The sequence below is a fragment of the Campylobacter sp. RM10537 genome (genome assembly GCF_022369435.1).
Taxonomy (GTDB): domain Bacteria; phylum Campylobacterota; class Campylobacteria; order Campylobacterales; family Campylobacteraceae; genus Campylobacter_D; species Campylobacter_D molothri.
On record NZ_CP059597.1, the window covers coordinates 1,037,268 to 1,094,938 of the forward strand.

The window sequence follows — 57,671 nt, forward strand, 5'->3', positions numbered from 1 at the left end:
TACTATGCACAAGTGCAATTCCAGCTTTATATAAGTGGTGCTAAACAATGCTTTTTTATGGTTATGAACGAAAATGAAGATTTAATAGAATGTGAAGTTCTAAGCGATGAAAATTACCAAAAATGGCTTGTTAAAGAGTTGGAAAATTTTATTATCAAATACCTTATTGATGATAAAACCGATTATAAGGAGTTAGATGATAACCGATCTAAAGCGTTAGCATTAGAAATCATACGTCTTGAAAGCACTATTAAGCCTATCAAAGAAAAACTTGAAACCTTGAAAAAAGAGTTTATAGAATTAGCCAATGGTGAAAAGGTTAAATGTCTTGATATTACAGTTTATCCACAAAATAGAACGACTATTGATTATAAAGGATTTTTGGAGAAAAGTAATATTACAGTGCCTAAAGAATTTCATAAAGAAAGCACCTCGATGTGTTTAAAAATTAAAAAAGGAGCATAAAATGAATAACGAAATTATAGTAACAAAAGAACAATCAGGAATAAATTTCAATCCTTATGAACTTGCCTTAGTTAAAGGCGACTTATCAAAACTTAGCGATATAGAAAGAACAGCTTATGTTAAAAATCTTTGCGATAGCTTGGGTTTAAATATGCTTACTAAACCATTTGAATATATCGTTTTAAATGAAAAGCTTACTTTATACGCAAACAAATCAGCCACAGATCAACTAAGACAAATAAGAAAAGTAAGTATTACAAAAACAGAAGTGAATCAAGTGGGGGATATCTATATGGTTACAGCCTATGCAGCTACACCCGATGGAAGAACCGATTGTGATACAGGTGCTTTAAATATTAAAAATTTAGGCGGTGATAATTTAGCAAACGCAATAATGAAAGCTATCACAAAAGCAAAAAGGCGTGTAACCTTAAGTATTTGCGGACTTGGAATGCTTGATGAGAGTGAATTAGAAACAATAAAGGAAAAGCAATTTTTAAATCCAAATGAAGATTTAAAAGTTTGGAGCAATGATGAAAAAATAGCTTTAGAAAATAAAGCAAAAGAGATAAAAGCTTTAGGTGCTGAACTTAGAAAATTTATGAGCGACAATGGCTTAAATACTCAAGAACAAAACTCTTTTATAAAAAAACATTCTTTATTTACAAGTGAAAAAATACAAGAATTGCTAAACGATAAAGATAAACTTTTAAATATGTTAAAGGATGAAAAATGATACCTAGTTTTAAAGCAAGTTACGAAGTAGCGGATTATGCGTATAATGTTGAATATTTAAATCAAGGTGGGCTTTATAGCGGAGTATTTCGCAAAGCCTTTTTATATGATAGATTGGCAAGTGATGGCAGTATAAATACTTTTGCTTATTTTGAGTTTTTAACAAAAAAAGAACAAAAACTAGCCACATTTAACCTTTTTGTAGCCAAAAATAACAGCTTTTCTTATGTCAATAAAAACGGAGAAAGTGAGGATTATATCGGCTTTAGACAATTAAATGCCATTATGAAATTTTTAGGCGTTGAAGAATTAGATTATAGTGAAAATGGAAATGAGAATGTTTTTGGAGTGCAGACTGAAGTTATTTATCTAAATTCTTTAGTTAATAAACTTTTAGTTTTAGGTTTTGGAACAGAAGAATATTTAAGTAAAAATGGAGAACTTGCTAACAAAATCTTTCTTGATAGAATTTTTAATGAAAAAATGCAAAGTATGGATGAGTTTCAAAATAATAAAGAGCCTTTATCTATAAAATCTTTTAAAGCAAGGCATAAATCTTTAAATAACGACAATAATAAATCATTTATTCCAAAAGAAAATCAAAGCTATAATCCTTATGGAAATGAAGTAAAAAACAATAACAATGAAAAATATATCGAAATAGGAGATGATGATGGAAGTTTGCCGTTCTAATTATCTTGAAATTGTAAAAATCATACCATTTAGTGAAAGAAGAACTTGTTTTTGCGACTTTGCCAAACAAAATGAAATAAAAATCGAGAAAATAAATTATAAAAATCACATAAGCAAAAAAGAACTCAGAAAGGCTTACAAAATTTACAAAAGTAAGCCAAGTGGAAGAAATTTCTTTCATGAAAAAAAGCTTATTGTTAAAGCTTTTGAAGATGTTGAAAAATTTTTAATGTGTGAAAAGGTTAAACAAGGATAATAATGAAATTATGTTTAAACATATAGAAAGAAATCTATTTGCTTAAGTAAAATTTTGATAAAATTGCAAAACTTAATTTAAGGAGAGATAAATGGATTTATCAATAAATTCAGTTGATGACTTGCTTGTAATTTTTGAAAAACTTTCAAATGGGGAAAATGTTAAAGTAACAGAAGTTGGCACAATACAACATACTATTAAGTTGCAGGGTGGGAGATTTGAGAACTATAATATAGGATACATAGACGCTGAAATCGCAAGAGTTATTGATTCTTATCAAGATAGTTTTTATAGAGTTGCCGATATATTAAAAAAGGATTTTGGAATTGATGGTATTGATAAAAATAAATTAATTCGTTTTTATTTAGGAGAAGGTAGCTTAGAAATCAAAACAGACGAGCTTTTAACAAATTTATTAGGAGTGATTAAAGATATGGAAAGTAGAGATAAGCTCATTCTTTTTATAGCAATAGCATTAATTATTGGAGGTTGTTGGTCATTTGGAAATTTTTTAATTCATAATGAAAATATAGAAAAAATAAAATCTCAAAATGAAAACGCAAAAATTATAGCCGAAATCGCCAAAAATAAAGAATTACAAAATGCTTGCAATGCTCCCAAGACAACATTAGTTAAAATACTAAAAGATGATGAAAAAGCTAGCTTTAGTTTAGGAAATGATGTTATTACTAATCAAAATAAAGAAGATTACAACTTTAAAGAAATAGAAGATACCACACAAACAGAAGATATTGAAGAGGATTTTAAAATTTTAGGTTTTGAAAAAACAAATGACAAGAAAAAATTTAAAATAATTTTATACGGTAAAACTCATTGGGCTAATGCAGATATAATAGATGTTAACGCTAGAATGAAACTTGCCAAATCTAGCATACAAGAACAAGAAGCAAAACTAAAACTAAGAATAGTAAAAGAATATAATAAAATCAAAGAAATTGTTATATTAAATGTGGAATAAATTTTAAAGAAAGGATTAAAATGGCAGAAGAGAAACTACTAAAATCTTTGGCAGATGGTGTCTTAAAAATAAATGAAAGCCCTATTGATGTAGCAGTTTTAGAAAATGGAGTAAGAGTTATCACTCATAGTGGAGTATTTAAAGCCTTAGGAAGAGAACCGAGAGGAAATGCAAGGCTGGATCAAATACCTGCTTTTATGGATGCAAAAAATCTCCAAACATTGATTTCACCAGAACTTAAAGCCAAGATCAGAAAGATTTCATATTTAGATAAAAATGGCAAAACTAAAGAGGGTTATAGTGCCGATATATTGCCTTTAGTAGCTGATTTATATTTAAGAGGAAGAGAAGAAGGTATTTTAACACAAACACAAATAGAAACTGCAAAAAAAGCAGAAATTTTAATCCGCTCTTTAGCGAGATTAGGAATTACAGCTTTAGTCGATGAAGCAACAGGGTATCAATATGAAAGAGAAAGAGATGAACTTCAAAAAATACTAAAAGCTTATATTAGCGAAGAGTTGCTTAAATGGGAAAAAAGATTTCCGGATGATTTTTATAAAGAATTATTTAGGCTTAATGGTTGGGACTTTACAACAAAAGGCATACAAAAACGTCCTGCAATAATAGGTAAATGGACTAATACGCTTATTTACAAACAACTTCCAAAAGGAGTTTTAGAGGAATTAAAAGAAAAAACTCCAAAAAATGCAAGATATCATCAAAACTTATCTAAAGATATAGGGCAACCTAATTTAACAGCCCAAATTTATAAGGTTATAGGCATAATGCAAACTAGCGACAATATGAAACAAATGTGGGAAAACTTTAAAAAGATAAAATCAAGAGAACAAGATGAAGATATAGAATTTGATGAAAAAGGTAGGCTGAAAGAAAAATAATCTCAATAATTTTTCTAAAATTTTAGAAAAATAAAAAATAGAGTTTACAGCAAATTTGTTGTAGAGTTTTAAATAAGAAACACAAAGGAGTAATATGGCTGAAGAAAAAGAAAGTAAGGGAAGCAACCTTATACAATTAAAAGTTAGTGACAAAGCAAAAGAATATCTTCAAGAGAGAGCTGACAGCTTGGGTTTTCCTTTAAATACATATATTTATCATCTTATTATGAAAGATATGGAAACTTTTAATCAAAAGTGATTAAAAGTATTGCTTTAGTATTATGTTAAAATTATAATAAAATACTTTAATACTTATTTAAGTATTTTAAAGATATACTTTTAAAATATTTTAAACATTATAAAGGTATATCTATGCAAACACAAATTCAAATCTACAATGATAAAACAATAGGTGCTGAAATAAATTCAGCTAATGCAAGAGAAATATTTTGTTTTTTAGAAATAGAGACGCAATTCTCAATTTGGCTAGAAAGAAGAATATTACATTACAATTTCATTAAAAACCAAGATTACATTATAGAACTTGTTTATACAAAAGGTCGCCCACGCAAAGAATACTATGTAACCTTAGATATGGCTAAAGAACTTTGCATGGTTGAAAACAACGAAAAAGGCAGACAAGCGAGACGTTATTTTATAGACTGCGAAAAACGTTTAAAAAACCTAGAACAAGAAAAAATACAAAAACTAGCTTTTAGACAAAGCTTAGGTTATAAATCCCAATTAAAACAACAAAAGGAGAAATATGAAAACAAAATCAAAGCCTTACAATACGACTTAGAACATAAAAACGAGTTATGTTTTAAAAGAAAACTTAGTGAAAAAGAACTTTTAGAGCTTAGAAAAATACTAGCAAAAGATTACGGAATTCTTTGCATAAAAGAATGGGAAATGAGCTTATTTGCAGAAAAAATAGGAAAAGATACTGTTTTTGAAACTGTTTTAAACAAATTAGAAAAAGATTTAAATTATTGGCAAAATTATGATGAATACGAAGAAAAATGGAAAAAAATATTAAGGAGATAAATTGTCAATTTTAAAAAGATTAGATGAAACTATTATTATAGAAGATGATAGAAAAAGTGAAAAAGAATTAGTCGAGCACTGCATTTTAGAAGGTATTTCTTTAAATGATGCAAACTTAGAAAATCTAAATTTAAGTGGTTTAGATTTTGATAATGTATTTATAAATGGTGCTAGTTTTAAAAATGCTAATTTAAATGATATTTCAAGCAAGAATGCATCTTTTATAGATTGTGATTTTAGTGGAGCAAGTTTCCATTTTTGTAATTTTCTAAGAACAGAATTTGAAAATTGTATATTTGAAAATGTAAATCTTAGAGATTGTATAGGAGATATGAAAAATATCTTTAGCGTTGTCTTGGATACTTATGTTATGAGTTTTACTAAAACTATAATGAATTTAGGTTGTGATAGCAAAAGCATAGAGGATTGGAGAAAAACAACTGCTGATGATATAGAAGATGATGAACAAAAATGGCTATGGGATTATTATAAAGAACTTATTTTTGAAATTATAGATAAAAGATTAGGAGTAAAACATGATTGAAGAATACATGAGTGAAAAAGATTTGAGTAAATTTTTAAATATAAGCGTTACTTCATTATGGAGACTTAGAAAAGAAAATAAAATCCCTTATATTAAAATAGGAAAAACAATAAGATATGAAAAAAATGCTATTATCAAATGGTTAAATACCCATTCTTTCTAAAAATCAAAATCACAAAGTGAATTCAAATAATCTCCATACCAATTCATTAATTTAATCCTTAAATTTATAGCCTTAGATCTATCGTAAGCTCTTGTTACTTCATTGCCATTTATGTGGTGTAATATCATTTCGGCTATATCTTTACCTATTCCAAGTTTTATAAGCTCATCACTTTTTTCAGTGCAAATACTCCTAAAAGTGCTCCTAAAACCATGTATAGTATGTTCTAAATTATATGTTTTAAAAAATTTAACTCCAAAACTTTCACTAATAATTCCGTTATTATTAGTGAAAATATACTCCTTGTTCCCATTTAAAATTCTTTGAATTTCTAAAACTTTTAACGCATATTTATTTAACGGGATAATATTATCTCCATTGCTAGACACTTTCATTTCGTCTGCTTTTATTACCCAAAGATTATTTTTAAAATCAATATCTTTCCATTTAGCAAAACGTATATTTTTACTTCTTTGTGCGGTTAATAAAGTAAAATAAATCGCATTAATAATAGTCATATTTGTTCTTGGTGACTTGGAATATTTTTTTATACAATAAAGCAAATTTTTAACTCCTATTTCATCAACTATAGCTTTATAATGCTTAGATTGTGTATAATTTGCCTCTTTATAAAATCTTTGTAAATCTTTTAAGTGTAAAACAATATCTGTTTTTAAATCTCCTCTTTGTCTACAAAATTCTAAAACTCTACATAAAAAAGATATACTTCTACTAATAGTCTCAAAAATTCCTTTTTTATACATAAGATCAAAAATAGGTAAAAAATCATCTTTTTTCAAATCATTTATAGCTTTATCTCCTAAAGTTGAATTGAAATATTTTCCATAAACTAATTGCTCTTTTTTGATTGTAGCCTTACTTAATTTTTTTGCTTTAATTTCTATATAAAGATCATTGGCTTTATTTAAAGTTACTCCTTTTTCACTTTTTGAAACAAAACTCCCATCATACATTGATTTTAAGAGCTCTTTTGCCTTTTCCCTTGCATTAGTAACGTTTAAAATACCTTTTTGGCATTCTCCAATAGTTATAAATTGTTTAAATTTTGAAGCCCTTAGATAAAAAACTTTTTTTCCAGTTGGATTAACACGAACATATAATTCTTTCGGCTCCCCGACGCTAATCATATATCTTTTTTCTTTAATTTCTAAAATATCAATATCTTTTTGAGTAAGCATTTTTCCAACCTTATAAATTTTTGTATCCCAAATTGTTTTTTAATACTTTGGCTACATAAATGGCTACAGAATTATAAGAAAAAATAGAAAAAATTGCAATAATTGGAAATTACAAGAAATAAAAAGAATTGCTAAAAATGGGGATTTTGAAAGATTTTTAAATTTTAAGAAATCTATTAATGGTGGAAGCGAGGGGAATTGAACCCCTGTCCAAAAATAACCCCGCAAAGACCTCTACATGCTTAGTAAAGATGACTTTTTCACTATATTTCGCTCATCTTCCAAAACTTAAAAATATAGCTAAGACTTTAATTTCACTTAAAATGCGTCAAGTTTTAAGCTACACTATCTTAAGATGACCAAATTTTAAGCTAGATAGTATGACTTAAAATTCAGGCTCAACTGAACTTACGCAGCTTTAGCGTAAGCAGGAGCAAATTTAACGTTGTTTGCGTTTAATTTTATTTAGGCTTTTTACGCTTTGCCTAAAGCGACATGCCATCCAAGCAGACTTACTCCTGTCGAAGCCAAGTCGCTCCCATTATTTAGAAATAATATTTGGAACATTAACAATTAAAGGATTAAAAACAGCTAAAACTGAATCATCATTTTCATATGAACGGCAATATTTTTCAAATTGGTCACTGACTAAAAGCATCCAATCTGTAAATTCTTCACTAGCTGGACCTTCAAAACGATTTGCTTGTGCCATCATTTCTTCACAAAATACACAAAAATCAGTAATCTCATTAAGCTCTAAGCGCCTTGCAGCCCATGCGGTATTGTGTGCTAAAGTTTCAAGTTCTTTAATTGCTTCTTTATAACGCACACTATCACTACCTAGCTTTATAATCAAAGGTTCAAACCTATCGCACATTGTTCTAAAAAATTGCAAAAACTTTTCTATATCGTCAATTTCATATTCTAATTCTAATTTTGTTAAAATTCCCATTTTTAAACCATATTATAAAGTTTAAGTAAATTCTAGCAAAATTTAGTTAAAATCTTATTTTAATTTTCTCAGAAATACAAGAATGAAAAATGGATAGAATAGTAGAAATAGAAAAATATTCTTTTGATGAAACTTATGAAAATTCTTTACGCCCTTCAAGTTTTGATGGCTATATAGGACAAGAAAGTATTAAAAAAAATTTAAATGTTTTTATTGCTGCAGCAAAAAAACGAAATGAATGTTTAGATCATATCCTCTTTAGTGGTCCAGCAGGACTTGGAAAAACAACTTTAGCTAATATTATTTCTTATGAAATGGAAGCAAATATTAAAACAACAGCTGCACCGATGATAGAAAAAAGTGGAGATTTAGCTGCCATTTTAACGAATTTAAGCGAAGGTGATGTTTTATTTATCGATGAAATTCATCGTCTAAGCCCTGCTATTGAAGAAGTACTTTATCCAGCAATGGAAGATTATCGCTTAGATATCATTATAGGAAGTGGTCCTGCGGCACAAACAATAAAAATTGATCTGCCCAAATTCACACTCATAGGTGCTACTACACGTGCGGGTATGCTTAGTAATCCCTTAAGAGATCGTTTTGGTATGCAATTTCGTTTAGAATTTTACAAAGATAATGAACTTGCAACTATACTTCAAAAAGCTGCTTTAAAACTTAATAAAGTCTGTGAAGAAGATGCAGCACTTGAAATCGCAAAAAGATCAAGATCTACACCTAGAATTGCACTTCGGCTTTTAAAAAGAGTGAGAGATTTTGCTGATGTTAATGATGAAAAAAATATTACTCTAAAAAGAGCTAATGAAGCTTTAAATTCTTTAGGAGTAAATGAATTGGGTTTTGATGCGATGGATTTAAGATATCTTGAACTTTTAACAGCAGCAAAACAAAAACCTATGGGACTTGCAAGTATAGCTGCAGCTTTAAGTGAAGATGAAAATACGATTGAAGATGTTATAGAACCTTATTTATTAGCAAATGGCTATATAGAACGCACTGCTAAAGGACGCATAGCAAGTCATAAAAGCTTTAATGCATTAAAATTAAAATATCAAAAAAATTTATTTGAGGAGTAGTTTTTTGAAAAACGGAAAAATATTTTTAATTTCTTTTATTTTAGTTATTTTATCACTTTTACTTTATCTTTTTAAAAGCTTTTTACTTGTAATTATTATTGCAAGTTTAATGGCAGTAGCAACATCTAATATAAATGCAAAATTTTTACATCTGACTAAAGGGCATAAATTTTTTGCTTCAATTTTAACAACTTCTTGTATGGTAATTTTATTTTTTGCTCCTTTTTTTTACACGATGATAGAACTAGCTAAAACTTTAAAAAACTTTGATATTAGCTTAATTTCTAATACGCTAGATTATATAAAAAATTATCAATTTACCCTACCTGAAGGATTTAATTTCTTAGAACCAAAGGTCAAAGAATTTTTAGCCTCTATAGATTTAAACAATATTTCAAAACAAGCTTTAAATTATGCCTCAAGCTTTACAAAATCTGGAGCTAAATTTCTCATAGATATGGCTTTAATTTGTGTTTTTTATTTTTTTGCTAATTTATATGGAACCGAACTCGTCATTTACCTAAAATCAATCGTTCCAGTAGATAGAAATGAATTAGATGATGTTTTATCAGAAGTTGGCAATGTAATGGCTGTTGTGCTTTATTCTATGGTAATCATTGCTATTTTTCAAGGAACTCTATTTGGAATTATTACCATGTTTTATGGATATGATGGAATTTTAATGGGAGCAATTTTTGCTGTTAGCTCTTTAATACCAGCCGTTGGTGGTGCTTTAGTTTATATACCAGTAAGTCTTTATGAATTTGCTTCTAATGGTTTAAATTCAGCACTTGTAATTTTAATTTATTCTATAGTTGTTATTTCTTTTATCGCTGATACTTTAATCAAGCCTTTAATTATAAAATGGATCAATAAAAAACTCGTTAAAACACCAACAAAAATTAATGAGCTCTTGATTTTCCTAGCCATGATAGCAGGAATATCGAGCTTTGGTTTTTGGGGTATTATTTTAGGTCCTGCAATTTTAACTTTTTTTATTTCTACAATTAGAATGTATGTAATTTTAAAAGATAAAAAACTGATCTGATTTATCTAGCTAAGCTAGATAAATTCAAATTAAGCTTTTGGTCCTATCATTTTAGTTGGATCAACAAATTGATTAAAATCTTCTTCGTTAACTAAACCAAGCTCTATTGCACTTTCTTTTAAAGAAATTCCTTTTTTGTGTGCATTTTTAGCTACTTTTGCAGCATTTTCATAACCAATATATGGATTTAAGGCGGTAACTAGCATTAAAGAATTGTGAAGGTTGTAATCAATTTTTTCACGATTAGGTTCTATACCTACAGCACAATGGATATTAAATGAATGCATAGAATCAGCCAATAAATCAAGGCTTTGTAAAAAATTATAAATAATCACAGGTTTAAAAACATTGAGTTCGAAATTTCCTTGGCTTGCTGCAAATCCAATTGTTGCATCATTTCCCATAACTTGAACTGCAACCATTGTTATAGCTTCACATTGAGTTGGATTTACTTTACCTGGCATTATAGAACTTCCTGGTTCATTTTCAGGAATACTAAGCTCTCCAAGTCCGCATCTTGGACCTGAAGATAACCATCTAATATCATTAGCAATTTTCATCAAATTTGCAGCTAAACCTTTCATAGCTCCATGTGTAAAATTAATCGCATCATGACTTGTTAAAGCATAGAATTTATTTGGGCTTGAAATAAACTTAGTCCCTATCAGTTTGCTTAATTCTTCACTAACTTTTTCACCAAGCTCTGGATGAGCATTAAGACCTGTTCCTACAGCTGTTCCACCAATAGCCAACTCCCTTAAGCTTGACAAAGAAGCAATAATTTGCTCCTTAGAGTGTAAAAGCATCGACAAATAACCACTAAATTCTTGAGCTAAGGTTAATGGAGTGGCATCTTGCAAATGAGTACGCCCTATTTTGATAATATCTTTAAATTCTTTTACTTTATTTTCAAAAGTTGCAATAAGTTTATCTAAAGCAGGAATAAGTTTTTTTTCAACTTGCTCAACTGCAACAATACTCATAGCCGTTGGAAAGGTATCATTTGAACTTTGACTCATATTAACATGATCATTGGGATGTACAAGCTTTTCTTTACGAAAGTCTCCACCCATAATTTCAGTTGCACGATTTGCAATTACTTCATTCATATTCATATTACTTTGAGTGCCCGATCCTGTTTGCCAAATGGCAAGCGGAAAATTATCATCAAATTTACCTAAAATAATTTCATCACAAGCTTGCACTATGGCATTTTTTTTAGTATCATCAAGTTTGCCAAGTTTATGATTAACCAAAGCTAAAGATTTTTTAAGATTAGCAAAAGCATAAATCAAAACCTTTGGCATTTTTTCACAACCGATTTTAAAATTTTCAAAACTTCTCTGGGTTTGTGCTCCCCAATATTTATCATTTGACACTCTAACTTCACCCATTGTATCATGCTCTATTCTATACTCCATTATATTTTCCTTCAATTTTAATTTCATATAATGATTTAAACAAAAATAGACATAAAATTAGCTTATAGTTTAAATTTTAAATCAATAAGTATGGATTTAAATAAACTTTGTTTCAAAACTGCACACAATAGATTTTTACTCTACTGTTACACTTTTTGCAAGATTTCTTGGCATATCTACATCATTACCCAATCTAATAGAAATCTCCATCGCTAAAAGTTGTGTAATTACCATCATTTCAAAAAATTCACACATATAATGATTTTGCTCATTGGTTTTTATAAAATCATCGCTCAAATCAAATTCCAAAGGCGAAATACTAAGCACAGTAGAATCTCTAGCAATTAATTCTTCAACATTGGATTTTGTTTTTTCATAAAGCATATTTTTAGGCATTAAAGCAATGGTATAAAGTTTAGAATCAGCTAATGCTATAGGACCGTGCTTCATTTCACCTGCTGGATAGCCTTCAGCATGCAAATAAGAAAGTTCTTTTAATTTTAAAGCACCTTCTAAAGCTAAAGGATAAAAAACGTCGCGTCCTATAAAGAAAAAACCATGTCCATCAAGATAGCGTTTAGATAAACGATGAATTTTTTCATGTAATTTTGCATTGACTTTAACACAATTTGGCGTATGCAATAAGGCTTTAATTTCTCTAGAAATATCAAAATTTTTCTTTTGTGCAATAAAAATAGCCAACATCCAAAGTGTTAAAATTTGAGTTGCAAAAGCTTTCGTTGAGGCCACTCCTTTTTCAATACCTGCGCGAGTTAAAAGACTTAAATGAGCTAAACGTACCATATTGGAATTATCAACATTACAAATTGCAAAAGTTTTTGCACCTTGTTCTTTTGCTATTTTTAAAGCCTCCAATGTATCTGCAGTTTCTCCACTTTGAGAGATTACAATAAATAAAGAATTAGGTTTAATTACTGCATCGCGATAGCGAAATTCGCTTGCGATCTCAACCTTAGCTTTAATTTTTGCCAAACGTTCAAATAAATAAGCACTAGCCATAGCTGCATGATAACTTGTTCCACATGCACATAAAGTAATTTCTTCAATATCGCTTAAATTTTCATTTTCAAGCTCATCAAAAACTACTTCATCGCCATTAATACGTCCCATCAAAACTTCACTCATAACGCGACTTTGTTCATAAATTTCTTTTTCCATAAAAAAGCGAAAACCATCTTTTTTAGCAAAAGCTTTATCACCTCGCAATTTTGTAAAAGAATTGCTTTTAAGTTTATCATTTTCAAAAATCACTAGTTCTTCTTTATTGGCATAGCCTAAGCTCAAATCCTCAAGATAAATTACCTCATTACAAAGTCCAATTAAAGGTGTATCTGCACTAGCAAAATAAATTTCATTTTCTTCATTTTTTCCTACAATTAAAGGAGCTGCATTTTTAGCAAAAAAAACATGATTAGGATCTTTTTTTGTAATCAAAAGAATTGCAAAGGCTCCACGCAATTCATTGATAGTCTTTTTAAATGCCTCAAATGTATCCATATCTTTGGCATAAAATTCAAAAAGTTGTACTATCACTTCAGTATCAGTTTGACTTAAAAAATGAATACTATTTTGCTCTAATTTGTCTTTAATTTCTTTATAGTTTTCAATAATCCCATTATGGATCACGCAAGAATATTGACCCAAATGTGGATGTGCATTAATTTCTGTTGGTTTGCCATGAGTTGCCCAGCGTGTATGTCCTATAGCAAATCCATAACCTTCACTAGAAAAATTAGCGCATTTATTGGATAAATTTTCAAGCTTTCCCACAGCTTTAAAAAAATTAAGCTCTCCATCTTTCATTACTGCTAAACCCGCACTATCATAGCCACGATACTCAAGTTCCTTAAGTCCGCTTATTATAGTTTGTTTTTTTTCACTTTTTCCTATATAGCCTACTATTCCACACATTTTTACTCTCTTAAAAATTAATTAATTTATTTTAAACAATCGAATTTTAACTTATCTTTTTTAATGATTTATTTTAAAATTATATTTTTTTAAAATACAGATAAAACTCTATTTTATCGAAATTTACCTATAATATCAATCTTTTTTTCAGTAAGAATTTATAATGTTTATCTTAAAATTTTAAAAAATAAAATAAGTGATAATCAAATGAAAAATTTAATTAAAAAACTGGAAAATGAAGAAAGAATTAATCAGGAAGAAGCAAATAGACTTTGGGATTTAGATCTTTTTACTTTAGGTAAATTAGCTCATAAAAGACGTCAAAAATTTCACGGAAAAAAAGTTTATTTTAATATTAATCGCCATATCAATCCAACTAATATCTGTGCAGATACTTGTAAATTTTGTGCCTTTTCAGCCCATCGCAAAAATCCAAATCCTTATATAATGACTCACGATGAAATCATGAAAATAGTTGATGAAACTGTAACTCGTGGCACAAAAGAAGTGCATATAGTTTCTGCTCATAATAAAGATACAAGCTGGCAATGGTATTTAGAAATTTTTAAAATGATTAAAGAAAAATATCCCTATATTCATATAAAGGCTATGACAGCAGCTGAAATTGATTTCTTACATCGACGTTTTACAATGAGCTATGAAGAAGTGATAGAAAAAATGTTAGAATATGGTGTAGATTCAATGCCTGGCGGAGGAGCTGAAATTTTTGATGAAGAAATTCGTAAAAAAATTTGCCATGGAAAAGTTAGTAGCGAAAATTGGTTAAAAATTCACAAACTATGGCACAAAAAAGGTAAGCAAAGTAATGCTACCATGCTTTTTGGACATATAGAAGAAAGAAAACATAGAATCGATCATATGTTTAGACTTAGAAATTTACAAGATGAAACTGGTGGGTTTAATGCTTTCATTCCTTTAGTTTGGCAAAGAAATAATAGCTTTATACAAACTGATAAAATTATGGACAGTGAAGAAATTTTAAAAACGGTTGCCATTTCACGTTTAGTACTTGATAATATTAAAAATATCAAAGCATATTGGGCAACAATGACTCTAAATTTAGCTATGGTAGCTCAAGAATTTGGTGCCAATGATTTAGATGGAACTATTGAAAAAGAAAGTATTCAAAGTGCTGGAGGGGCAAAATCAGCTAAAGGAACAAGCTTGAAAACTTTTATAGATATGATTAAAACTGCCAACTTAATCCCTGTAGAACGAGATAGTTTATACAATGAGTTAAAAATTTATTAATTTAGGAGATAAATTTGTTCAAACTTAAAGAAAATAAAACTAATTTTCGTACAGAATTAATCGCTGGATTGACCACTTTTTTAGCTATGGTTTATATCATCCCTGTCAATTCAGCAATTGTAAGCAATACTGGTATGCCCATAGAAGCTTTAATCACAGCAACCACCTTGGTTACTATTATAGCAAGTGCTTTTAATGCTTTTTTTGCTAATACGCCAGTTGCCATGAGTGTTGGTATGGGTTTAAATGCTTATTTTACCTTTGCGGTTTGTGGAGCGCAAAAAATTCCTTGGCAAAGTGCTTTAGGGGCTGTTTTTATTTCAAGTATTATTTTTCTTATTCTTTCATTTACGCATTTTCGCCTTTGGATTATTAGAAACATACCTAAAGATTTAAGATTAGCAATTTGTGCAGGTATTGGCTGTTTTATCACTTTTTTGGGATTGAGTCAGATGGGAATTATTGAGCACAATAAAGATACTTTGGTAGGAATAGGAAATTTTGGAAGTTCTCATGTGCTTTTTGGAATTTTTACTCTCGCACTTATTATCTTTTTTTGGGCTGTAAAACTCAAAGGAGCTTTTATTTTTGGAGTTTTAATTAGCTCAATTATTGCTTGGATTTTTCATATTGATCAAGCACAATTTCCAACTCAACTATTCTCTCTACCTGCTTTTGATTCTGCCAATGGCCTAGGGGCAATTTTTTTTAAATTAGATATCAAAAATGCTTTAAATATTGGTATGATTCCTATCATACTTACTTTTTTCATTACCCAACTTTTCGATAGTATTGGTACTATTACCGGAGTAGGAGAGAGAGGAAAAATATTTGATGATGCTAAAAATGGCGAAAAAAAACTTGGAAAAACTTTAATGGCAGATGCTACTGGATCTACTCTGGGTTCTTTAGTTGGGACATCTACTGTAACAGCTTTTGTTGAAAGCACAACTGGAGTAGAAAGCGGTGGTAGAACCGGTCTTACAGCACTAGTTGTAGCTTTATGCTTTGTTTTAACTCTTTTTTTACTACCGCTTTTTAAAGCCATACCTGCAAATGCAATTTATCCTGTTCTTATAATGGTGGGAATTTTAATGTTCATGGAAGTTAAAAATATAGATTTTAAAGATGAAGCTATAGCAGTAGGTAGCTTTTTTACTATAATCATGATGCCGCTTACCTATTCCATTACTTCAGGTTTTGCTTTCGGTTTTCTTACTTATTTACTCATAAGAGTTTTTAAACGCCAGTGGAATCAAATTAATTTAGGTATTGTTGTTTTAAGTTTGATTTCTTTGGGTAATTTTTTACTAATTGCATTACAATAAAAAAGGGGATAGATGTTTTTTTATTCTTATAATTATTTTGAGGAAGATGTTAAATTTTTAGCCTCACAAATAAAAAAAGAATTTAATCCTGATGCTCTTATTGCCATCGCTAGAGGCGGCATGACTTTGGGACATTCTTTAGCTGTTGCATTAAATACTCGTAATCTTTTTAGTCTTAATTCTATACATTATGATGATACTAAAAAACTCGATACTATTGAAATTTTTAATATTCCAGATCTTAAAAATTATAAAAAAATTTTACTCATTGATGATATAGTAGATAGTGGCGAAAGCTTATCTGAGATTAAAAGAAGATTGCAAGAACAATTTCCTCATATTGAATTAAAAATTGCAACAATTTTTTATAAAAAAACGGCTCTTTTAGAACCTGACTTCAAGGTTAAAGAAGCTAAAGAATGGATAGACTTCTTTTGGGATATAAAAATTGATTGACTTTTATTATTTTGGAGTTTCAAATTTTGAAAATTAAAATCATATTATTGTTATTATTAACTTATTCTTTTGCATTGGATCAAAATTTTGAAGACTTTGAGCAAGAATATAAAAATTATCAAATTAATGATCCACTTGTAAACTATAATAAAGCTATGACTCATTTTAATATGACCTTATACACTTATGGATTTCGTCCTATTTTAAAGGCTTATGATCAGGTTACACCTCAATTTTTTCGTGTGGGAGTAAAAAATTTTTTTGACAATTTATTTTCGCCTATGCGTTTTGTTGGAAATGTTTTGCAATTTAAATTTGAAAATGCTGGAGAAGAATTTAAAAGATTTATCGCTAATACAATTATGGGTTTTGGGGGCTTAATGGATCCAGCTAGCAAAATGGGATTAAAAAAACATCCTGCTGATCTTGGAACAGTTTTAGGACATTGGGGAGTTGGTGGAGGTTTTCATTTAGTATTGCCTGTATTAGGACCTAGTAATTTAAGAGATACTTTAACCTTGCCTGCAATTTGGTATGCAAATCCCGTAAGCTATATAGAGCCTCAATGGGTTAGTATTACTATAAGTACTTATGGCTTTGGAAATGAACTTAGTTTTAAACTTGATGAAATTGATGAAATTTACTATAATACACCAAATTTATATCCATTTTTAAGAGATGCTTATGAACAAAGAAGGCAAGAATTAAGCAAATAAGGACAAAAATGAAAAAAATTATTTTATTATTCTTTTTTTTAGGAAATATTTGGGCTCTAAATTTAAACGATATCCCAAATACTATGCAAAATAATATTGACAAAAGTTTAAATTTTTTAAAAACTCAAAAAGATAAAAATTTAGTAGCAAATGAAATTTTTAAACTTTTCGATGATATTATTGATTATAAACTCATGGCAAAACTTAGTCTTTCAAAAAATTATGATAAGCTTAACAAACAAGAGCAAGAAGAATTTTCAAAAGCTTTTGAACAAAGTCTTAAAAAAAGTTTTACTGATAAGCTAAGTCTTTATAAAGATCAGATTCTAAAAGTAAAAAATGGGGAGCTTAAAAATGAAAAAAGATATTTTCTTATAACTTCTATTATTGACAATGGAGAAGAAAAAAATATTATTTTCAAATTTTACAACAACAATAATAATTGGTTGATTTATGATGTTGATGTATTAGGAGTTAGTATTATTCAAACCTATCGTTCTCAATTTGGAGATATTTTATCGAGTGAAGGATTTCAAGCTTTATTACAAAAACTTAAAAATATCACTATAAAATAAATGTTTTCAAAATTTTTAAAACTAATTATTTCTTACCCAAAAACTACTTTTTTGGGAACTCTTTTTATTTGTTTATTTCTTAGTTTTTTCGCCTTTAAAATAAGCGTTGATGCAAGCGCTGAGAGTTTATTGCTTGAAGACGATATTGATTTAAAAACCTTTAGAGAAATTTCAAAACATTATAAAAATGATAATTTTTTAATTCTTGCCTTTAAACCTCAAGATGGAAATCTTTTTTCAAAAACAAATCTATCTAAATTAGAAAAAATTCATTATGAACTAGAAAAAGCACCTTTGGTTAATCGCGTTTTTAGCATCATCAATGCACCTTTATTGCAAAGCTCTGAAAATACAGACTTTAAAGAACTTTTAAAAAATATACCCAATATACAAAGTAAAGATATTAATCAAACAAAAGCAAAAAGTGAAATTTTAAATAATCCTTTTTATAAAAATAATATTATCTCAAAAGATGGAAAAATCACAGGAATTATTATTTATCTAAAAACAGATTATATTTACGATAAACTTATAGAAAAAAGAGATTTGGCTAAAAACGAAAAAGAAAAAAATGCTATTCGTTTGGCGATTAAAAAGCATCAAGATCAGCAAAAAATTCTCAATAAACAAAACTTAGATTTTATAAAAAATATCATAAAAAAATACGAAACTAACCAAGATAAACTTTATCTTGGTGGTGTCAGCATGATAGCTGATGATATGATCACCTATATAAAATCCGATCTTTTAATTTATGGAGTTTCTTTAGTTTTTTTATTAGCAATTGCATTATACTATTTTTTTAGAACTTGGCGTTTTGTTTTTTTACCCCTTTTTATATGTTTTATCAGTTTGAGTGCGGCAAGTGGAATATTTGCTCTTTTAAATTTTCAAATTACTGTTATTTCTTCTAATTACGTTGCCCTAGTTTTAATCATAACGCTAAGTGTTGTAATTCACTTAATCACTCATTTTATAGAAATCTCTCAAGCCCATCCTAAAGCAAAAATTCAACGCCTTGTGCTTCAAACCTTATTAGCTAAAGCAAAACCCAGTCTTTATGCTATAGTTACAACTATGATAGGCTTTTGCTCTCTTATACTTTCAAACATAGAACCTATTATAAAATTAGGTATTATGATGAGTATAGGTATAGGTTTAGCTTTAATTTTTAGTTATTTATTTTTAGCAAGTGTTTTAGTTTTGCTCAAGCCGAAACAATATTATAAAAAAGAATTTAAATTTAATCTTTTAGAATTTTGTGCAAAAATAAGTTTGGATCCAAAAAAACGTTATATTATTTATGGAATTTCTTGTATAGCAATTTTAATATCTTTATTTGGAATTTCTAAACTGAGAGTTGAAAATTCTTTTGTAAACTATTTTAGAGATAGTAGCGAGATTAAAAAAGGATTGCTTGTTATTGATAAAAATTTAAGTGGAACCTTGCCTTTAGATGTAATTATACGCTTTAAAGATAATCAAAAAAATACTGATTCAAATAATACTTTAGATAGTTTTGAAGATGAATTTGAAAATTTAGAAAAAAAAGATACCTATTGGTTTAACTCCCAAAAAACACGTATTGCTAAAAAAGTTCATGAATTTTTAGAACATCAAAAATTTGTAGGTTCGGTTCTTAGTTTAAATAGTCTTTTAATTTTGGGAAAAAATATCAATCATGGTGAAGATTTAGATGATTTTGCATTGGCATTTTTAAATGAGAATTTACCGCAAAATTTTAAACAAGATCTCATTTCTCCTTTTGTTAATATAAAAAATAATGAATTAAGATTTACAATGCGTATTGTTGATTCTGATCCAAATTTAAGACGTAATGAATTTTTAACGAAACTTAATGAAAATTTACACAAACTTTTAAAAAATGATAATGTACAAATTCAAATTACAGGTATTATGGTACTTTACAATAATATGCTTCAAAGCCTTTTTTCTTCGCAATTTGATACACTTGTTTTTGTTATATTGGCTATTTTTATTCTTTTTATCTTTGTTTTTCGTGATTTAAAATTTTCTATTATAGCTATACTTGTTAATGTTATTCCTTTAAGTGTTGTTTTTGCATTAATGGGATTATGTAAAATTCCTCTTGATATGATGAGTATTACAATAGCTGCTATTGCTATAGGCATTGGCGTTGATGATGCTATTCATTATATTTACCGTTTTAAGGAAGAAATTAAGACTAAAAGTATTGAAAAAGCTATAATAAATTCTCATCTTAGTATAGGCTCAGCACTTTATTATACAACCATAAGTATTGTATTAGGATTTAGTGTTATGATGAGTAGTAATTTTATTCCTACAATCTATTTTGGAGTTTTAACAATCTTTGTTATGATTTTACTCTTAAGCGGGAGTTTATTTTTACTCCCTAGCTTTTTGATTAGTATTTATTCTAAGAAAGCCAAAATTGAAAACCAACATAAATAGCATAAATTAAAATAACAGCAATTATATATTTTATAAATTTCTTCATCTTTCTTTTTCCTTTTTAATCATTTCCAAAATAATTAAAGCAAGTTCCATAGCTTTAAATCTATGTGAGATTTTATTCTTTTGATTAGGTTCAAGTTCAGCTAAAGTTTGTTCAAAATCCTTTGGAATAAAAAGACTATCGTAACCAAAACCCTTATCTCCTTTTTCCTTATTGATAACTTTTCCATGCATACTTGCTTGAGTTACATACTCCCCATTAAAACCCACCAAAGCAATAGCAGCTTTATAGTGAGCTTTACTTTCAGAAATATTTAAATTTTTCATTTGAGAAAGTAATTTTTCTCTATTACTTTTATCATCGCTTTGAATACTAAAACGAGCAGAATAAATTCCAGGCTTTCCATCTAAAGCGTCAACGCAAATTCCACTATCATCGCTTAATACAATAAAATCTTTTTTCTGTTTTTGATTTAAAGCATTAAAAACAGCTCTAGCTTTTATTAAAGCATTTTCTTTAAAGCTTTTACCATTTTCTTCTATTTCAAAAGGCTCAAGAACATCACCAAAAGAGTATAAAGGATAATTTTTTATCATATCCTTAAATTCTAAAACTTTGTGTGCGTTATTTGTTGCCAAAAGAATTTTCATACCTTATCCTTTCTTTTTTTAGCCATGAAAACTTTAAAAAAGTCTAGCATAATTTTCAAAAGCTTACAAGAAAATTATCCCTTAAAATTAAAAATAAGTTAATCTAAATCATAGTAAAATTATCTCAATTTAAAAATTTTAGGAAGGTAACAATGTTAAATAATGTTTTAGCTTTATCATTTATAATTGGAACTAGATTTTTCGGACTTTTCATTGTTTTACCTGTCTTAAGTCTTTATACTTTAAAATTAGAACACGCAAATGAATTTTTAGTAGGATTTTTAGTAGGAATTTATTCTCTTACTCAAATGATTTTACAAATGCCTTTTGGAATTTTAAGCGATAAAATAGGTCGTAAAAAAACAATGCTTATAGGACTCTTAATCTTTATCTTTGGTTCTTTAATTTGCGCATTTTCTCATGATATTTACATGATGCTATTAGGAAGAATGCTTCAAGGTGCTGGAGCTATTGGAGGTGTCGCTACAGCTATGATTAGTGATTTTATTACAGAAGAAAATCGTGGTAAAGCTATGGCTATTATGGGTTCTTTTATTGGTCTTAGCTTTGCTAGTTCTATGGTTATTTCTCCTTTAATGAGTGCAAAATGGGGACTATCTAGTCTTTTTTATTTGAGTGCAGCCTTATCAGCTTTATGTATTGTTTTGCTCTATAGCGTTGTTCCAAAAGAAAATAAAATCACTCACCATAATCAAAAAACACCTTTTTTACATTTGATTAGACAAAAAAATTTAGCTCTAATGAATATTACAAATTGTATGCAAAAGATGCTTATGAGTATAGCATTTTTAAGCATACCTATTATTTTGGTTAAACATTTAGGTTTTCATGAAAATAAACTTTGGACTGTTTATACACCCTCTATGATTGCAGGATTTATTGCTATGGGTTTTGCTGGAAGTTTAGGAGAAAAAAAAGGCTTAGCTAAACAAATTTTACTACTTGGTGTGGTATTTTTTATTTGTTCTTATATTCTTTTTAATCTTGCTAATTCTATCAATCTTTTTATTATTGCTATTATAATATTTTTTATTGGATTTAATTTGCATGAACCTATAATGCAAAGCTGTGCATCAAAATTTTGCAAAGTTCATGAAAAAGGCGCAGCATTAGGTCTTTTTAATGCTTTTGGTTATGCGGGAAGTTTTATAGGTGGAACTATTGGTGGGATATTTTTGCATCTTAATCAATTAAATCTTTTAACAATGATTTTAATTGTTTTAGCTATTTTTTGGTTGGTTAGTCTCTTTTTCTTAAAAAATCCATCTGAATTTAAAAATATTTATCTACCTTTAAGCACATCTTTAGATTTAAAAGAATTTGGAAAAAATATAGGAGTGGTAGATATTTATAAAAATTCTAAAAATTTAATTATTAAATTTGATAGCAAAATTACAAACGAAGAAAACTTAAAAGCTAAAATTTAAAATAGAAAAAGCTTGTAATTTGATTAAGAATTTTATCCTCTAACGAAACTTGGCAACGCTCTTTATTTGCTAAATAAGCTGTTCTGGCAATCAAACTTGTTTTTTGAGCTTTGCCATTTTTAATAACTTCTATATTTAATTGCATACTATAATAATTCTCAACAAGCCATTCTCCTTGGCTTTCTAAAGGATCAAAATCATAAAAAAATCTAGCTGAAGTGTTTATCCTTTGTGCATAAGAATGTTTTTTCATATCAACAAGATTGAGATAAATTTTATATGTTGGATTTTGATTGCTTTGTTTAAGTCCTAAATTTCGCAATCTATTAGCTAATTTAATTTCCAACTCACTTTTAATTTTACTTGGATTTTGAAAAAGAATTTCAAAAGTTTCATTTAGATGCGCTTGAAGAAATATTCCTTCATTATTTGTCCGTATAGAACTTTCAACAAAAGTAGAATTAGCACAAGCACTCATAAAGAGTGCTAAAAATATAAAAATAAAAATTTTCATTTTATAATAGTTGGAGTAGCACTAAGTCCTAAAGCACGATATTTTTCATAAAGAGAGAATATCTGTTTTAATTCAGCATCGCTAACTTTTGGATAACTTTTAATATTTGGATCGTAATACTTTTTTAAAATTGCTATTTTTTCATCATCGCTTTTAGCTTTTTTGCTTTCTTTATAAATTAATGCTGATTTTTCAAAAGCCGATTTTCCATGTACTGGGGTTAAAATATAATTGATTTGATAATTTTTAAGCTCATCTTTAATTTGCTCTAATTGTTCTCTACAAAAAGGGCATTCTGGATCAGAGAATACATACATTGCAGGTTTATTTTTATCTCCCATGGCAATTACCATTTTTTCCTTTTGTGCTACAGGTTTAGCATTTTTAGCAAAATGCTCTCTAGCTTCTTGAAATTTCTTCATTTCATATTCTTGAGCATAAGAAGTTCTTGTCTTTAAATCAATAATATCAGGAACTATAATATTATCCTTTGTAAAAAGAATTTGATCTTGAGTTTGACCATCAACACTTACGCTAACAATTACACTTTCAAACCCAGTATCTCCAACTTTTTGACGATCCTTTACAGTTACAGTAGCATTTGGAAATTGCATTTTAATACTTTTTGAATAAAAATCACTGATTTCGCTATTGCTCGCAGCAAACAAAGATGCTGAACAAGCTAAAATTAAGCTTAATTTTTTCATTTATCTTCCTTAAAAAATAAAATATGGGTTTATTGTATAATGATTTTCTAAATACTTGTTTTTAAAAATCTTTTTTCGTCTTTTTTTTGCACTCTTTCATCTTTATCTAAATATTCCAAATAAGCTATTGCATATTTTCTCGATAAATGAAAAATTTCTTTCATTTTTTGCACATCAAGAATTCTAGTTTCTAAAATTTTCAAACATTCTTGCATTAATCGATCTAAAGATTTTTTTTCTACAAAAAGATTATGAGAAAGTCTGACAACTAACTTTTCTTGGGTAAGTTTTTTTAAAATTTCATCACCACTCTTTCGATCAAGATCCAAATCTTCATAAAGATTATAAGGAGCTTGCGGCATAATACCTTGTTTTTTCAATATTTCATAGAGTTCATTATTATTTCTTTGCTTGAGTTTTTCAAAATCAGTACCTTTTTTAAAATATATTCCATTTTTAAAATCAAGCAAATTTTGCATATTCTTAAGCCCAAATTCACAAAATTCCATACTTGCCCAAGAAATTCTTAAAGATAATGAAGTCGGAGAAAACATAGCATAAGGATTTTTATCCAATATAAAAACAATTATTTTTTTAAATTCATCCAAAGCTAAAAGATTGTAGACATTAAGATTTTTTTCATCTACAAAAACTCCATTTATTTTTTTTGCTAAATCCAAAGCTTCTTTATGAGATAATTTAAATCTTTGATAGCTAGAAAGTAAGCCAAAACCCATTTTATGAATATCTTTTAAGAACCCAAAAACAGCTTTAAAGTCTCTATTTTTAAGCAAAAATAATAATTTATTTTTCATTTCTTTCTTTAAAGGCTCACTCACAGGATTTAAAACTCTACCGCCTCCTACAATGCGATTATTTTGAAGTAAAATAAATTTTTCATCAAAACATAAAAAAAGCTGAGTTTTAAAAACAAGATGAGCAAAAAATTCGTCATTATCTAATTCTTTTAAAATTACAAGTTTGCATTCTACACTTTTACTCCCTACGCAAAAAAGCATTTTTTCATTTTTTAATCCTCTTTTAGCCTTAATTAAAACATCACATTCTAAAAATCCTTTAAAAACACCTTTTTTACTTAAGATAAAACCTTTTTTTAAATCTCTATGATCGCAATTTAAACTCAATGCCACACGATTAAAAGCTCTAATTTCTTCACAATTTTCATCATGATTTTGTATATTTTTTACCAAAAGTTCTTTTTGATTATCTAAGCAAATAATTTTTTCATTGACGCTAATTTTTCCCTCATTTAAACTGCCAGTTACAACAGTTCCTATACCTTTTAGCGTAAAAACTCTATCTATATAATAACGAAAAATCAAATCATCATTTGCATTTTTATTTTTTAAATTTAAAAGATAATCTTTTAAAATATTAATACTAACTTGTTCTTTTATAGATGTATAAAAAACACTCGAGGGGTTAAAATTTAAATTTTTTAAAATTTCTTGTCCACGCTCTTTATAGTTTTGACATAAATCACACTTGCTAAATACAATGATAATCTCTTTAATTTCTAGAATTTCAAGCACTTCTAAATGCTCTATACTCTGCTCTTTTAAGCCTTCGTTAATATCTATAACAAATAAGCAAGCACTAAAACCAAATGCTCCACTAATCATAGTTTTAACTAAATCTTTATGTCCTGGAACATCGATGAAAGATAAATGTTTATCCTTTAATTTTAAATTTGAAAAACTTAAATTAATTGTAATTTGTCTTTCTTTTTCCTCTTTTAAATTATCTCCATCAAAGCCATTTAAAGCTTTAATCAAAGAAGTTTTTCCATGATCAATATGTCCAGCAGTTCCAATAAGCAAAGAATTCATAAATTTTCCATAGAATTAATTAGTTTGATCAAAATATCTAAATCACTTTGCCTAATCGTTCTAAAATCTAAAACAAAATTATTATTTTCAACGCGACCTATAATATTTTTTTCTCTAAATTTTTTTTGCAATATTAAAGCTTTACCCTCAAAAGACAAAACTCTACTTTCCAAAGTTTTATCAGGCATTGATCCACCCCCAACTAGACTTTTGCTTTTTTTAATATCACTTTTAAATTTAATCCTTTGTTGCACCCATAAAGCTTTTTGTTCTATATGTTTAATATCATCATTTAAAAGTCTTAAAGTTGTGATTTTGCTATAATCTTTTTCAAGATAAGCCTTAAGCGTTTGATTGATCAATGCTAAAGTGATTTTATCTACTCTTAACATTCTTAAAAGTTGATTTTTTTTAATCTTTTCAATTAGATCTTTTTTTCCCAATATAATTCCAGCCTGAACAGAACCAAAGAGCTTATCACCACTAAAGCTTAAAATATCGCAATTTTTAAGCACTTTTTTAATCATAGGTTCATTTTTTGCCAATTCTTTATTTAAATTTTCACACCATCCAGAACCCAAATCATAATAGGTTAAAATTCCTTTTTCTTTAGCTAATTTATTAAGCTCTATAATACTTACATCGCTTTGAAAACCTATAAGAGCAAAATTTGATTTATGTGTTTTTAAAAGCAATTTTGTATTTTCATCGATAGCTTCTTCATAATCTTTTAAATGTGTTTTATTACTTGTTCCAACTTCTTTAAGCTTAACTCCTGCGGCCTTAATCACTTCAGGCACACGAAAACTCCCACCTATTTCAACCAATTCGCCCCTAGAGCTAATAATTTCTTTATTAAAACAAAGGGTATTTAAAATCAAAAAAACTGCAGCAGCATTATTATTTACCACTAAAGCATCTTCACACTCAAAAAGCATTTTAAGCTTTTCAAGCACTAAAGCATAGCGACTCCCTCTTTTACCGTTTTCTAAATCAAATTCAAGATTTGTATAATTGCAAATTTGATCTTTACATTGATTAAAAATGCTTTCATCAATTACACTTCTTCCTAAATTGGTATGGATAATCACACCTGTGGCATTAATTACACTTTGTAAATCTTTACGTAGATAATTTTGAATTTCTAATTTGATTTTTTCTAAAAGAATGCTTTTTTCACAATTATTATTACCCATGGCTTTAAAATTAGCCACGATATTTTTGCAAAAATAAGCTTTTAAATAAAACGGATATTCTTTTAAAAATTCATCCTCAATTAAAGCTCCAATTTGTGGAAATTTTTTAATTTTGTCCATCTTAAACCTTAAGAAAATATTTGGTTATTTTAACATAAAATTTAAAAAAATATTTTTTAGAGGAAAAACTTAATGAAAGAATTTGTTTTTATAAAAAACAAAAATTTAGTCCCTTTACCTGATCAAATTGAAATTTGGGAAACAACCAAAGATGTAGAAGTTTTAATCTCTAATGATAAAAAACAAAAATCTATCATCTATGCCCCAGAAATTAATTTTTACCTTAGAAATTCTCAAGATGATGCCTTGGAAAAAGCTAAAAATATTTTAAAACTCTATCAAATTAGAAATCATATTTATGATTTGGGACTTGATTTTGAAGAAAATAAACAAATTCAAAAACGCATTATTCTCGTTGATTTAGAAGAAGAACTTGCTGATTTTCTAAAAAAAAATAATTTTAAAGTTATTACATTAAAAAATCAAGAAATCAAAGGTATCTTTGGAACCATAGGAGAGTTATGTGCAATAATATCTGATGAAGTAGAAATTGATTTTGATATTTTAATTTTCAATCACAAATACTCAAGGAAAGATTTTTTAAGACAAAGTGGCTGTTATGATATGCAAAATTTTAAAGATAAAGAAGCCTTGCTTGAATTTTTAAATAGTATTGTTCCAAATTATACATATAAAAATTATTTTTCTTATGATTTAAATATATGTCAATATCATTCAAGACGTAGTGAACATTGTGCTAAATGTGTTGAAATTTGTCCTACAACAGCTATTTTAAAAGATGATGAAAATAAAAACCTAGTTTTTTCTCAAATAGATTGTTTAGAGTGTGGTTCTTGTATTAGTATTTGCCCTAGTGGATCGCTTGATAGTGCTAATTTACCTAGAAATAGCTTTTTTAAAATTTGTAATTTTTTTAAAAAAAATAAAATTGTACTTATTTCTGAAAAAATTTCTCTAGAAAATTTAAATTTAGCACTTCCAAAAAATACCTTACCACTAATTATAAAAGATGGATGGCTTACCCCTATGCATTTTTTATCTCTTTTGCAAAGCAGTGGAGCTAATATAATCTTTTTTACTAAAACATTGTCTGAAGGAAATCATGAAACCATAGAACTTTTAAATACTTTTTTTGAGAGAAAATTTAATAAAAAAGCTATTTTTGTTGTTAATAATAATGAAGAATTCATTACTCAATTAAAACAACAAGAATTTATAGAAAATTTATATTTTGAATTTCATAACAATACCCTTACAACAAGAGAAAACTTTTCCATAAGAATGCAAAAACTTATACAAAATGATGATTTTGGCTCTTTAAAAAGCGGAAATTGGATAAGATATGGCAAAATAGAAATCAATACTCAAACTTGCACTCTTTGTCTTTCTTGTGTTGGGGCTTGCAATGTAGGAGCTTTAATTGCTGATCATCAAGAAAATGCTTTAAAATTTAATGCTTCACTTTGCACTACTTGTGGATATTGCGAAGTAAGTTGTGCTGAAAAAAATACACTAAAATTAACAAGAAGCGGAATAGAATTTAATCCTGGATTTTTTAAATATCAAACAATAGCAAAAGATGAACTTTTTGCGTGTATAGAATGTGGTAAAGAATTTGCTACTAAAAAAGCTATACAAAAAATTGCAGAATTTATGAAACCTAAATTTAAAGAAGATCAAAACAAAATTAAAACACTTTATTGTTGTGCAGAATGCAAAGCAAAAATTATGATAAAAAGTATGAGTAATTTATAAATATCGACCATAAGTCGATATTTGATATTATTATGCAAAATAAGGTTTAATTTGCTCTAACCAAGCATCAATTCTTGATTCTGTTTGTTCTTCTTGATTGTCATTATCTAAAGCAAGACCCACAAATTTATCATTCACAACAGCATCACTTGCCTCAAAAGTATAACCATCAGTTGAAACTTCTCCAACTAAATTAGCACCCGCATTTTTTAAATTTTCAGCTAATTTTCCCATACCACCACAAAAAGTGTCTGAATAACTTTCACTATCGCCCATACCAAAAACAGCTACTGTTTTTCCGCTAAGACTAAGTCCTGAAAAGTCAAAACCATCCCAATCATCTTGTAAATCTCCACTTCCCCAAGTTGAAGTTCCACAAATTAACTTGTCATAAGAATTAATTTTAGCTGCATCAATATCTGCAATATTTAATACATCACTAATTCCTAATTTTGAAGCAATCATATTTGCTGCACCTTCAGTGTTACCCATAGCACTTCCGTAAATTACTGCTACTGACATTTATTTCTCCTTATAAGTTGATTTGATATTTTATACGGAACTAATTTTAACATAGTTTTATTTAAATCACACAAAAAATGTTTTATTTCGACAAAATGTTTAAAATTTTTATTACGAGGACAAACAATATATAGTTTTTTAAATTTATTTTTTTCGATAAAAGTTGATATTTTTTGAATCTCATCTTCAATTTCTAAATTATAAATATCAATTTTTTTACAAAGTGCCCAAATAGCAATTTTTTTATCTATTATAATAAAATCTCTTTGTTGATCAATCATTTTATCTGAATTTTGTCTAGAAATCTTATCATACACATAATCGCCAAATAAGCTTTGTGCATTAAAATATATTCCATTATGATAAATGTTAAAAATTTGATCTAAGTCATATTTTTTTATTTTTTTTGTTTTAAAAATTAATCTTCTTGCCTGAAATCCATTACATCTAAAAACAGTTTTAATTTTTCCAAATTTTACTTTAAAAATATCTTTTATAAAATTATAAAAAACTTCTCGGATATTTTTAGCTTGTTTCCCATAAATAAGAGGAATTTTCATCTCGTCTTTTACACAAGAATTATATTGAATCAAAAAATTCATTACAAGTTCTTGTTGATCTAAAGAACGATAAATTTCGGGAATTATTTCTCTATTTTTTTCAAAACCAAACAACATTTAAAATCCTTTAGAACAGTAAATTTCCCTATTTAAATTAAAAATTTTACAATACTCACAATATACACAATTAACACTTCTTTTAGCACAAACTAATGGAATTTTTCTTTTTTTGGCTTCATTTTTAATTTTTTTCATTGTATTATGGTTTAAAAAACTTGTCAGCATAACTATACATTCTATATCACAAGGAATTGGCTTACGATTGACCCTATTTTCATTACGTGCATTCCAATGTTCAATTTTTTTAGCACCTAGATCATATAAAACAGTTTTTATAGGAGTAATTTCATCTGCACCAATAACTAAAACCGACATATGCTCTCCTTATTTTATTTTGATAATTATTATTATAATATTACTTAAATAAATTTATTTTGAATTTTATTATCAAAATAAATTTATTTCAAAAAATTATTAATTAATTAAGTTATTTTTAATTTTTATTTGAATACAATTTATCAATTAATAAAAATTATTATTTAGGAGAATTAAAAATGAAAAGAATGACAAATGATTTTGGAAATATTATTGCTGATAATCAGAATTCTTTAAGTGCTGGTGCAAAGGGACCTTTACTTTTGCAAGATTATTTATTGCTTGAAAAACTTGCTCATCAAAATAGAGAAAGAATTCCAGAACGCACAGTACATGCCAAAGGTAGCGCAGCTTATGGAGAAATGAAAATCACTGCTGATTTATCTGCATATACCAAAGCTAAAGTTTTTCAAAAAGGTGAAATTACTCCACTTTTCTTACGTTTTTCAACAGTTGCAGGTGAATTAGGTGCTGCTGATGCTGAGCGTGATGTTCGTGGATTTGCTGTTAAATTTTACACCAAAGAAGGTAATTGGGATTTGGTTGGTAATAATACTCCAACTTTTTTTATCCGTGATGCATACAAATTTCCTGATTTTATTCATACTCAAAAAAGAGATCCTCGTAGTAATCTAAGAAGCAATAATGCAGCTTGGGATTTTTGGACTTTATGCCCTGAAAGTTTGCATCAGGTTACTATACTTATGAGCGATAGAGGAATTCCTGCGACTTATCGTCATATGCATGGTTTTGGAAGCCATACTTATAGTTTTATCAATAATAAAAATGAAAGATTTTGGGTCAAATTTCATTTTAAAACCTTACAAGGTATTAAAAATCTTAGCAATAAAGAAGCTGAAGAGCTAATCGCTAAAGATAGAGAAAGTCACCAAAGAGATCTTTATAATGCTATTGAAAAAGGTGATTTTCCAAAATGGAAAGTTCAAATTCAAATTTTAGCTGAAAATGATACAGACAAGCTTGGATTTAATCCTTTTGATTTAACAAAAATTTGGCCACATAGTATTGTTCCTTTGATAGATGTTGGAGAGTTGATTTTAAATAAAAATCCGCAAAATTATTTTAATGAAGTTGAACAAGCTGCTTTTAGCCCTAGCAATATAGTTCCTGGGATTGGTTTTAGCCCTGATAAAATGCTTCAAGCTAGAATATTTAGCTATCCTGATGCACAAAGATACAGAATAGGTACCAATTATCATCTTCTACCTGTTAATCGTCCAAGAAATGAAATAAATACTTATAATGTAGCTGGAGCAATGAATAGTGATAATTATAAAAATAAAGAAGCTTACTATGAACCAAATAGCTATGATGATAGCCCAAAAGAAGATAAAAGCTATCTTGAACCTGATTTATTTTTAGATGGTTTAGCGCAAAGACATGCTCCTCTTGATCAGGATTTTTACACTCAACCAAGAGCTTTATTTAATCTTATGAATGAAAATCAAAAAGAACAACTTTTTGAAAATATTGCTAGCTCAATGGAAAATGTTAATGAAAAAATTATAGATAGGGCTTTAAAACATTTTGAAAAAATTTCACCTGAATATGCCAATGGAGTTAAAAAAGCTTTAAAAAAATAATTTTTACTTACCGCCTAAGGCGGTAAAATAAAGATTATTAATTAAAAGGAAAAAGAATGATAACTCTTAGTTTAGAAGAAGAAAAAAGATTTGAGCAACTATGTAATATGGCTTTTAATTTCGCTAGAAATAATGATTATAAAAATCTTAAAATTATGATAGAAGCAGGATTAAATGTCAATTTAAAAACCCATAAAGGTGATACTTTACTTATGTTAGCAGCTTATAATAACTCCTATGAAAGTGCAAAAATGCTTTTGGAAAAAGGTGCAAAAGTTGATGAAAAAAATGATCGTGGTCAAACCCCGCTTGCTGGAGTTTGTTTCAAAGGATATTTACCTATGTGTAAACTTTTAGTTGAGTATGGTGCAAATATTGATGAAAATAATGGTTTAGGTATGACCCCTTATACCTTTGCTTTAATGTTTGGACGTAAAGAAATTTCAGCTTTTTTATTAAAAAATTCTAAGAAAAGTTTTTTAAAGAAAATTTCTTTTGCTATATTGAATTTTATAAAAAGAAAATGATTATTTTTTAAATTTTTTCAGATATCTATAAACACTAGGTTCTGAAATTTTTAAAAATTTTGCAACAATGGCTACAGCACCTTTGATATTAAAAATACCCTTTTCATAAAGGGTTTTTGCGATCTCTTCTTTTTGAGTAATGTTGAGTTGATAATTTGAATTTAAATAACTCATATCAATATTTTGAGCTAAAATTTCTTCTATAGATCGACTTAGTGTCTCTACATTAGCTAAATCATTAATTTCTAAATTACTACTTTCATCTTGGCTTAGAAATTCACCCATATCGTCTAATTTTTCTATATCTATAATTTTACAAATTGCATCTCTTATAACACTTGCATCATGATTTATGCATAAAATTCCCACAAGTTCATCAGAATTTTTTATAAAAAAAGTCGAACCTCTTACAAATTTATTTTTTTCAACCAAAGCTTTATAATCATACAAAAAATCTTTTTTTAAATAAACTTTTTTTTGTATAAGTTCACTTATAAAAGCATCTAAAGGAGATTCTAAAGTTCTGCCACTAATATGATTATTTTCAATAGCGGCAATATAAGTGCCTTTTTTATCTATAACATGAAAAACAACTTCATATTGTTTGCCTAAAACTTGCCCTAAAAATTTTGTTAATTTGATAAATTGTTCTTTTTGTTTTTCATCCATAGTTTTTCCTTAAAATTAAGAAAACTTTTTAAAAATTTTAAAAAGATTTGAATTCTAACTTTAAATTTGTAAAATTTTTCTTAAATTAATAATATTTTTTTATTATTATAATAAAAAAATATTGACAAAAATATAATTAAGATGATATTATTCTATTGAACATAAAAACATCAAAAATAAAGGAGAAAAAATGTCAAATTATCCAAAAGCTATTGGACCTTATTCAGCTTATAGAGAAGCTAATGGATTGTTATTTATTTCTGGACAACTTCCTATTAATCCTGATTCAGGAGAAATAGAAAGTGAAGATATAAAAGAACAAACTAAACAATCGCTAAAAAATATTGGAGCTATTTTAAAAGAAAATGGAATCTCTTACGATAAAGTATTAAAAACAACTTGTTTTTTAGCAAATATTTCAGATTTTGCTGCTTTTAATGAAATTTATTCTGAATTTTTCCAAGCTCCTTATCCTGCAAGAAGTGCATTTGCAGTTAAAGATTTACCAAAAGGAGCAAAGGTGGAGATAGAAGTTATTGCCTTAAAAGGATAAAAATGCTTGGTCTTGGCCTCTCATTTTTAAGCATTTTTTTACTTATTTTTATGCTTTATAAAAAAGTCAATGCCCATATGGCATTGCTTTTAAGTGGATTTTTATTACTTAGTGCATCTTTACTTGCTACATTCTTAATTTATACTTTTCCAGAACCAATTAAATCAAATTATCCTCAAATTTACGATCATCTTAAAAATTTAAATTTTTACAATCCAAAATATTCAATATTAAGCAAAGGATCTTTAAATTTAGGTTTTTTTGATATTTTTGAAGTTTTTAATCAAACTTTATCAAAAACTTTATCAGGCCTTGGACTAACTTTGATGTGTATAGCAGGTTTTTCTGCCTATATGGATCATGTTGGGGCTTCTTATGCTCTTTTTAAAGTTTTTGAAAAGCCTTTAAAAATGGTAAAATCACCCTACATTTTGCTTATATTTGCATATTTTATTTCTCAATTTTTAGTTCTTTTTATGCCTTCTCATGCTGGTTTAGCACTTTTATTAATGACAACCATGTATCCTATACTAATTCGAACCGGAGTGTCTAAATTTTCGGCTTTAAGTGTAATTGCAATTTGTCAATATATCGATCATGGTCCTGGAAGTGGTAATGTTATCATGGCTTCAAATGTAGCTAAGATTGATCCTGCATTTTATTTTGTTCATTATCAACTTCCCATAACCCTACCCATTATTATAACTGTAGCTATTTCTATTTATTTTTGCAATTATTTTTTTGATAAAAAAGAACATTTTGTATTTGATCCTAACAAAGTTGAAGAAGAGCTTAATAAAAATAAAGAACAAGAAATAAAAAAACCACCTACAATATACGCTCTTTTGCCCATTATACCCTTAATTTTAATCTTAGGTTTTAGTTCTGTACTTGATAGCATTTTAGCTTTATTGCAAATTGATTATAAGTCAAGCATTAAAATCAATGTTCCTGTTGCTATGATAATTTCAACTTTTATAGCTATTATTTTTGAAATGATACGCTATAAAAATATTGTTGAAACTTTAAATTCAATAATGATTTTCTTTAAAGGTATGGGACATTTATTTGTAATTACAGTTTCACTTATCGTTTGTGGTCAAGTATTTGCTAGTGGGCTTTTATCAGTAGGTTTTGTAGATACTTTAGTAGAAATTTTAAAAAATGCAGGTGTTGGGGTATTAACTATAATTATAGCTATTTCTATACTCCTTGCTTTTTGTGCTTTTTTAATGGGATCTGGAAATGCTGCATTTTTTAGTTTTGCCCCACTTATCCCAAATATAGCAAAGCATTTTGGAGTTGAAACTATTTCTATAATAACACCTATTCAAATCATGACAGGTTTTGGAAGATGTGTTAGCCCTATTGCTCCTGCAATTTTAGCCATATCTGCTATGACAAAAGTTAATCCATTTACAATAGTAAAAAGAACAGTTATTCCTATGCTAGTAGCAAGTATTACTAATATTATAATGACTTATATTTATCTTTAAAAAGGAGAAAAAATGAAACCAAAAACTAAATTAATCCATCAAGGAAGAGGTGATCAAAATGCTGAAGTAAGATCGGTAAATCCAACTCTAATGCGTGCTTCAACCATACTTTTTAAAGATCATGCAACTTGGCAAAAATATAAAGAATTAAGAAAAAGCGAGAGAGTTTTAAGTTATGGAGCAAGAGGCACTGCTACTAATTTTGAGCTTGAAAAACTTATATGTGAATTAGAAGGAGGATATAGAGCTCAACTTTTTCCTACTGGACTTGCAGCCTTAGCTATGGTGCTTTTAAATTATGCAAGTAAAAACGCACATTTTCTAATTACAGATGCTATTTATGGGCCAGTAAGAACTATTTGTGATAAATTTTTAAAAAAAATGGGCATTGAAGTTGATTTTCTAAAAGCTGATGCAAGTGATGTAGAAGAAAAAATCAAAACCAATACTAAGCTGATTTTATGCGAAAGTCCAGGATCTATACTTTATGAAATCATTGATTTGCCAAAACTTTGCAAAATCGCACATTCTCATAATATCCCAGTTGCTATTGATAATACTTATTCAAGTGGATATTTTTTAAATCCTTTAAAGCTTGGAGTTGATATTTCAGTTATTGCTGCAACAAAATATCTTAGTGGACATTCAGATGTTACCATGGGTATAGTAATTTGTAATCAAAAAGAATGGCAAAATTTCAATGAACTCCCAGAGGATTTTGGATTTACTACAAGTCCTGATGATGTGTATTTAGTACTTAGAGGCATGAGAACTCTAGATATAAGAATGAAAGCTCATGAAAAAAGTGCCGATGAAATAGTTGAATTTTTAAAAACAAGAAAAGAGATTAAAACTATTTTTTACCCAAAGCTCAAATCTCATCCAAATCATGAAATTTTTATACGTGATCATAAAGGATCTAATGGAATGATCACTATAGAATTTAATGATAAATACAATCAAAATGATGCCATTGCTTTTGTGGATTGCTTAAAATATTTTTCTATAGGAGCAAGTTGGGGTGGCTATGAAAGCTTAGCTACAGTAACAACCCCTCCTAGAACTGTAAGCGATTGGAGTCATAGGGGTCCATTTGTTAGATTTCATATAGGATTAGAAGATACCAAAGATCTCATAGCTGATCTAGAACAAGCTTTTGAAAAAATTAAAAAATAAAAGGAGAAAAAATGACTGGAATAAGCGTATTTGATCATAAATTATTAGCAGATTCTTGGAGCACTCAAGATATGCGCACTATCTTTTGTGAAGAAAATCGTATTCAAAAATGGCTTGATGTTGAAGCAGCTTTAGCAAAAGCTCAAGCAAAACTCAATATCATTCCTAAAAAGGCAGCAGATGAAATTGCTAAAAAAGCACATTATAAATTCATGGATATGGAATTTATTTTTACAGAATTTAAAAAAACAAAACATCCTTTAGTTCCTACTGTAAGAGGTTTAGAAAAAGCTTGTAAAGATAATTTAGGAGAATTTGTTCATTTTGGCGTTACTACTCAAGATATTATTGATACGGGCATTGTATTGCAATTTAAAGAAGCAATGCAAATTATCAAACAAGAATTAAAATTAATTGCCAAAGCTTTAGTAAAACTTGCCAAAACTCATAAAAATACCGCAATGATGGGAAGAACTTTAGCTTTACAAGCTTTGCCAATAACTTTTGGACATAAAGTATCTATTTGGCTTAGTGAACTTGATCGCCATTTTGAAAGAATATTAGAACTTGAAAAAAGACTTTATGTTGGAAGTATAGTAGGAGCTGTTGGAACTAAAGCGAGTTTAAGTGATAAAGCTAATGAAGTTGAAAAACTAACTTTAGAAAATTTAGGACTTGATGTGCCAAATATCTCTTGGCAACCTGCACGCGATCGCTTTATAGAATTAGGATATGTTTTAGGCAATATCAATGCAACCTTTAATAAAATTGCCCACCAACTTCTTATACTTTCGCATAATGAAATTGATGAAATAGCAGAACCTTTTGGAAAAGGACAGGTAGGATCTAGCACTATGCCCCATAAAAGAAATCCTGCAATCAGTGAAAATGCCGTTACAGTAAGCAATGCCTTAAAAGCAAATTTAGCCATACTTAGTGACATAGAAAGACATGAACATGAAAGAGATGGACAAGTTTGGAAAATGGAATGGAAGCTTTTACCTGAAATGTTTTTAATGCTTTCTGTAGTTTTAGCTAATATGAAATTCGCCCTTAGTGATTTAGAAATTAAAAAAGATAAAATGCTTAAAAATTTAAATACTCTTAATGGTTTTGTTTTAGCAGAACGCGTTATGTTTGCATTAAGTGATTACTATGGAAAACAACATGCACATGAAATTGTTTATGAAAATGCTATGTTAGGAATTGAAAAACAAAAAACTTTTAAAGAAGTTTTAATCGCAGATAAAAGAGTATCTAAAGTATTAAAAGAAAAAGAAATTGATGCTTTACTTGATGCAACTACCTATGTAGGTTATGCACCAAAACTTGTAGATGAATTTTTAGCAAAAATCAAAAATAGTGCTATTTTAAAATAGGAAAACAAATGTTTTATAGTGAAAAATTCGCTGATTTTATCACAAAGTTAAATTTTAATGATATACCCCAAAATGTAATTCAAAGAGCTAAAGAACTTATGCTTGATAGTCTTGGAACAGCCTTAGCTGCCCACAAAGAAGAATGTGTTTTAAATGCTTTAAGTGCTTTAAAAACTAGTGGAGATACAGTAGTTTGGGGTCAAAAAGAAAAAATAGACGCTATTAATGCAACTATGATTAATACAATCGCTTCCCATGCTCTTGATTTTGATGATACACACACAGAAGCGATTTTGCACGCTAGTGCTTTTTTAACACCTCTTTGTCTTAGCTATGGTTTTAGTATTTGTAAAAATGCTGAACAAATTTTAAAAGCCTTTATTATTGGCTGGGAGGTAGCTGCTAGAGTGGGCATTGCAAGCAAGGGAAGTTTTCATCAACGTGGTTTTCATACAAGTGCTATTGCTGGAATTTTTGGAAGTGTTAGCGCAAGTGCGGTTTTATTAAATTTAAATAAAAATCAAATCATCAATGCTTTAGGACTTGCTGGAAGTTTTGCAAGCGGAGTGAATGAATTTTTATCCAACGGATCTAATTCCAAAGTTTTACATCTAGCAAATGTTGCAAAAAATGGTATTCTAGTTGCAAATTTAGCCAAAAATAATATGAGTGGACCTTTAAGTATTTTCGAAGGAAGAGATAATATTTTTAAATGTTTTGGTATAGAAAAAAACTCAGATAAAACGGAACTTGATAAAGCCTTAGGTCAAATTTGGCAAATTATGCAAGTTTCTATTAAGCCTTACCCAAGTTGCCATTTTACACATGGTTTTATAGAGTGTGCTATTTCTTTAAAAAATGATGGTTTAAAAGCTGATGAAATAAAAAATATCCATTGTTTTGTTGATGAAGTCCCTATTTCTTTTATTTGTGATCCAATTGAAAAAAAATACCAACCAAAGACTGCCTATGAAGCTAAATTTTCTTTACCTTTTTTAATAGCTTTAGGTTTTTTTGATGGAAAAATTACATTAAAATCTTATGAAAACTTAACACGCACAGAGCTTATAAACTTTACGCAAAAAATTAGCTATGAGAAAAAACAATCCACAGGTTTTCCAAAATATTTTCCAGGACATTTAAAAGCAACTCTAAAAAATGGAAAAATTATTCAAAAAGATATTCTTATCAATAAAGGAAATTTTGATAATCCTTTAAGTTTTGAAGAATTAAAAGAAAAATTTTTAAATAATGCTAAAATGAGTCTTACAGAAGAAAAAGCAAACGATGTATTAAGGCAAATTATAAATTTAGAAAATCAAAATAATTTTATACTATAAATTAATGACTTTTGTTTAAAAACAAAAGTCTCTTATAGATTAACAATTTTTGGATTATTAAATTCTAATATATCCTTAACACTCTTTTCAAAAGCTTTTAAAATACTAAAAGCAATACCCTCAAAATCAAGCCCACCACAAAGATAAATCAAAGGCATACGAAAAGATTTACTCACATCAAGTTTAGGTTTTTCACCACTCAAATTTAATTTAAAATCATAAGGGCTAGCATGTTTAAAAGTATAATTTTGCGCTGCATTTAAAAAATCTTCTTTATTTTTTAAAAATTCTCCCTTAGCTAAAATAAAATTAATTTCAAGATATTTCCAAAAATCATTCGAAATATTTGAATTTTCATCAAAACTTTTTTCTATAAAAACATAGTTTTTTTCAAAACTTTTTTTATAATTCTCAACCAATAAAGCCCCTAGTTTATTTTTAGCTATATTTTGCAAAATAAGTTTTATATTACTCTCAAATTCAAAATCTATGTTCGATAAAATTTCAATTTGTTCCTCTAAAATAAATTGAGTTGAAAAATCTTTATTTTGTAATTTTGCATAAGAAAAAATATTAGCCATAGGTTTTTCATAATGGCCAAATTCATCCCAAAAATTCTTTTCACTGCAGGCAATGCAGCCATGCCCAGAAGCAACAGGCCAAGAGGTTTTAGAATTAAATTTAACCTTTGGACAATTATTGTAAGTATAGGGCCCTTTACAGCCTATTTTAAAAAGACAGGCTCCTTTTTTTGCTGCTTCATCATCAAAATGTTCTGCAAAAATTCCACTCTCAAATTTAGCTTTTCTTTCGCACATATCATGCAAACATTTACCATAAGCCCATACAGGACGATTTTGTTCATCCAATTCTGGAAGAACTCCAAAAAGTGCAAAAAATGCTAAATTTGAAACAATATTTACATCACTTGGTGGACAACCTGGTATATTAACTACTTTTTGAGTTAAAACTTCAGAAATTCCACAAGTTTTACTAGGATTTGGATACGCAGCTTGAATCCCTCCATAAGAAGAACAAGTCCCGATTGCATAAATAGCTTTAGCCTTTTTAGCCAATTTTTGTAAAATTTCATGGCCGCTTTCAGCATTAGCACCTATAGTTAAGAAAAAAGTGTCAATTGCAGCAACACCACCTTCGACTGCTAAAAGAAAATCTCCTTTATCTAAAATATCTTCCAAAAGCTCTTCTGCTTTTGTTCCATTTGCGGCCATTAAAGTTTCATGATATTCTAAAGAAAAAAAATCAAATATAAATTCATCAAAACTCGGTAATTCAGAACGTAATAAACTCTCACTGCAGCCGGTACATTCACAAAGATGAAGCCAAACTACTTTCATTTTTGGAGCTATTTCAAAAAATTGTTTAGCTAAAGATGGAATTTCATTTCCTAAGGATAAATACTTAACAATGTTTTTTACACTTTCTTCATTGATAATCCTCTTATCTTTTGAACTTGAATTTTCAATTTCAATTATACGGTTTTGAAGTATGATTTTTAATTCTTCATTGCTAAGCTTTGCCATTTTTTATCCTTTCATATTGTCCCAACAAAGAACAGTGTTACCATTTTCATCTTTTTCAACATCACCCATTCCCATGATATTATATCCCGCATCTACATAATGAATTTCTCCACTGACTCCACGCGATAAATCACTAAGTAAATACATAGCTGAATTTCCAACATCTTCTATACTAACATTACGTTTGAGTGGAGCATTAACTTCATTATATTTTAATATCATTCTAAAATCCCCTATTCCACTAGCTGCTAGAGTTTTTATAGGGCCTGCTGAAATAGCATTAACACGAATTCCTTTAGAGCCTAAATCTCTTGCTAAATAACGTACAGAACTTTCAAGTGCTGCCTTTGCTACACCCATAACATTATAATGCGGTATATATTTCATCCCACCAAGATAGCTTAAAGTTAAAATAGAAGAATTTTTATTTAATACAGGCAAAATAGCACGAGTTAGAGAAAGTAAAGAATATACAGAAGTTCCCATAGCTATATCAAAAGCTTCCTTTGAGGTTTGTAAAAAATCATTTTCTAAGGCTTCTTTAGGAGCATAGGCAACTGCATGTACAAGAAAATCAATATTTCCTAAATCCTTTTTAATTTTATCTCCAATATTAAACAAATGTTCTTCATTATTTACATCAAGCTCATAAACAAAATGAGAACCAAGCTCCTCAGCAATAGGCTCTACGCGTTTTTTTAAAGCATCATTTAAAAAAGTAAAAGCTAAATCAGCACCTTGTTCACGACAAGCTTTTGCTATACCATAAGCAATGGATTTATTATTAGCAACTCCTACAATCAGACCCTTTTTACCTTTCATTATCATCTTTTATCCTTTAATTAATTTTATAAAATTCTCAACTTTTAAAGCAGCCGATCCTATCAAAACTCCTCCGCATTCTTCAATACTTAAAATTTCTTTTATATTATTTTCATTGACACTGCCACCATAAAGTAAAGGTGCTTGGGTTAAAGTAGCTAAATAATTAAGAACGCTACTAATATCTTTAGTATTTGCACTAACTCCAGTCCCAATAGAATAAATAGGCTCATAAGCGATAATTAAATTTTCATATTTTAAATCGATTATATCAAGCTGGGATTTTAAAAATTCTAAAGTTTTTCCAGAATTTTTTATTTTTAAATCTTCTCCTATGCAGAAAACTATTTTAAAACAATATTCTTTTGCAAAATCAAATTTAGCCTTTATAAAAGCCTCATCTCCCAAATTTCTTCTTTCAGAATGTCCAATCAATACACATTTAATACCAAATTCATCTAAATGTTCTTTTCCAAGTTCACCTGTAAAAGCTCCATTAATACAAGGATAAAAATTTTGTGCTCCTTGTATAAAATTAGTTTGAGATTCTAAAAAGGCAATGCTAGGCGGAAAAACGATAATATCATCGCATTTTGCACCCATGGTTTTATTTAAAATATCGGCATAATTTTTAAAACTTGCTCTAGTATGGTTGCATTTTAAATTTGCAGCAAAAATCATTTAATTCTCCTTTACTCTTAAAACCTTAATACCTGGAAGTTCTTTACCCTCTATAAGTTCAAGAGAAGCTCCACCTCCTGTTGAAATAAAAGTCATTTCATCTGCATCTCCAGCACGTGCAACCACATCAGCTGTATCTCCTCCACCTACAACAGAAGTAGCATGTCCCTCGCTGATATAATGACTCATTTTTATACTGCCTTTTGAAAATTTATCAATCTCGAAAACACCCATTGGGCCATTCCACCAAATTGTTTGCGCATCTGAAATTGCTTCTTTAAATAGTCTTACACTAGCAGGTCCAATATCTAATCCCATCCAACCATTAGGAATTTCTTGAATAGGAGAAAACTTCATAGGAGCATCTTGAGAACAAGAAGGAGCAGTAACAACATCTACAGGTAAATATATTTTTACTCCTAAATCCTTACCTTTGGTTAAAATTTTATAAGCTTCTTCTAAAAGTTCTTCTTCTAAAAGCGAATTTCCTACATCATAACCTAAGGCTTTTAAAAAAGTAAAAGCCATACCCCCACCAATAATTAATTTATCCACTTTAGGAAGTAAATTTGTTAAAGCTTGCAATTTTCCGCTTACTTTAGAACCCCCTACAACTGCAACAAAGGGACGAACCGGACGTTTAATTAAATTAATCGCAAAATCAATTTCTTTTTGAAGTAAAAATCCAGCTCCTTTATGATTTTCATCAAAAAATTCAGTAATAGCTTCAACGCTTGCATGCGCTCTATGGCAAACACCAAAAGCATCATTGATATAAATTTGAGCCATCAAAGCGAGTTCTTTGGCTAAATTTTTATCATTCTTGGTTTCGCCTTTTTCAAAGCGTAAATTTTCAAGCATTAAAATTTGACCTGCTTGCAAAGTAGAAGCTTTATTTTTTGCATCATCCCCAATAACATCTTTAGCAATAATAATTTCTTTATCTAAAAGTCTAGATAATCGTTTAGCAATAGGATCTAAAGAATATTTAGAACTAATTTCCTTTGGGCGTCCTAAATGTGAAGCTAAAATAATACTACAACCATGATCTAAGCAATATCTAATAGTAGGAATAGCTGAACGAATACGCCTATCATCTGTAATATTTAAAAAATCATCTTGTGGAACATTAAAATCACATCTTATAAAAACTTTTTTATGATCTAAATCAAGATCTTTAATTGAAATAATATCATTCATTTTAATTCCTGTTTGCAATATAAACGGCCATATCAACTAAACGACTTGAATAACCCCATTCATTATCATACCAAGCAATTACTTTTATCAAATCATCGGCTATAACTTGAGTTAAATCACTTGCTAAAATCGCACCATAAGAACAAGTAATAAAATCGCTTGAAACACGCTCTTCATCATCTACCATTAAAAGGCCTTTTAAATTTGAGTTTGAAGCCTTTCTAAAAGCATCATTAATTTCCTCTTTTTTAACCTTACAATCAAGTAAAACAGTTAAATCAACACTTGATACATCAACAACAGGAACGCGCATACTTTGTCCATGAAGCTTACCATCAAGTTCTGGCATAACAAGCTTCATGGCTTTAGCAGCACCTGTAGAAGTTGGAATAATATTTTGTGCTGCAGCACGTGAGCGACGCTTATCTCTAGCTTTAGCATCGATAATACTTTGTCCATTAGTATAAGCATGTATGGTTGTCATCAATCCTTTTTTTATTCCAAAATTATCTTGTAAAACCCTGCAAACTGGGCCTAAACAATTCGTAGTGCAACTTGCATTGGAAATAATTTTTTCTCCATGATAAAGATCAGAATTAACACCTAAAACATAAGTAGGGGTATTATCTTTTGCAGGAGCACTCATTATAACTTTTTCTATACCCATATTTAAAAATTCTTGACATTTTTCTGTAGTCAAATGCGCTCCTGTACATTCTAAGACGATTTGAGCTCCATATTTTGCAAAATCAAGATCTTTAACACTGCGACTTTTGAAAACTTTGATTTTTTTATTATTAATAATTAAATCATCACCTTCAATTTCTACACTTCCTTTAAATTCTCCATGAACCGTATCGTGTTTAAAAAGATATTTTGCAAGCTCTATATCAGTAGTATCATTAATAGCTACAAGCTCTATATCATTCCTTTGTAAAATAATCCTAGCAACACATCTACCAATGCGTCCAAAACCATTAATAGCAACTTTTACGGCCATTTTATTTTCCTTTGCAAATTTTTTATGTTAATATTCTACTAAAAAAAGGTTAAAAAATAGATGAAAATCGCACTTTTTGGAGGCAGCTTTGATCCACCACATAAGGGGCATGACGCTGTTATAAAAGAAGCTTTAAAAACCATTAATATTGACCAATTAATTATTATGCCAACTTTTATTAATCCATTTAAAAAAGGATTTTTTGCTAATGAAGAAAAAAGATTAGAATGGGTAATTAAACTTTGGGGCAATTTAGATAAAGTAAAAATTTGTGATTTTGAAATAAAACAAAAACGCCCTGTTCCAAGTATAGAGAGCGTAGAATATCTTTATAAAATTTATCAGCCAAGTAAATTTTATTTTTTAATTGGTGCTGATCATTTAGAAAAACTCCATCTTTGGCATCAATTTGAAAAATTAGCTTCTTTGGTTGAATTTGTCATCGCTAAGCGAGATAATATAGAAATTCCAGAACAATTTAAAGATTTAAAAACCGATATTAAAATAGCTTCTTCTTTTATAAGAAATACTCTAAATACAGATGAAGTATGTGAAAAAATTAAAGATGAGGTGCGAAATTATTATAAAAAATTTCAAAAAAATTGATACAATTTCAAAAAAAATAAAGGAAAAAAATGCAAGAAAGAATTGACTTAATCGTTAAAATTTTAGATGAAAAAAAAGCAGAAGATATAAAAACTTTTGATATGAGAAAAGAAGAATATTTTGTAAAATACGTTATTATAGCTGCAACCTTAGGAGAAAAACACGCTTTATCTTTAATTGATGAATTAAAAACCAAACTCAAAAGCAAAGGTGAAGAATTTTTAAATATAGACAGCAGTGAAGAATGGAGTGTGATTGATTTGGGTGATATTCTAATACATCTTTTAACACCTCAACATCGAGGAATTTATAATATAGAAGAATTATTAGAAAGTTTAAAAAAAAATAAAACTAACTAAACTAAAATATTCTCTATGTTTTATAAACCCATAGAGAATAAATTTAAGCAAAATTATCAATAATAATGCAAATTAAAGATGATCAATATAATCTTCAATCTCTTTTTTAATTTGATGTTTTTGCTCTTTTAAGGCCTTTTTCTTAGCCTTATACTCTACTTTACTCATATAATCCTTTTTTTCTTCTAAAGCATGAAGTTCTTTTTCTATTTTTTCAACTTCTTGTTCTTTGAGCTTTTTAGCCTCTAATTTTTTATCATAAAAAAGAGGATCTTTTTTACAATTATTTTGGACTTCTTTTAAAACAAGCTCTAAAGTTGATTTTTTAGCAATATTATTATGAATTTTAGCATATTCTATTTCTTTACTAATGCGATCTATATTTTTATCACACTCATTTGAAAACGCCATAGTGCATAATGTAGCCATTAAAATCCATGTTTTTTTCATCAATCACTCCTTGAAATAAAATTTCAAAAAATATTACTTAATTAATTCTTAAGTTTATCTTTTATTTGATTAAACAAATTCATAACTTTTTCTTGAATCTCACTTGCTTTTTCTAAAGAATTTGCTTCAAAGCGAGTGATAAGATATGCACTTGTATTAGATGCCCTAAGCAAAGCCCAACCATAGCCAAAATCTATTCTCGCTCCATCAATTTCACAAAGACTTTTCACACCCTCTAAAGCACCATTTTCAACTGCTTTTTGAAATTCACTAACAATTTGAAATTTCTCTTCTTCATTTACTGGAATTTTAATTTCTGGCGTGGTATATAATTTAGGCAATTCTTTAATCATACTTTCTAAATCAAATCCCTTATAAACAAGTTCTAAAGCTCTTAAAAAAGCATAAATTCCATCATCATATCCAAAATATCTATGCTTGAAAAATATATGTCCGCTTACTTCCGCAGCCAAATCAATATCTTTTTCTTTCATCATTTTTTTAATATTTGAATGTCCAGTTTTTCCCATAAAAATAGTCCCAAATTTAGCAACCTCATCAAAAAGATTTTTACTACATTTTACTTCTCCTAAAATTCTAGGATTTGGAATATTTTTGGCAAATAAATAGCAAAGCTCGTCTCCACAAAAGATATGAGTTTTACTTAAAGCTACCATTCTATCAGCATCACCATCAAATGCAAAAGCGAGTCCATAATCTTCGTTTTGATTTAAAAAATTCTTCACAGCTTCCAAATTTTGTTCTTCTGTTGGATCAGGATTATGATTTGGAAACTGTCCATCGGGATCGACAAACATAAGATGGGCTTTTAAATTTAAAGCTTTTATTAAAGGCTCTATTACAACTCCAGCTGCTCCATTGCTACAATCAATAGCGAATTTATAATGAAAATCTTTTAAAAAACTAAATTGTTTAGTCATAAATTCCACATAAAGGCTTAAAATATCATAAGGTTGTGCATCAAAATTATCTTCTATTTCATCATCTAAATGTTTATAAACTTCTTTAGAAAATTCTTTTAATTCAGTCCCAAAAAAACTTTCTTTACCTATAGTAATTTTAAAACCATTATATTCTTTTGGATTATGTGAAGCAGTAATCATAATATTTGCATCAAATTTTAATCCTTCATAGAGACTAAAATATCCAAGTGGAGTTGGAGTAAGTCCTATATTATAAACCTTAATACCTGCTTTATTTAATCCACTAACCAGATATCCAAAAAGTTCTTTAGCACTATATCTTGCATCATAGCCCACGCTTACATTCTTACAACCTCTTTGAAGCATGGTTTGTCCTAAACAAAAACCTATTGCTTTAACGCTTTTTTCATGAAGTTCTTTTCCATAAAGTCCACGTATATCATATTCTCTAAAAATTACATCAAGCATATATAAATCCTTAAAATCATTAAAAATTTTTCAATATAATAAATTTTTAGTTATTAAGATAAAGAAAATTTTGGTACAATTTTACATTAATTTCACTAAATAAAGGAAATTTTTATGGATGAAGAATTAGAAAACGAAGAAAGCAAAAAGAAAAAAGGTGGAATGCTTGTAATTATTATAGTTATTTTGCTTTTTGTATTACTTTTAAGTATTATGGGTGTTATTGCTTGGCTTATTTCAAGTAGCTCTAGCGATGAAACAAAAATCAAAGAAGCTCCAAAAGAAGAGGTTAAAACAAGTAAAACAAAAAATTCAATTCCAACACAGCGTGGCAGTGATTATGCTAATATAGGTCCTATGTATTCTCTTGATCCTTTTACTCTAAATTTACTTAGCGATAGTGGATCAAGATATTTAAAATGTACTATCGACTTAGAACAAAATAGTGAGCTTTTAAAACCTGAACTTGATAAAAAAGTAGCTGTAATTCGCGATATTATCATCAGAACTTTAACTTCAAAAACTTTTGAAGAAATTAGTACTCAAAAGGGAAAAGAACGCTTAAAAGATGAATTGGTAGGCAAGATAAATGAAATCTTAACTGATGGTTTTATTAAAAACGTTTATTTTACAGATTTTGTTGTGTCTTAATGCGTGTAGGTTGTGATATCATTTCTATTGATAGAATAGAAATGATTTATCAAAAGCATAAAAAGAATTTTTTAGATAAATTCCTAAACCCTAAAGAGCAGTTATTAATAAAAAGTCCTGCCAGTTTAGCAGGGTTTTGGGCAGCAAAAGAAGCTGCTAGTAAAGCTTTAGGAACTGGAATCAGTGATCTTTGTGGATTTTTAGATATAGAAATTTACAAAGATGAAAAAAATGCTCCCAAACTTCAATATTCTAAAAAAATTATGGAACACTTTTGCATCAAACAAACATCTCTTAGTATTTCTCATGATGGTGGCTTTGCTATTGCTATTGTTGTCTTAATTTAATTCCCTATAGTTTGTTTATCTAAATTTTTTGAAAGTATAAAATCGACAACTGGCTGCTCTCTTTTATTGGCTCTTTTGCAATGATCTTTTTGAAAAAAATCAGTAATTTTAATCACTATTCTAGCCCATTTTTTACGGTTTCTTTCTCTCCACGCATGAGAAGATACACTCTCCCAAGCGTAACCATTAAACAAACTTGCATTAACAAAATGATCAAGTGCTCTTACACCTTGTCTTGCTCTTGCTGTATTAAAAAAAATTCCTACAATTACAATAAAAATATAACCCAAAACCGCCAAAGGAACGATAGCACAGAGCAATAAAGTTCCTGCTAACTTCTCCCTCAAGTTTCCTTTAAATTTATGCTTAAAATGAAAAAAAATCGCTCGATTTCTATTTTTCACCCTTAACATCCCTTTTACTAAATTTAATTCTCATTCCATTTGCTGATCTAATAGTCAAACGTCCTACGACATCTGGGATAAAATTTTCTTCAAGTTCTAATTTATAAGTTTTTAAAATATTAGCTAAAATCAAAATAGCCTCTTGCATTGCAAAGCCTTGTCCTATGCAAATTCTCTCTCCAGCCCCAAAAGGCAAATATGCATCTTTTTTATATTCCTCATCAAAACGAGAAGGATTAAATTCATTAGGATTTTGCCAAAAACTTTCATGACGATGTATAAGCCAAGGTGCTATTACAACTCCTGATCCTTTTTTAATGGTTTTATCTCTTACAATAGTATCTTTATTAGCTTCTCTTGCAAAAAATCCCACAGGAGGATAAAGTCTTAATGATTCTTTAAAAATATTAGTTAAATATTTAAATTGTTTTAAATGTGAAATTTCAATAGCTTTATCTTTTAAAATTTGAATAATTTCTTCATAAGCTTTTTGCTGCTCTCTAGGATAAAGACTAAGTAAATAAAGCGTCCAAGTTAAAGAACTAGCCGTAGTTTCGTGGCCTGCTAAAAAAAGCATCGCCACTTGATCTAAAATCTCTTCAAATGAAAAACGCTGATTGGTTTGCGAATCAACCACTAAAAGTAAAGAACTTAAAATATCCTCAAATTTCCCAGACTCTCCCGAGCCAACAGCTTCATAACGAGGTTTTATAATATCACTTAAAATCTGCCTTATTATATCTCCCGCCTTTGCTCGTTTGCGATCTCCTAAAACATAAGAAAGCCATTTTGGAAAGTGAAACATACGACGCATAGCTGTATGTACACTTTGCTCTTGAAAAATTACAAAAGCATCGAGTATTTTTTTACCTTTTTTTGCATCAAGTTTAGAAGACATAATAGTGCGAAAAATAACATCAGCCGTAACAAAGGTCATGGCTTCATCTACTTCAATCACAGAATTATCTGGATATTTGTCAAAACGTTCCATCATATCTGCTACAGCCTCGCTCATAAGGTTAAAAACCTTATTAATACGCGTCATTTCAAAACTAGGTCTTAATAATTCACGTTGTTTTTTCCAAACTTCTCCATTGGTTGTGAAAATACTTTCTCCTAAAAGTGGACTTAAAAGCTCGTGCAAAAAAGCACTTTTTGGAAATTCTTTCACCTCATCAACCATCATTCTTTTTACTTCTTTGGTATCATTGATTACATAAAGATCAAAATTAGGCATTTTAACATAGCCTGTTTGCATTTTATAACTACGCTCATAAAGCCCATCAAGCCAAGATCTACGCTTAAGTAAAAAAGTTAAAAATGTAGAAGCCTTATTTTTATAAGGTTTTGGATAGAAAGGACATCTGCTCATACTTTTATCTCCTTTTCTAAAAATTCAGATGATAAAACAAAACTAAAAAAATCATAGCTACCCTTAATACTTGGACTAAAAAGATATAAAAAATGTGCTTTATTTTTATCTTTTTTGATTTTTTTATATTCATTTTTTTCATACAAAGTATGAAATTTGGCACTTAAAAAATGGGGTTTAAATTTCGCATTGACACCACTTGTACGAAAAAAATCAACTTGAGGAAAACACGCCCCATCAATAACTGAAGTGTAATCATACCATTTTAAATCAAATTGAGAAATAAATTCTAATTTTTTTCTAAAATCATTAGATTTTTTTTGATAACTCACTAAAGGAATACACTCGCCCAAGGTAATAATTTTTAATTTATTGAATATTTTTTGTTCTAAATTTTGCTTTAAAATAAAATCCAAAACCTCAATGCAAACTATTGTTCCAACACTATGAGCTACTAAAATTAATTCATAATTTTCATTATTTTTATTCTGCTTTAAATTTTGCAAGATTGTATCAGAAAATATTTTAATTCTCTCTTGCATCAATCCTTCTTTTTTATTGTGCCAATTTGCACAAAAAGCACAAATTCTAGCTATCCAAAATACAGCCAATTTCCTACCGAGTTTAAATAAAAAATGAAAAATTAAAAATGAAAGCAAAAATCCTAAAATAATTGACAAAGAAAAATGTATATAATTTTTAGTAAGAAAAAAAGATTCAAAACCTATAAATAAGGAGAAAATTAAAGAAAAAATCACATAAAAAAAAGGGTAATATCCAGTAATTAATTGATAAATAGATTCTTTTCCAAATTTGATAAAAAGCCCTGTAATTGTATAAATTCTAAAAAAACTATAACAATCTTTTAAGGCATCTAAATAACTTTCTGACCAATTTTTTTTGACAATATCATTCCAAGTTAAAAAATGATATTTAAGCTTTATATTTTGACTTTCAACTTTAAAAAAAGGAAAAGTTTTATGATGTTCAACCTTGCCAATACTAGCTTGAATATCAAACTGATCAGAATACTTTTTTAAATTTTTTTTAAATAAATCATAATAATACCTATAACTTTTAGGATCATATCCTGCAATATAAAATACATCTCTATTCATAAAAATCAATTTCTCAAATTATTTTTCTTAAAATTATAACAATTTTTTTAAATTTTATTAATTAAAAATTTTACTTTAATGAATTTTTATAAAAATTTACATTAAATTGATTGGTTTTTAAAAGATAGTTTTTATATTGAGATACCAAAACTGGATTTGGTCTATAAGCGTGAGCTTCTCTCCAAAAAAAATGAAGCTTCTTAGGATAGGTTAAACCTTCAAAATCATAAAAAGCCTTACCGCAAACTTTAGTAGGACAACTATCTAAAATAGCACTTAGGCCAACAGTAGAATTTATAGTAATACATCCTAAGGCATTTTTTAAAAGTCTTGGCAAATGAGTATCATGGACATATAAAACTCTTCCTTCAACGTGATATTTCTCACTAACCATTTGAATAAATTTAAAATAATTTTTATATCCTCTATCCATAGGATGATGTTTAAAAACCAAGTAAGACTTAGCTCTAGCATGATTTGCAAAAGAAAGTATAGTTTCTTCTATAAATTCTTCTATACTTTTTTTATAATGATATTTCACTTGAGTGTCATTATAAACTTGCAAAATAGCTAAAAAATATTTCTTTTTAAGATTGTAAATCTTATCGTTTAGTTTTTTTTCTGTAAATTTATAAAAATATTTTCTATATAAAGATCTAAACCAAAATAAAAATTCAAAAGGATATAAGGTGCGATGATGAAGATTATTGTTAAAAAATGGAGCCAAAAGAAACGAGAATAGCCAATATAAAAAAGCATAAAAGGCCATATATTTAAATCCACCAGGAATTTCTTTGATAGATTTTTTACTGCATATTTTTTGATTAAGATAAAAATTTTTATTACGAGGTAATAAGGAATTTGCATTAACACCATTTTTTTCAAAAGTAATGCAATAAGGTCTTAAATATCCTTCTTCAAAAATCCAAACATCGATATTTAATTTTTTAGCAAGATCTATAGCCTTTTTATGGATCAATCGACAATCATTATACATTAAAATAGCTTGGACTTTATATTGCTTAAAAATTTTTTCATAAAACTGCGTTAAATCCTCTTCTTTGCCCTTATAAATTTTTCCACTAGGATAAAATAAAAAGTCCCCGCCATTAAAATTAATTTTTAGAATTTTAGCATTATATTTTTTAAGTTTTTTTGCTAAGCGATAAAAAAAATTACCTACTGGTCCTTGCAAAAGAATAACATTTTTTCCGCTAAATTCTTTTTTTATTTTTTGATCAAATTCCATTTTAACACTACAAATTCGCAAATTCTTCTTATTTTTCTTAATATAAAAATTCTAAAATCAATGATTATTTTTCGATAAGGTTTAGAAAAATAATCATTTTGCATTTTTAGCATTATATCCAAACAAAGTTCAATTTCACATAAGTTTTTTGTTTTTGGATGAATATATCTTGGATACTGTATCAAAACACCAGCAACCAGCTCTTCTAGAGTCAATTTTCTTATTCGCCTTAAGCATTTTTGTTTATCTTGAGTTAAACCCCAACCCGCATAAAAAGGCATACCATAAGTAAAGACTTTTTTGAAACGCAAAAGTGCATCAAACCCTGAAGTAGAAGTAATCGTATGTACTTCATCACAAATTTTTATTGCACTATCTATGCTACAATTTTTTATAATCTCATCGCAATATTTTAAAATGGTTTTTTCATCTTTTAAGCCTTTGCGATTTCCACTTAAAACATCGGGATGAGGTTTAAAAACAATATAGGCATCTTGATTTTTTAATCTTACTTCTTTAATCAAATCCAAAGTCGATAACCCAAAACCGCCTAAAATCATTGAGGCATCATCCTCAACTTGTGCAGGAATAAGAATAATTTTTTGTCCTTTTTTAGCATGAATCTTAATATCTTGATGTTTAATGCCATTGTATTTTGAAAATTTATTTTTTTTTAAAATGTGGATAATATTTTTTGCTCTTGATAAAATTTGTTCATCGAAAATTTCATTTTGCAAGATACTTTCCAAGCGACTCTCTTGATTTGGATCAATATAAAGCCCTTTATCATCAACTATTAAAGAATAAGGGCGTGTAAGATCAGAACCTAAAGAAATTGAACGAATAAAACCATCTTCTACTAAAGAAATTTTTGGAATAAAATCGCTTAAATTTTCATCTTGTGCTTTTTTTATAAGAATATTTTTTAACTCATTAAAATCGACTCTCTTACCCCAAATGAAAAATTTATCACTTTTTGTTAGTTTATATTTATTTAAAGCTTTTAAGGAATTTAAAAAAATTATTTCATTATCTTTAGCCTTAAAAAAAGGTTTCATGAAATACCTTTTCCAAAGAGTAAATCCTAACATAAATAATCTACTGGAATTTTCTTGTTCTATGCTTTTATATTTTGCTAAAGTATTAAGTGTATCAAAAATATCGCTTTTTTTATTTAAATAAGGGTTAAAATACTGACTATAAAGCATATAAGCGATATAAAACACCTCTTCAAGACTTCTTTTTTTAACCCTTCTTGGGCATTTTTGTTTATCTTGCGTTAAACCCCAACCCGCATAAAAAGGCATACCATAACAAATACACTCACAACCCATAATCAAAGCTTCAAAGCCCATTCCAGAAGTTTTAGTATAAACCTTATGAAAATATTTTAACAAAGCCAAAGGATTAAAATTTTCGCTTATAATCTTACACTCCTTAGGTAAAGAATGTACATCGAAATCACTTTGTTTTTTTTCACTTAGTACATCAGGATGAATTTTGATATAAATTTCACTATTAGGGTTTTCTTCTATAGCATCTTTTATTATTTCATTAGTGCTGGTATTTTGTGTTAAACCATATTGTAGCGATGCATCGTTTGCAGTTTGAGCGATGATTAAAACACGATTTTTATCCTGAAAAAAATAATTATTTGGAATATCTAAATTATTATTATATTTACTAATTTTATTTTTTTTTAAAAGCTCTATAGCTCTTTTAGCATTATTTAATTCATCTTGATTTAACTCGTAAGTATTTAAAAGATTTTCCAACCTTGAAGATTTGGTAGCATCATAATAAATTCCAATATCATCACAAACCAAGCTAAAGCTAGGTGCATTTTCAACGCCCAAATTTAAAGATCTTATAAAACCATCTTCTAAAAGCATAAATTTTGCATTATATTTTTGAGCTAATTCTTGCGCTCTTAAACCAGATTTTTTACGCCCCCAGCCCATAAAAATATCTTGTTTGTTACATTTTGAAAAAATATGAAAAAATAAAACAGAATAAAAATTTTTAACACTAATGATTAATTTTTTTGAAATTGAATAATACTTCATAACAAATTTTCTTAATTATAATAACGAAGATACCATTATATCAAACAAATCTAAAAATTAAAATATTAAAAAAATTATAACTAAATTTGAATTTCTAGATCACTTTTAAAATCAATCTCGCACCAATTTCCTTGGATTCTTACAACTTTAGCATTATGAAAATGATCAATTAAAGCTTGTAAAAAACTTGTCATATACATATTATTAAAATCTTTTCCATCATATAAAGCATTTCTATCTAAATGATCATAAAAATCAATAAAAGATGATAAAAAATCAGAGCTTATTTTAAAAAGACCGATATACTGTCCTTGAATTTGATCATAATTTTGTGCTTTTTTACCCAATTCTATTATAAAATTATTTTTATCTATTTTTAATGTTTCTGCATCTTCAAGAGGATTTTCAAATCTTCTTTGCCAAAGTTTTTTCCAATCCTCATCAATAACAATAGCTAATGGATCTTTTGCTTTTTTTAAAAGTTCAATTGTGTCTTTAAAATAAACAATATCTGCGTAAGAAACAATCAAATCTTGTTTATCCTTAATACAAGTTTGTAAAAATTCCCTAGCGCAAAAAAGAGTATATAGCATATTAGTTGATGAATAATTTTCATTAATATAAAAATGATTTAGTCCAAAACGCTCTTGGATAAAATTTTTTAAAATATCAAATAGATATCCACCTACGATAGCAATTTCATCAATCCCAGCTCCTTTTAAAGCCTGAATTTCATAAGATATAAGCTCTTGATTTTTATACTTAACCATACATTTTGGATTATTTTGCGTTAAAGGCATTAATCTTGATCCAAAGCCTGCCGCTAAAATAATAGCTCTCATTTTTTCTCCTTTATAAGATCAAGCCATTTTTTTAAAATACTTATATTTTCAAGCCCATTTTCTCTTTCTATATGCCACATTATTCCATAAATATTTTTATCTTTGTGTTTAAAAGCTTCTATACTTTCATCGTTTGCTTTAGCTAAACTTATCAAATCTTCTCCTAAATTCACAATAGCATAATTATGAAAAGAATTAACCATGTAATTTACATCATCAAAAATAATTTCATGATGTCCTATATGATTTATACAAGAATTTAAAGAAGAGCCAAAATAATGTGCGATCATTTGTGCTCCTCTACAAATTCCTAAAAGCGGTGTATTTGTTTTTAGACAATACTCAATAATTTTCCTCTCATAAGCATCTCTTTTTTGAGATAAAACACTATGATCGTAAATACTTAAATCATTTCCTCCACTTAAAATCACAGCATTAAGATGTTTTTCATAGATATTAAAATCAATTTCATAACTTAAAGGCAAAGGTAAAAATCCCGAAAATAAATTTAAATTAAAAAGCCTTCCCCAATCTAAAGCTAATGCTTCCCTTTCCTCAAAATAGTTTTGATTGCAAATAAGTCTTTGAGTGATCCCTATAAACAAAATATTTGCTCACTTTCACATTCTATGTTAATTCTACTTGCTTTAAGATAGGTTTTAAAATTTTCCTCTCCAACGCCTATAACAGCTGGAAGTCCTAATTCTGAAGCCCTAATAGCCATATGAGAATTAGCACCCCCATAACAGGTAATAAATCCTGCAATTTTTTTAGCAAATAAATAATCATATCCTGGATCTGCAGCATAAATTAAAACTATCTTTCCTTCTAAATCTTGATCGCTTTCTCTAGCTGTATTTGCAATAATACTTTTTTGAGTGATGAAATTAGGAATAATACGATGTACATAAAAAGAAAAAATTTGATCAGAACTTGATAATAAAGAAGGTAGCTTTATAGCTTGAGTTAATTCATACTCTTTTTTATGACGTGAAATTTCTTCTAAAAATTGCTCTTTAGGATTAATAGAATAAAGGCTCGAATAAAGATTTAAAATACTTTTAATATCAAGATGTGCTAAATCTTCTTTTTCAATTTTATAATAACGCCCTAATTCTTCTATATAAAATAAAGCCTTAGATAATAAACGCGTAAATTCAAATTTTACCCATTCTCTACCCTCTATAGCCTGCTTTAAAAAATCAAAAAATTCTTCAAAATCAACCTCTAATCCATGCTCTTTAAGTAAGATATTTAGTTGTTCTTGTTTTTGTTTTGATATTTTAAATATTTCATCATTAAAATGTGACTTATTTTCCAATTTTTTCTCATTAATATTAAAATACAAATCAAAATTTTCATCATATCTAGGTGATAAAATATTATAAGTTCCAGCTCTTAAATGTCCAAATTCATTTAAAAATTCTTCCTTATTGTTTTCATTAAGTTCAAAGGTTTTTTGACTTAAAACTTTACTTACTGTATTTAAAGAATTTAAAAAACTATTTTTTTCTTCTTTGGTAAAAAAATTAATTTCAACCAAAGAGTTAAGAAGTTGCATTGCTACAAAACCAGCTCTTGCAACACCTGCAAAAGGTAGAGTTCCATAACGCTTACATTCTTCTAAAAGCCAATAAATTTTATCAATCAAAGAAAAGTCAGATTTAATGATATTTTCATATCTTTGCCTTAATTTAGATGCTTTTTTAATATCCTTTAAATAAAGCCCAGAAGAAGGATTAATGATTTTATTAGTTAACTCAAGTAAGCTAAATTCCAAACGCTTGATTTCATTTTCATTAAAACCATGTTCCAAAAGCTCTTTAAGTTTAGATGGGGTATAAAAATCATAACAAGAATACACTATGCTAAATTCGATTTTATCATGCAATTCATGATTTTGATTTAATTTATTAAGATAAAAATTAGCTAGTTTTTTAGCAATCTTTTCATCTAAATTCTTTGGAATAAAAGAATTAAAAGAAAGTCTTACATCAACAAAAGGTATACCTAAAAAAGAATGAATTAAAGGGTGAGATCTTAAGTCCCTGTAGCCATAATTATCACGTTGATAAGCCCAAATATTATCGGTTATAATTTCTTTATATAAACTAAAGGCTAAACGCTTTGGTTTTAAACCTATAATCTCAGCAGGATTCCAATCAGGCATAACTCCAAAAAGTGCCTTATCGCCTAAAACCCTAGGGCGTAATTCTTGCAAAGATATAAAACGTTTAGCAAATCTCTCCAAGGCTTCTTTAGGTAAAGCGTTAAAAAGATTATTTTTATTGTGCATAACAAGAGGTCTAACTTGCAAACAAATAAGCTCACTTTTATGCTCTAACCTAGCAAAAGCAAATTCAACATCTAAAAAGCAGCAATCATATAAATTCTCTAACTCTTTAATTAACTCTATAATTTGCTTTACTTTTTCATCTTTAAATTCTAAACTTTGGCGATAGTGATAATAAGTCTTGGCATTTTTTACACTTCCATCGGTAATAGAATTACTTGAGCCACTTTCATCATACTGTAAACAAAAATAAGGGGAAAAATTATCCTTATCTACACTAAAACCTACTCCACAAAGTTCTATATTTTCAAGCATAGGTTGAATTAGAATTTCATCATCTTTTGAGGGCATAGAATTTCCAACTTTTTCTAAAGCTTGCAAAAGTTCTATTTTATCATTAGTTAAAACGTTTGCGAGGGATAAAAAAGCTCCAGCGTTAGAATTTACCATACTATCTTCACTTGAAGATGAACTTCTAATAATCACTTTTTCGGCATTTAAGTGAGAAATTTTTTCTAAAATCGCTTCTTTATTTTGTTCTAATTCTTTAAGCGA

At 28.2% G+C, this 57,671-nt stretch carries 59 protein-coding genes and 1 other RNA gene (2 of these 60 cut by a window edge); 31 read left to right on the plus strand and 29 right to left on the minus strand.

Annotated elements, in window-relative coordinates; translation table 11 throughout:
- The 10 genes from CMOL_RS05255 to CMOL_RS05300 form a co-directional block, all read left to right on the plus strand.
- Positions 1 to 465 carry the 3' portion of a lambda exonuclease family protein gene (locus CMOL_RS05255; protein ID WP_239820003.1) on the plus strand. It extends 390 nt beyond the left edge of the window, so only the last 465 of its 855 coding nucleotides appear in the window; its start codon lies beyond the left edge, outside the window; it ends in the stop codon at positions 463 to 465.
- Between the two features lies 1 nt (position 466).
- Positions 467 to 1,201: a hypothetical protein gene (locus CMOL_RS05260; protein ID WP_239820004.1), complete on the plus strand. Its 735-nt coding sequence runs from the start codon at positions 467 to 469 to the stop codon at positions 1,199 to 1,201.
- Complete coding sequence (locus tag CMOL_RS05265; RefSeq protein WP_239820005.1) at positions 1,198 to 1,893, plus strand: hypothetical protein; 696 nt, start codon at positions 1,198 to 1,200, stop codon at positions 1,891 to 1,893. The genes CMOL_RS05260 and CMOL_RS05265 overlap by 4 nt, the downstream gene beginning before the upstream one ends.
- Entirely contained in the window at positions 1,874 to 2,149 is a 276-nt protein-coding gene (locus CMOL_RS05270; RefSeq protein WP_239820006.1) for a hypothetical protein, read from the plus strand. The genes CMOL_RS05265 and CMOL_RS05270 overlap by 20 nt, the downstream gene beginning before the upstream one ends.
- A gap of 91 nt (positions 2,150 to 2,240) precedes the next feature.
- Entirely contained in the window at positions 2,241 to 3,128 is an 888-nt protein-coding gene (locus CMOL_RS05275; protein WP_239820007.1) for a hypothetical protein, read from the plus strand.
- 20 nt (positions 3,129 to 3,148) lie between these two features.
- Positions 3,149 to 4,030, plus strand: coding sequence for a P63C domain-containing protein (locus CMOL_RS05280; protein ID WP_239820008.1), 882 nt, complete (start codon positions 3,149 to 3,151; stop codon positions 4,028 to 4,030).
- A 94-nt stretch (positions 4,031 to 4,124) separates the two neighbouring features.
- Positions 4,125 to 4,289, plus strand: coding sequence for a hypothetical protein (locus tag CMOL_RS05285; protein ID WP_002871203.1), 165 nt, complete (start codon positions 4,125 to 4,127; stop codon positions 4,287 to 4,289).
- A 113-nt stretch (positions 4,290 to 4,402) separates the two neighbouring features.
- A complete protein-coding gene (locus CMOL_RS05290) occupies positions 4,403 to 5,077 on the plus strand; it encodes an antA/AntB antirepressor family protein (protein WP_239820009.1) in 675 nt (224 codons plus the stop codon).
- A gap of 1 nt (position 5,078) precedes the next feature.
- A complete protein-coding gene (locus tag CMOL_RS05295; RefSeq protein WP_239820010.1) occupies positions 5,079 to 5,621 on the plus strand; it encodes a pentapeptide repeat-containing protein in 543 nt (180 codons plus the stop codon).
- Positions 5,614 to 5,784: a helix-turn-helix domain-containing protein gene (locus CMOL_RS05300; protein WP_239820011.1), complete on the plus strand. Its 171-nt coding sequence runs from the start codon at positions 5,614 to 5,616 to the stop codon at positions 5,782 to 5,784. The genes CMOL_RS05295 and CMOL_RS05300 overlap by 8 nt, the downstream gene beginning before the upstream one ends.
- Here the strand turns inward: CMOL_RS05300 and CMOL_RS05305 are convergent.
- From CMOL_RS05305 to CMOL_RS05315, 3 genes are all read right to left on the minus strand, one after another.
- Positions 5,781 to 6,983: a tyrosine-type recombinase/integrase gene (locus CMOL_RS05305; protein WP_239820012.1), complete on the minus strand. Its 1,203-nt coding sequence runs from the start codon at positions 6,981 to 6,983 to the stop codon at positions 5,781 to 5,783. The genes CMOL_RS05300 and CMOL_RS05305 overlap by 4 nt on opposite strands.
- A gap of 180 nt (positions 6,984 to 7,163) precedes the next feature.
- Positions 7,164 to 7,523: a transfer-messenger RNA gene (gene ssrA / locus CMOL_RS05310) on the minus strand.
- A gap of 1 nt (position 7,524) precedes the next feature.
- The gene (locus CMOL_RS05315; protein WP_200280663.1) at positions 7,525 to 7,935 is read right to left on the minus strand and encodes a histidine phosphotransferase; all 411 of its coding nucleotides are present in this window, start codon (positions 7,933 to 7,935) and stop codon (positions 7,525 to 7,527) included.
- A gap of 89 nt (positions 7,936 to 8,024) precedes the next feature.
- Between CMOL_RS05315 and ruvB the strand changes: the two genes are divergently transcribed.
- Positions 8,025 to 9,032, plus strand: a complete 1,008-nt coding sequence (gene ruvB / locus CMOL_RS05320; protein WP_200280666.1) for a Holliday junction branch migration DNA helicase RuvB — start codon at positions 8,025 to 8,027, stop codon at positions 9,030 to 9,032.
- A gap of 4 nt (positions 9,033 to 9,036) precedes the next feature.
- A complete protein-coding gene (locus tag CMOL_RS05325; protein WP_200280669.1) occupies positions 9,037 to 10,080 on the plus strand; it encodes an AI-2E family transporter in 1,044 nt (347 codons plus the stop codon).
- Between the two features lie 29 nt (positions 10,081 to 10,109).
- Here the strand turns inward: CMOL_RS05325 and fumC are convergent, their stop codons facing one another.
- Both fumC and glmS read right to left on the minus strand, forming a co-directional pair.
- Positions 10,110 to 11,501, minus strand: a complete 1,392-nt coding sequence (fumC, locus tag CMOL_RS05330; protein ID WP_239820013.1) for a class II fumarate hydratase — start codon at positions 11,499 to 11,501, stop codon at positions 10,110 to 10,112.
- A gap of 135 nt (positions 11,502 to 11,636) precedes the next feature.
- Positions 11,637 to 13,433, minus strand: a complete 1,797-nt coding sequence (gene glmS, locus CMOL_RS05335) for a glutamine--fructose-6-phosphate transaminase (isomerizing) (protein WP_239820014.1) — start codon at positions 13,431 to 13,433, stop codon at positions 11,637 to 11,639.
- 207 nt (positions 13,434 to 13,640) lie between these two features.
- On the opposite strand from glmS, the gene mqnE reads away from it, so the two are divergent.
- From mqnE to CMOL_RS05365, 6 genes are read left to right on the plus strand one after another with little or no spacing between them, the layout of a single operon-like run.
- Complete coding sequence (gene mqnE / locus CMOL_RS05340; protein ID WP_239820015.1) at positions 13,641 to 14,705, plus strand: aminofutalosine synthase MqnE; 1,065 nt, start codon at positions 13,641 to 13,643, stop codon at positions 14,703 to 14,705.
- Between the two features lie 8 nt (positions 14,706 to 14,713).
- The gene (locus tag CMOL_RS05345; RefSeq protein WP_200280863.1) at positions 14,714 to 16,033 is read left to right on the plus strand and encodes an NCS2 family permease; all 1,320 of its coding nucleotides are present in this window, start codon (positions 14,714 to 14,716) and stop codon (positions 16,031 to 16,033) included.
- Between the two features lie 12 nt (positions 16,034 to 16,045).
- Entirely contained in the window at positions 16,046 to 16,489 is a 444-nt protein-coding gene (locus tag CMOL_RS05350) for a phosphoribosyltransferase (RefSeq protein WP_200280682.1), read from the plus strand.
- A 26-nt stretch (positions 16,490 to 16,515) separates the two neighbouring features.
- A complete protein-coding gene (locus CMOL_RS05355; RefSeq protein WP_239820016.1) occupies positions 16,516 to 17,205 on the plus strand; it encodes an MlaA family lipoprotein in 690 nt (229 codons plus the stop codon).
- Positions 17,206 to 17,213: 8 nt separating this feature from the next.
- Positions 17,214 to 17,780 (plus strand): MlaC/ttg2D family ABC transporter substrate-binding protein, encoded by a 567-nt coding sequence (locus CMOL_RS05360; protein WP_239820017.1) that lies wholly within the window; start codon positions 17,214 to 17,216, stop codon positions 17,778 to 17,780.
- Positions 17,781 to 20,234, plus strand: a complete 2,454-nt coding sequence (locus CMOL_RS05365; RefSeq protein ID WP_239820018.1) for an efflux RND transporter permease subunit — start codon at positions 17,781 to 17,783, stop codon at positions 20,232 to 20,234.
- A gap of 42 nt (positions 20,235 to 20,276) precedes the next feature.
- Here CMOL_RS05365 and rdgB read toward each other — a convergent pair whose 3' ends face one another.
- Complete coding sequence (gene rdgB / locus CMOL_RS05370) at positions 20,277 to 20,888, minus strand: RdgB/HAM1 family non-canonical purine NTP pyrophosphatase (RefSeq protein WP_239820019.1); 612 nt, start codon at positions 20,886 to 20,888, stop codon at positions 20,277 to 20,279.
- A gap of 152 nt (positions 20,889 to 21,040) precedes the next feature.
- Here rdgB and CMOL_RS05375 point away from each other — a divergent pair, with 152 nt between their 5' ends.
- The gene (locus CMOL_RS05375; RefSeq protein WP_239820020.1) at positions 21,041 to 22,336 is read left to right on the plus strand and encodes an MFS transporter; all 1,296 of its coding nucleotides are present in this window, start codon (positions 21,041 to 21,043) and stop codon (positions 22,334 to 22,336) included.
- On the opposite strand, the gene CMOL_RS05380 is transcribed toward CMOL_RS05375, so the two are convergent.
- From CMOL_RS05380 to selA, 4 genes are read right to left on the minus strand one after another with little or no spacing between them, the layout of a single operon-like run.
- Entirely contained in the window at positions 22,326 to 22,814 is a 489-nt protein-coding gene (locus CMOL_RS05380; protein ID WP_200280866.1) for a hypothetical protein, read from the minus strand. The two genes, CMOL_RS05375 and CMOL_RS05380, sit on opposite strands and share 11 nt — an antisense overlap.
- Before the next feature lie 32 nt (positions 22,815 to 22,846).
- A complete protein-coding gene (locus tag CMOL_RS05385; RefSeq protein WP_239820021.1) occupies positions 22,847 to 23,557 on the minus strand; it encodes a bifunctional thiol oxidoreductase in 711 nt (236 codons plus the stop codon).
- Positions 23,558 to 23,604: 47 nt separating this feature from the next.
- On the minus strand, positions 23,605 to 25,407 hold the full coding sequence (gene selB, locus CMOL_RS05390; RefSeq protein ID WP_239820022.1) for a selenocysteine-specific translation elongation factor: 1,803 nt from the start codon (positions 25,405 to 25,407) through the stop codon (positions 23,605 to 23,607).
- Complete coding sequence (selA, locus tag CMOL_RS05395) at positions 25,404 to 26,723, minus strand: L-seryl-tRNA(Sec) selenium transferase (RefSeq protein WP_239820023.1); 1,320 nt, start codon at positions 26,721 to 26,723, stop codon at positions 25,404 to 25,406. Before selA ends, selB begins: the two co-directional genes overlap by 4 nt.
- Before the next feature lie 72 nt (positions 26,724 to 26,795).
- On the opposite strand from selA, the gene CMOL_RS05400 reads away from it, so the two are divergent.
- Positions 26,796 to 28,439, plus strand: coding sequence for a 4Fe-4S dicluster domain-containing protein (locus tag CMOL_RS05400; protein ID WP_239820024.1), 1,644 nt, complete (start codon positions 26,796 to 26,798; stop codon positions 28,437 to 28,439).
- Positions 28,440 to 28,469: 30 nt separating this feature from the next.
- Here the strand turns inward: CMOL_RS05400 and fldA are convergent, their stop codons facing one another.
- From fldA to CMOL_RS05415, 3 genes are read right to left on the minus strand one after another with little or no spacing between them, the layout of a single operon-like run.
- Positions 28,470 to 28,961, minus strand: coding sequence for a flavodoxin FldA (gene fldA, locus CMOL_RS05405; RefSeq protein ID WP_200280711.1), 492 nt, complete (start codon positions 28,959 to 28,961; stop codon positions 28,470 to 28,472).
- A complete protein-coding gene (locus tag CMOL_RS05410) occupies positions 28,952 to 29,638 on the minus strand; it encodes a hypothetical protein (protein ID WP_239820025.1) in 687 nt (228 codons plus the stop codon). Before CMOL_RS05410 ends, fldA begins: the two co-directional genes overlap by 10 nt.
- Positions 29,639 to 29,956, minus strand: a complete 318-nt coding sequence (locus CMOL_RS05415) for a DUF2325 domain-containing protein (RefSeq protein ID WP_239820026.1) — start codon at positions 29,954 to 29,956, stop codon at positions 29,639 to 29,641. It abuts the gene before it with no gap.
- Positions 29,957 to 30,135: 179 nt separating this feature from the next.
- Between CMOL_RS05415 and CMOL_RS05420 the strand changes: the two genes are divergently transcribed.
- On the plus strand, positions 30,136 to 31,560 hold the full coding sequence (locus tag CMOL_RS05420; RefSeq protein WP_239820027.1) for a catalase: 1,425 nt from the start codon (positions 30,136 to 30,138) through the stop codon (positions 31,558 to 31,560).
- 56 nt (positions 31,561 to 31,616) lie between these two features.
- Positions 31,617 to 32,087: a Cj1386 family hemin-binding protein gene (locus tag CMOL_RS05425; RefSeq protein ID WP_200280723.1), complete on the plus strand. Its 471-nt coding sequence runs from the start codon at positions 31,617 to 31,619 to the stop codon at positions 32,085 to 32,087.
- Here the strand turns inward: CMOL_RS05425 and CMOL_RS05430 are convergent, their stop codons facing one another.
- On the minus strand, positions 32,088 to 32,756 hold the full coding sequence (locus CMOL_RS05430; RefSeq protein WP_239820028.1) for a helix-turn-helix transcriptional regulator: 669 nt from the start codon (positions 32,754 to 32,756) through the stop codon (positions 32,088 to 32,090).
- A 190-nt stretch (positions 32,757 to 32,946) separates the two neighbouring features.
- Here CMOL_RS05430 and CMOL_RS05435 point away from each other — a divergent pair, with 190 nt between their 5' ends.
- From CMOL_RS05435 to CMOL_RS05455, 5 genes are read left to right on the plus strand one after another with little or no spacing between them, the layout of a single operon-like run.
- Positions 32,947 to 33,309, plus strand: coding sequence for a RidA family protein (locus CMOL_RS05435; protein ID WP_239820029.1), 363 nt, complete (start codon positions 32,947 to 32,949; stop codon positions 33,307 to 33,309).
- 2 nt (positions 33,310 to 33,311) lie between these two features.
- Positions 33,312 to 34,805, plus strand: coding sequence for a C4-dicarboxylate transporter DcuC (gene dcuC / locus CMOL_RS05440; protein ID WP_239820030.1), 1,494 nt, complete (start codon positions 33,312 to 33,314; stop codon positions 34,803 to 34,805).
- 12 nt (positions 34,806 to 34,817) lie between these two features.
- Positions 34,818 to 35,981, plus strand: coding sequence for a cystathionine beta-lyase (metC, locus tag CMOL_RS05445; protein WP_239820031.1), 1,164 nt, complete (start codon positions 34,818 to 34,820; stop codon positions 35,979 to 35,981).
- A gap of 11 nt (positions 35,982 to 35,992) precedes the next feature.
- Entirely contained in the window at positions 35,993 to 37,360 is a 1,368-nt protein-coding gene (gene purB / locus CMOL_RS05450) for an adenylosuccinate lyase (RefSeq protein ID WP_239820032.1), read from the plus strand.
- Between the two features lie 8 nt (positions 37,361 to 37,368).
- The gene (locus CMOL_RS05455; RefSeq protein ID WP_239820033.1) at positions 37,369 to 38,700 is read left to right on the plus strand and encodes an MmgE/PrpD family protein; all 1,332 of its coding nucleotides are present in this window, start codon (positions 37,369 to 37,371) and stop codon (positions 38,698 to 38,700) included.
- 32 nt (positions 38,701 to 38,732) lie between these two features.
- Here the strand turns inward: CMOL_RS05455 and CMOL_RS05460 are convergent, their stop codons facing one another.
- The 5 genes from CMOL_RS05460 to gap are packed head-to-tail and all read right to left on the minus strand — an operon-like array spanning position 38,733 to position 43,947.
- Complete coding sequence (locus tag CMOL_RS05460) at positions 38,733 to 40,244, minus strand: hydrogenase small subunit (RefSeq protein WP_239820034.1); 1,512 nt, start codon at positions 40,242 to 40,244, stop codon at positions 38,733 to 38,735.
- 3 nt (positions 40,245 to 40,247) lie between these two features.
- Positions 40,248 to 41,072 (minus strand): enoyl-ACP reductase FabI, encoded by an 825-nt coding sequence (fabI, locus tag CMOL_RS05465; protein ID WP_239820035.1) that lies wholly within the window; start codon positions 41,070 to 41,072, stop codon positions 40,248 to 40,250.
- A 3-nt stretch (positions 41,073 to 41,075) separates the two neighbouring features.
- Positions 41,076 to 41,747: a triose-phosphate isomerase gene (locus CMOL_RS05470; protein ID WP_239820036.1), complete on the minus strand. Its 672-nt coding sequence runs from the start codon at positions 41,745 to 41,747 to the stop codon at positions 41,076 to 41,078.
- On the minus strand, positions 41,748 to 42,947 hold the full coding sequence (locus CMOL_RS05475) for a phosphoglycerate kinase (protein ID WP_239820037.1): 1,200 nt from the start codon (positions 42,945 to 42,947) through the stop codon (positions 41,748 to 41,750).
- 1 nt (position 42,948) lies between these two features.
- Positions 42,949 to 43,947, minus strand: a complete 999-nt coding sequence (gene gap, locus CMOL_RS05480; protein WP_239820038.1) for a type I glyceraldehyde-3-phosphate dehydrogenase — start codon at positions 43,945 to 43,947, stop codon at positions 42,949 to 42,951.
- Positions 43,948 to 44,007: 60 nt separating this feature from the next.
- Between gap and nadD the strand changes: the two genes are divergently transcribed.
- Positions 44,008 to 44,553, plus strand: a complete 546-nt coding sequence (gene nadD / locus CMOL_RS05485) for a nicotinate (nicotinamide) nucleotide adenylyltransferase (protein WP_200280775.1) — start codon at positions 44,008 to 44,010, stop codon at positions 44,551 to 44,553.
- A 29-nt stretch (positions 44,554 to 44,582) separates the two neighbouring features.
- The gene (gene rsfS, locus CMOL_RS05490) at positions 44,583 to 44,912 is read left to right on the plus strand and encodes a ribosome silencing factor (protein ID WP_239820039.1); all 330 of its coding nucleotides are present in this window, start codon (positions 44,583 to 44,585) and stop codon (positions 44,910 to 44,912) included.
- 72 nt (positions 44,913 to 44,984) lie between these two features.
- Here the strand turns inward: rsfS and CMOL_RS05495 are convergent, their stop codons facing one another.
- Both CMOL_RS05495 and CMOL_RS05500 read right to left on the minus strand, forming a co-directional pair.
- Positions 44,985 to 45,362, minus strand: a complete 378-nt coding sequence (locus CMOL_RS05495) for a DUF1090 family protein (RefSeq protein WP_239820040.1) — start codon at positions 45,360 to 45,362, stop codon at positions 44,985 to 44,987.
- Positions 45,363 to 45,403: 41 nt separating this feature from the next.
- On the minus strand, positions 45,404 to 46,774 hold the full coding sequence (locus CMOL_RS05500; protein ID WP_239820041.1) for a phosphomannomutase/phosphoglucomutase: 1,371 nt from the start codon (positions 46,772 to 46,774) through the stop codon (positions 45,404 to 45,406).
- Between the two features lie 114 nt (positions 46,775 to 46,888).
- Between CMOL_RS05500 and fliL the strand changes: the two genes are divergently transcribed.
- On the plus strand, positions 46,889 to 47,425 hold the full coding sequence (gene fliL, locus CMOL_RS05505) for a flagellar basal body-associated protein FliL (RefSeq protein WP_200280805.1): 537 nt from the start codon (positions 46,889 to 46,891) through the stop codon (positions 47,423 to 47,425).
- Complete coding sequence (gene acpS, locus CMOL_RS05510; protein WP_239820042.1) at positions 47,425 to 47,772, plus strand: holo-ACP synthase; 348 nt, start codon at positions 47,425 to 47,427, stop codon at positions 47,770 to 47,772. Before fliL ends, acpS begins: the two co-directional genes overlap by 1 nt.
- On the opposite strand, the gene CMOL_RS05515 is transcribed toward acpS, so the two are convergent.
- The 8 genes from CMOL_RS05515 to CMOL_RS05550 form a co-directional block, all read right to left on the minus strand.
- The gene (locus CMOL_RS05515) at positions 47,769 to 48,185 is read right to left on the minus strand and encodes a hypothetical protein (RefSeq protein WP_200280810.1); all 417 of its coding nucleotides are present in this window, start codon (positions 48,183 to 48,185) and stop codon (positions 47,769 to 47,771) included. The genes acpS and CMOL_RS05515 overlap by 4 nt on opposite strands.
- Positions 48,166 to 49,548, minus strand: coding sequence for a cytochrome P450 (locus tag CMOL_RS05520; RefSeq protein ID WP_239820043.1), 1,383 nt, complete (start codon positions 49,546 to 49,548; stop codon positions 48,166 to 48,168). Before CMOL_RS05520 ends, CMOL_RS05515 begins: the two co-directional genes overlap by 20 nt.
- Positions 49,545 to 50,666, minus strand: a complete 1,122-nt coding sequence (locus tag CMOL_RS05525; protein ID WP_239820044.1) for a DUF829 domain-containing protein — start codon at positions 50,664 to 50,666, stop codon at positions 49,545 to 49,547. Before CMOL_RS05525 ends, CMOL_RS05520 begins: the two co-directional genes overlap by 4 nt.
- A gap of 70 nt (positions 50,667 to 50,736) precedes the next feature.
- Positions 50,737 to 51,915, minus strand: a complete 1,179-nt coding sequence (gene kpsS / locus CMOL_RS05530) for a capsule polysaccharide modification protein KpsS (protein WP_239820045.1) — start codon at positions 51,913 to 51,915, stop codon at positions 50,737 to 50,739.
- Positions 51,894 to 53,981: a capsular polysaccharide biosynthesis protein gene (locus CMOL_RS05535; RefSeq protein WP_239820046.1), complete on the minus strand. Its 2,088-nt coding sequence runs from the start codon at positions 53,979 to 53,981 to the stop codon at positions 51,894 to 51,896. Before CMOL_RS05535 ends, kpsS begins: the two co-directional genes overlap by 22 nt.
- Positions 53,982 to 54,061: 80 nt before the next feature.
- A complete protein-coding gene (locus tag CMOL_RS05540; RefSeq protein ID WP_200280849.1) occupies positions 54,062 to 54,823 on the minus strand; it encodes a phosphocholine cytidylyltransferase family protein in 762 nt (253 codons plus the stop codon).
- The gene (locus tag CMOL_RS05545; protein WP_239820047.1) at positions 54,820 to 55,428 is read right to left on the minus strand and encodes a gamma-glutamyl-CDP-amidate hydrolase; all 609 of its coding nucleotides are present in this window, start codon (positions 55,426 to 55,428) and stop codon (positions 54,820 to 54,822) included. Before CMOL_RS05545 ends, CMOL_RS05540 begins: the two co-directional genes overlap by 4 nt.
- Positions 55,419 to 57,671, minus strand: partial view of a PEP-utilizing enzyme gene (locus CMOL_RS05550; protein ID WP_239820048.1) — the 3' portion only. The gene runs 93 nt beyond the window's last position; only the last 2,253 of its 2,346 coding nucleotides appear in the window; the start codon falls outside the window, past its right edge; the stop codon is at positions 55,419 to 55,421. Before CMOL_RS05550 ends, CMOL_RS05545 begins: the two co-directional genes overlap by 10 nt.

Coding starts and splice junctions, on each gene's coding strand:
- CMOL_RS05260 (WP_239820004.1), top strand. CDS start 467: ATGAATAACGAAATTATAGTAACAAAAGAACAATCAGGAATAAATTTC.
- CMOL_RS05265 (WP_239820005.1), top strand. CDS start 1,198: ATGATACCTAGTTTTAAAGCAAGTTACGAAGTAGCGGATTATGCGTAT.
- CMOL_RS05270 (WP_239820006.1), top strand. CDS start 1,874: ATGGAAGTTTGCCGTTCTAATTATCTTGAAATTGTAAAAATCATACCA.
- CMOL_RS05275 (WP_239820007.1), top strand. CDS start 2,241: ATGGATTTATCAATAAATTCAGTTGATGACTTGCTTGTAATTTTTGAA.
- CMOL_RS05280 (WP_239820008.1), top strand. CDS start 3,149: ATGGCAGAAGAGAAACTACTAAAATCTTTGGCAGATGGTGTCTTAAAA.
- CMOL_RS05285 (WP_002871203.1), top strand. CDS start 4,125: ATGGCTGAAGAAAAAGAAAGTAAGGGAAGCAACCTTATACAATTAAAA.
- CMOL_RS05290 (WP_239820009.1), top strand. CDS start 4,403: ATGCAAACACAAATTCAAATCTACAATGATAAAACAATAGGTGCTGAA.
- CMOL_RS05300 (WP_239820011.1), top strand. CDS start 5,614: ATGATTGAAGAATACATGAGTGAAAAAGATTTGAGTAAATTTTTAAAT.
- CMOL_RS05305 (WP_239820012.1), bottom strand. CDS start 6,983: ATGCTTACTCAAAAAGATATTGATATTTTAGAAATTAAAGAAAAAAGA.
- CMOL_RS05315 (WP_200280663.1), bottom strand. CDS start 7,935: ATGGGAATTTTAACAAAATTAGAATTAGAATATGAAATTGACGATATA.
- ruvB (WP_200280666.1), top strand. CDS start 8,025: ATGGATAGAATAGTAGAAATAGAAAAATATTCTTTTGATGAAACTTAT.
- fumC (WP_239820013.1), bottom strand. CDS start 11,501: ATGGAGTATAGAATAGAGCATGATACAATGGGTGAAGTTAGAGTGTCA.
- glmS (WP_239820014.1), bottom strand. CDS start 13,433: ATGTGTGGAATAGTAGGCTATATAGGAAAAAGTGAAAAAAAACAAACT.
- mqnE (WP_239820015.1), top strand. CDS start 13,641: ATGAAAAATTTAATTAAAAAACTGGAAAATGAAGAAAGAATTAATCAG.
- CMOL_RS05350 (WP_200280682.1), top strand. CDS start 16,046: ATGTTTTTTTATTCTTATAATTATTTTGAGGAAGATGTTAAATTTTTA.
- CMOL_RS05360 (WP_239820017.1), top strand. CDS start 17,214: ATGAAAAAAATTATTTTATTATTCTTTTTTTTAGGAAATATTTGGGCT.
- CMOL_RS05365 (WP_239820018.1), top strand. CDS start 17,781: ATGTTTTCAAAATTTTTAAAACTAATTATTTCTTACCCAAAAACTACT.
- rdgB (WP_239820019.1), bottom strand. CDS start 20,888: ATGAAAATTCTTTTGGCAACAAATAACGCACACAAAGTTTTAGAATTT.
- CMOL_RS05375 (WP_239820020.1), top strand. CDS start 21,041: ATGTTAAATAATGTTTTAGCTTTATCATTTATAATTGGAACTAGATTT.
- CMOL_RS05380 (WP_200280866.1), bottom strand. CDS start 22,814: ATGAGTGCTTGTGCTAATTCTACTTTTGTTGAAAGTTCTATACGGACA.
- CMOL_RS05385 (WP_239820021.1), bottom strand. CDS start 23,557: ATGAAAAAATTAAGCTTAATTTTAGCTTGTTCAGCATCTTTGTTTGCT.
- selB (WP_239820022.1), bottom strand. CDS start 25,407: ATGAATTCTTTGCTTATTGGAACTGCTGGACATATTGATCATGGAAAA.
- selA (WP_239820023.1), bottom strand. CDS start 26,723: ATGGACAAAATTAAAAAATTTCCACAAATTGGAGCTTTAATTGAGGAT.
- CMOL_RS05400 (WP_239820024.1), top strand. CDS start 26,796: ATGAAAGAATTTGTTTTTATAAAAAACAAAAATTTAGTCCCTTTACCT.
- fldA (WP_200280711.1), bottom strand. CDS start 28,961: ATGTCAGTAGCAGTAATTTACGGAAGTGCTATGGGTAACACTGAAGGT.
- CMOL_RS05410 (WP_239820025.1), bottom strand. CDS start 29,638: ATGTTGTTTGGTTTTGAAAAAAATAGAGAAATAATTCCCGAAATTTAT.
- CMOL_RS05415 (WP_239820026.1), bottom strand. CDS start 29,956: ATGTCGGTTTTAGTTATTGGTGCAGATGAAATTACTCCTATAAAAACT.
- CMOL_RS05420 (WP_239820027.1), top strand. CDS start 30,136: ATGAAAAGAATGACAAATGATTTTGGAAATATTATTGCTGATAATCAG.
- CMOL_RS05425 (WP_200280723.1), top strand. CDS start 31,617: ATGATAACTCTTAGTTTAGAAGAAGAAAAAAGATTTGAGCAACTATGT.
- CMOL_RS05430 (WP_239820028.1), bottom strand. CDS start 32,756: ATGGATGAAAAACAAAAAGAACAATTTATCAAATTAACAAAATTTTTA.
- CMOL_RS05435 (WP_239820029.1), top strand. CDS start 32,947: ATGTCAAATTATCCAAAAGCTATTGGACCTTATTCAGCTTATAGAGAA.
- dcuC (WP_239820030.1), top strand. CDS start 33,312: ATGCTTGGTCTTGGCCTCTCATTTTTAAGCATTTTTTTACTTATTTTT.
- metC (WP_239820031.1), top strand. CDS start 34,818: ATGAAACCAAAAACTAAATTAATCCATCAAGGAAGAGGTGATCAAAAT.
- purB (WP_239820032.1), top strand. CDS start 35,993: ATGACTGGAATAAGCGTATTTGATCATAAATTATTAGCAGATTCTTGG.
- CMOL_RS05455 (WP_239820033.1), top strand. CDS start 37,369: ATGTTTTATAGTGAAAAATTCGCTGATTTTATCACAAAGTTAAATTTT.
- CMOL_RS05460 (WP_239820034.1), bottom strand. CDS start 40,244: ATGGCAAAGCTTAGCAATGAAGAATTAAAAATCATACTTCAAAACCGT.
- fabI (WP_239820035.1), bottom strand. CDS start 41,072: ATGATAATGAAAGGTAAAAAGGGTCTGATTGTAGGAGTTGCTAATAAT.
- CMOL_RS05470 (WP_239820036.1), bottom strand. CDS start 41,747: ATGATTTTTGCTGCAAATTTAAAATGCAACCATACTAGAGCAAGTTTT.
- CMOL_RS05475 (WP_239820037.1), bottom strand. CDS start 42,947: ATGAATGATATTATTTCAATTAAAGATCTTGATTTAGATCATAAAAAA.
- gap (WP_239820038.1), bottom strand. CDS start 43,947: ATGGCCGTAAAAGTTGCTATTAATGGTTTTGGACGCATTGGTAGATGT.
- nadD (WP_200280775.1), top strand. CDS start 44,008: ATGAAAATCGCACTTTTTGGAGGCAGCTTTGATCCACCACATAAGGGG.
- rsfS (WP_239820039.1), top strand. CDS start 44,583: ATGCAAGAAAGAATTGACTTAATCGTTAAAATTTTAGATGAAAAAAAA.
- CMOL_RS05495 (WP_239820040.1), bottom strand. CDS start 45,362: ATGAAAAAAACATGGATTTTAATGGCTACATTATGCACTATGGCGTTT.
- CMOL_RS05500 (WP_239820041.1), bottom strand. CDS start 46,774: ATGCTTGATGTAATTTTTAGAGAATATGATATACGTGGACTTTATGGA.
- fliL (WP_200280805.1), top strand. CDS start 46,889: ATGGATGAAGAATTAGAAAACGAAGAAAGCAAAAAGAAAAAAGGTGGA.
- acpS (WP_239820042.1), top strand. CDS start 47,425: ATGCGTGTAGGTTGTGATATCATTTCTATTGATAGAATAGAAATGATT.
- CMOL_RS05515 (WP_200280810.1), bottom strand. CDS start 48,185: ATGTTAAGGGTGAAAAATAGAAATCGAGCGATTTTTTTTCATTTTAAG.
- CMOL_RS05520 (WP_239820043.1), bottom strand. CDS start 49,548: ATGAGCAGATGTCCTTTCTATCCAAAACCTTATAAAAATAAGGCTTCT.
- CMOL_RS05525 (WP_239820044.1), bottom strand. CDS start 50,666: ATGAATAGAGATGTATTTTATATTGCAGGATATGATCCTAAAAGTTAT.
- kpsS (WP_239820045.1), bottom strand. CDS start 51,915: ATGGAATTTGATCAAAAAATAAAAAAAGAATTTAGCGGAAAAAATGTT.
- CMOL_RS05535 (WP_239820046.1), bottom strand. CDS start 53,981: ATGAAGTATTATTCAATTTCAAAAAAATTAATCATTAGTGTTAAAAAT.
- CMOL_RS05540 (WP_200280849.1), bottom strand. CDS start 54,823: ATGAGAGCTATTATTTTAGCGGCAGGCTTTGGATCAAGATTAATGCCT.